The organism is Paenibacillus tepidiphilus (genome assembly GCF_008635795.1).
In the GTDB taxonomy this organism is placed as follows: domain Bacteria; phylum Bacillota; class Bacilli; order Paenibacillales; family Paenibacillaceae; genus Paenibacillus_AQ; species Paenibacillus_AQ tepidiphilus.
The window spans coordinates 1-57,671 of sequence record NZ_VWRQ01000010.1 but is presented as its reverse complement, the minus strand read 5'-3'; the positions used below and the strand labels follow the sequence as shown (position 1 = coordinate 57,671).

The following is a 57,671-nucleotide window of genomic DNA, read 5'->3' as shown; positions in this document are numbered from 1 at the left end:
CAATGTTCCCATAATATCATTAGACTGAACTTTTGTAATTCTTTGCAAATAACTAATCGTTCTATCATCGAATTTCCCGGAAATTTCACTGTATTCATTCGCATTATATGGAAGTATCTTCTTTTCTTTTAAACAATAAAATAAAGAGTTACTGATTAATTTAACAAACACCCCAGTAATATCTTGAGTTTCGGAAAAGATATACGCTTCTATATTTTTATAGATTGTACTAACAATATTATCCTTTTGTTGGTCCGAACCAATTATATTATGATAAGCTAGTCTACCTAATTCTTTTCTATAATTTACATTTAAATAGTCATAAGAGAGTAAAATGCTTATTTTTTTAACAAACTCGTCTATGTCTTCTGGTTCTAAATTCAATGAACGAGAAAACATCTTTCCAGCAACCCCATCAAGGCTTATCAATTTTTCATCGTCGTCTCTTATTTTCACACGAATTAATGACAGAGGATATTTGTCATAAAAATACTTAATCTCCTCCTGAGAGACCAGGTCCCTTACGTTTGTATTATGATTAATATCAATATCTACTTTGAATCGTCCCTCTATATGAAATTTCAGTTTAGCAGGTAAATTCTGGTCTTCCATAACAATCAATTTTCTAAGCGTATGGTCGCTTAAACTGATTGGTATAATAGTCGTATTTCTTAGTGTAGATACTGTTGTTAAGATTGTTGTAATAAATTTATTCTTATCAGTATCTGAATGTGTATACTGAGAAAAATTAGTTAACAATGCAACATTTAAATCCAAATACACTCGTATTTCTGTATGTAAATATTGAATATTATTGTTTTCTTTAAAGTAGGAGTTTTTTTCACTTGTAAATCTAATATCTATAACATTCTTTGTACTATAACACCAATATTCTATTTCCAGTCCTTGAATGTCAAAGTCGTGTTTACTTGTTATCAACGCTTCAATATTCATCTTTGCTGATTCCAAATCAAGCATTGAAAAAGGCACATGGAAAATCAAGGCATTAAAATCACATCGTGGAGATTCAATGGTACTAAACAGACTATTAATTTCCAATTCAAAAGTTTGTTGTTCCGGTGTAGATTCTTCTAACGATTCATATGCTCTGTAAAGAAAAGATGGGAACTCTTCGTCATCAGGATATCCCCTTCCATCTATAAACCCTTTATCTAATGCAAAATAGTATAGGTCATCCCACAAAGGCTGGCTCAATGCATTTAGCTTTTCCCAGACAGTAAACTCTCCGTTTCTTGTGAAAAAAAGTTTCTGTTCTTTTAAGCTCATTTTTCACTTATCTCCTCTTCCGTTACATCTTCATCCTCTTCATTATCTTCAGACTGAAGTACCTCAGTATTATGTACGCTATCTATTAGGTTTACGAAATCCATAGCTTTAGTAATAGCAGTATCGTTCGATTTATTCTGCAACTTTGAAATCAATTCTTCTAATTCGTTTATTGTCACAGTAAATGAATCAGTTCTTGCTAGTAATTTCGTTAGTGTATCATTAACTGATTTTACACCAACCGTTATTTTTCTTTGTTCTGTCAAACTATCTAGTAGTTCATACGCAAACATAACCGTAATAAATCGAAGTGCATTTTGTAAGGCTAACGCTCCTTTAGGACCTATTCTAATCTTACCGAAGCCTTCATGCTCTGCTATATTCTTAATTAATTCTTTCATCCTTGAATCATAAAGTAAATTACCCTGTTCATAGTTAATTCCATCCTCAGGTTGTTGTTCTGGCACTTCAATTTCTGCATTGATAGACATGTCAATAGTTCTCTCCCTTCCAACGCATAAATCCATAGGACAATTTTACCAAATCTTTCGATTTATGAATACAGCTGTGTGGTAATGTTTTTTTGATATTTCGCTTCACCCTAGGTTTTCTTAACTATCCTATGGGATTCTTTAGTATCTCACGTTCAATTTCAAAAAGATAATTGATGAATACTATAATGTTACGAACATAGTTCACTAATGTAGTCATGGATAATCTTCTTTAAGTCTTTTCGGTTTTGTGAATGATTATGGAAATTGCTTTCCACATTGTTAACTAGAGTATATTTCCTTCATTTCCTTGAGATAGAAAATATACTGCAGGATATTACCGGTTTATTTTTTTGACAGCGACAATTTAGAAGCCTCCTATTGGATTCAAGATACATTGCAAACAAAAATTTTAGCGCCTGATCATAGCTCGCTAATGTCTTTCTAGATAAATTTTTTATGGAATAATAAAACATAAACTTTTCAATTTCAAATTCTAAATCCGTCAATAAAAAAACCGCCCTTCATTGGATTTGGAAAACCCAATAAAAAAGCGGAGTAGTTGGTATAATTAACAGAGGTTTATCGGTATAGATTAGTCCGTTCCCCATATTTAAACACTAATAGTTATTAGTGTAAACTAAACAATCACTGAAACCCTTTACGTATCTTGATCCTTACCCCTTCAAGAGACCTTATGCTCAATCCGCAGCTTGTCGGCTACCATGGCAATAAATTCCGAGTTAGTGGGCTTTGATTTGGAGATATTAATCGTATAGCCGAATAAGTGGGAGATGCTGTCGATGTTGCCCCGCGTCCAGGCGACCTCAATGGCATGGCGAATCGCCCGCTCTACGCGTGAAGGCGTTGTCTTGAATTTCTCGGCAATGGCCGGGTACAGCGTCTTGGTGATGGCACCGAGAATTTCGATATTGTTATAAACCATCGTGATCGCTTCCCGCAGGTATTGGTAGCCCTTGATATGAGCGGGTACGCCGATCTCGTGAATAATCGAAGTGATATTGGCATCCAGGTTCTTGCCCTTTGACAGCGGGACCACATTGCTTGAAGCCTTAGGCGTGAAGACCGCTGCGCCGGAAGAAGTGCTGATATTGCCGGGGCTGCCGACAAGCTGACGCACACGGTTGGCCAGAACCTCCATATCAAACGGCTTCAAAATATAATAAGACGCGCCAAGCTGCACAGCTCTTTGAGTGATGTTCTCCTGACCGAAGGCGGTCAGCATGATGATCTTCGGCTGCGGATTCAGGTCCATATCGCGCAGGCGTTCAAGAACGCCAAGTCCATCCAGATGCGGCATGATGATATCCAGAATTAGAACATCGGGAATTTTACGGGCAGAGCTCAGCATTTGCAGCACTTCTTCACCGTTATAGGCAATGCCGGTTACGGTCATGTCATCCTGTTCCGTAATATACTCGGCCAACAAATTCGTAAACTCCCTGTTATCATCGGCCAACAACACTTCAATATTCTGCACTGGCTGCTTCCTCCTTATTTATGTCTGTCTGTTTAGAACCTCATGGTTTTTAGCTCCTTTACGTTTTCGACACCGGGGTCAAAACTCCTTCTGTCGAAAATTATTTTTCTTTATTTTTTTTGAACATTGATTTATAATTAAATATTTTGTTTCATCTTTCGAGCTTTCTCACTTTGCTTCGACTTCCCTTCGACAAAAAAATCTTAAGGCTATACGGCCTTAAGATTGTAGGGGAATTGCTGTAGTGGGCTGGACACTCCGGAGTCCTTGAGCATCCATTCGATGAAGCAGCCGTAGCCGGATTTCGGATCATTCACGAATACATGCGTGACTGCGCCGATCAGGCGGCCGTTCTGGACAATCGGGCTGCCGCTCATTCCCTGCACGATACCGCCGGTCTTATCAATCAGGCGCGGATCGGTGATGCGCAGCACCATGCCTTTGGTGGCCGGAGACTGCTGGCGGGCCACATGAATGATTTCGACATTGAAACGCTCCACCTGCTGGCCGTCCACGACTGTCAGTATTTGCGCCGGGCCTTCCTTGACCTCATGGCTCATGGCCACCGGTATCGGCTTAGTATACAGGCTGTGCTCCGGATTGCGTGTCATTTTGCCAAAAATCCCGAAATCGGTGTTGCTCTCCACGTTGCCGAGAACCTGGCTCTCCTTGAGAAAGATCGCCCGCTTCTCTCCGGGATCGCCGTCCTGGCTCTTGGAGATCGAAGTTACGCTCGATTGGACGATGTGCCCGCTGCCGACCACAATCTTCGTCCCGGTATTCATATCCGTAATTACATGCCCCAGGGCGCCGTATACGCCCTGCTCCGGCGCATAAAAGGTCAATGTGCCCACTCCTGCGGCTGAATCACGGATATACAGGCCCAGCCGCCACACCTTGTCATTGCGGTCATATGCCGGTTTTAGTTTGGCTGTGTGCTCTTTGCCGTCCCGTTTGTAGAGAATGGAGAGCGGCTTGTCCGCCTTGCCGGCGCGTTCCACCAGCTTGGCAACCTTGGATACCTCATCAAGCTTGACACCGTTAATGGACACCATCAGGTCACCGGGCACAAGCCCGCTGTTCTCACCGGGCGAAAGCTTCACCTCGGGTGAGACCTCAACCAGATGATGGCCCACGACAAGCACACCGGCGGATTTCACCTTAACGCCGATGGTTTGGCCGCCCGGAATAACCTTGAGCGGCTCATCAAAGCTCTGTGCAGGCTTTGCAGGTGCATACTCCAGCGGTGCGGCAGAGGTCTGCTGGGGTCCCGCAATGCCTGTTAAGCTGAGAAAGAAGGCAAGTAAAAGGCCAGGCATAAACTTCCTGAGGTTTCGGTTCAATGGCTGTCACGCTCCCTTTTGCTTCTTTCGCTTGACGAAAAAGGTGGTCGCCAATTGCGTACCTATAAGATAACCTTGCCCCCAGGCTTTTATTACTGTCAATCATTGTCCCGCTTAACCCGCCGCCGCTTTGCTGGCCTCGGCCAGACCGAGCATTTCCTGGGCGTGATGCAGCGTCTTCTCGGTGATTTCCACTCCGCCCAGCATCCGGGCCAGCTCCATGACGCGGCCGTCCGGCGACAGGGATTCCACCTCGGTCATCGTGCGTCCGTCCTCGACCTTTTTGCGGATCAAATATTGATGATCAGCCATACAGGCCACCTGCGGCAAATGGGTAATGGAGAACACCTGGCAGGTGCCGGACAGCTTGTACAGCTTATCGGCAATCGACTGGGCCGCCCTTCCGCTGACGCCCGTGTCCACTTCATCAAAGATCAGCACGGGAATCGCATCATGCCGGGCGAAGATGCTCTTCATCGCCAGCATAATCCGCGACAGTTCCCCGCCGGAGGCGATTTTGCCCAGCGGCCGCAGCGGTTCCCCCGGGTTCGGGGAGATCATAAACTCGGCGCTGTCGATGCCCTGCCGGGTCAGCCGGTAACGCCGTCCTTCATATGCAATGCCGCGCGGGTCTTCCAGCGTGTCCATCTTGACCTGAAGCGAAGTGCGCTCCATCTGCAGATCCTTCAGTTCGCCCTCCACCTGTGACGCGAGGTCGGCCGCACATTGCCGCCGTGCTTCGCTGAGCGCCTCCGCCGCCTGCATCAGGGTCTCCAGCAGGCCGTCGCGTTTCACTGTCAGCTTGCTGACATACTCATCCTTATTCTCCAGGAGATCCGTCTCCCGGTTAATTTGTTCATAGTACGCCAAAATCTGTTCTACACTGTCCCCATATTTGCGGCACAAGCCGGTAATGAGGTCCAGCCGGTTCTCGATCTCCTCCAGGCGCACCGGGTTAAATTCAATTTCCTCACGGTAATCGCGCAGCTGAAAGGCGGCATCCTCCAATTGATAAAAAGCCGACTGCAGCTGGTCAAGCACCGAGCGCAAGCCCTTCTCATCGTAACGGACCGCATCCTCCAGCTTCGAGATAACATTGCCGATGGAATCCAGACCCTGCCGTTCATACAGCAGCTCGTAAGCTCCGGAGACGGAATCCATCATTTTCTCACTGTGGGATAGTTTGACCCGTTCTTCGGCAAGTAATTCATCCTCACCCGGTTTTAGCCTAGCCGCAGAGATTTCCTCTAACTGGAAGCGGTATAAATCAAGCATCTGGTAAGCCTTCTGGCTCGATTCCTGCAGCTCCCGCAGCTCCTTCTCAACCTTGGCGAACGCGGTATATTTCTCCTGATAATCGGCCTTGAGGGGTCCGATGACAGCCTCGCCGTAAGTATCCAGCAATCCCAGATGACGCTCGGGCTTCAGCAGATTCTGATGCTCATGCTGTCCGTGGATATTGACCAGCTGTTCGCCGATCTCCCGCAGCATGGTTAAATTGACCATTTGCCCGTTCACACGGGAAATGCTCTTGCCCTGCGATGTAATCTCGCGGCGGATCACCAGATGCTCCTCCGGCTGCGCGGAGATGCCCAGCTTCTCCAGCGTCTCCCATACAGGGTGCAGGGGCGGCAGGCTGAACAGCGCTTCCATTTCCGCCTTGTCGCAGCCGTAGCGGATGGAGTCCGCCGAGCCGCGTCCGCCGGCGATCAGAGCCAGCGCATCAATAATAATGGATTTCCCCGCCCCGGTCTCACCGGTAAGCACATGAAAGCCGGGATAAAACGATACATCCACACTCTCCACGACAGCGAGATTGCGGATCGACAATGTTTCTAACACGAATACAGCACCTCCGTAAAGACAAATGCCCAGCAGGCTGGATATATACTCAGGAAATGTACCCCATAATTTGTGATATGACCAACTGACTGTCCTCCGGCTGACGGCAAATAATCAGGATGGTATCATCGCCGGAGATGGTGCCCATAATCTGCGGCCAGTCAATATTGTCGATGAGCGCCGCCACCGAGTTAGCCGTGCCCGGCAGACACTTCATGACCACCAGATTGCCGGAGAAATCTATATGAACGAAATTGTCGACGAGCACCCGCTTCAGCTTCTGCACCGGATTATAGCGCTGATCTGTGGGAAGCGAATACTTATATCTTCCGTCATCCATGGGAACCTTGATCAGCAGCAATTCCTTGATATCGCGCGACACTGTAGCCTGTGTAACCTGAAAGCCAGCCTCCCGCAGCGCATCCACCAGTTCATCCTGCGTTTCAATTTCCTGCTGGGTAATGATTTCCCGTATTTTGATATGCCTGTGTCCCTTCATATTGCCTCCTGAATAGGTATAGTTTAAAGCTTAATCGGACTCTCCGTCGTCCCGGCCCAGCCTGATCAGATGTACGGCCGCGGCAGAGACGTCAACGTACAGCACCCCGCTGCATTCCGGATAGATCAGCAGATAAGGCAGAAGCGCATCCCGCAGACCGCTGCCTGTAAACTCCAGCATCTTGCGCGGACGCGACAGGATTACCAGATATAGCGAGTCTTCGTCTCTGGTGGCTACATAGTCGATAAAGAGCCTGCTGTATAACGAAGAGCCGTCGAGGCTAAAGACCAGCGGGATCTTCAGTTTCCCGCCGATCACTTCGTAACCAGCCTGCTCCAGAAGATCCAGAGCCGGATGCGGCTCAATCTCTTCATTCAGCGGAATCCGGTCCTTGAAATAGGAACCCGGGGATTTCTGCAGCCATACATAGATCCGGTAGATTACAAAAACCGCCGCCGCCAGAAGAATTAGCGCCGTCACCGCTCTGTCCGCGCTCACATTGGATCACCTCAAAGAATAGTTCGCGCGGCAGGCGGCATTCTCCTGCTGAACCACCCGGCGTGTCAGGCGATAAAACGCTTATAGCAGAAGCAACAAAAGAAACTCATCGTTTCTTCGATGAGTTTCCATTCGTATTCGCCGTAAATGTGGCGGCAGCCTCCTTAATGACGGCATCAGCCAAGGACGCAAAGGAATCAGCCGGAATACCGGCAGGCTCCCCTGCTGCCAATTCTTGCTCAGTCCGCAGCTGCCAATGGGCCAGAAATTCAATATTGCCCTCACCGCCGGTAATCGGCGAGAAGGTGAGACCCTGCAGCGTATAGCCGAGCTCTGACGCCATTCCCAGCACATTCAGCAGCACTTCCTTATGCACCGCCGGCTCGCGCACGACGCCGGATTTACCTACCTTCTCCCGCCCGGCTTCAAACTGCGGCTTGATCAGGGCCAGGATGTCACCCGGCCGGCCGAGCAGCGCCATAAGCGGCGGCAAAATAATCTTCAGCGATATAAAGGAAACGTCGATGCTGGCGACATCAGGAGCCGGGCCCTGCAAATCGCCGGGTGTCATATACCGGAAATTGGTACGCTCCATGACCGACACGCGTTCATCGTTACGCAGGCTCCAATCCAGCTGATTGTAACCGACGTCTACGGCATACACATGGATTGCCCCATTCTGCAGGGCGCAGTCGGTAAAACCGCCGGTAGACGCTCCGATATCGAGCATGACACGTCCGTCCATCGGAACGCCGAAGACGCGCAGCGCCTTCTCCAGCTTCAGCCCGCCGCGGCTGACATAAGGATGCACGGCGCCCTTGACCTTGAGCACCGAGCTGCGCAGAACCTTCATCCCGGCCTTCTCTATCCGCTCTTCATCCGCAAGTACCAGGCCGGCCATGATGGCGGCCTTGGCTTTCTCGCGGCTCTCATAAAATCCCTGCTCCACCAGCAGCACGTCAATTCGTTCTTTAGGGTGTTCCATGTTCATCTCCTGATTGTTTCCAAATGCGAACTTGTTGAATGGGTCCGCAGTGTTTTAGGAAAAAGAAGTCGTCTTATAGCTGAACTTGCTTTGCGCCTTCATGGTTTTGATGCGGGCGCACAGGGCCTCCGCCGTCAGTCCGGTCTGCTGGCGCTGTTCCTTGATCGAGCCATGCTCAATGAATACATCCGGCACGCCCATCAGATGGACGCGGGCATCATACAGCTCATGCTCCGCATAGAACTCCAGTACAGCGCTTCCCATGCTGCCGGCCTGGCTTGCTTCCTCCAGTACGACCATGCTGGTGCCGGCGCGGGCAAGGTCCAGCAGCATCTGGTGATCCAGCGGCTTGAGGAATCTGGCATTGACGACGCTGAGCTGAATGCCTTCGCGCTTAAGCTGGTCAGCCGCTTCCTCGGCCACCTGCACCATCGGCCCGCTGGCCAGGACGGCATAGTCGTCTCCCGGGCGCAGACGCTCCCAGGTACCGATCGGCAGAGACTTCAGCTCGCTGTCCAGTGTCACGCCGGTACCGTTGATCCGCGGATAGCGGTAGGCAATCGGTCCTTCATTGTAATCCAGCGCCGTCTTCATCATATGACGCAGCTCATTCTCATCCTTGGGCATCATCAGGACGATATTCGGAATATGGCGCATGAAGGCGATGTCATACACACCCTGATGCGTCTCCCCGTCGGCCCCGACGAAGCCGGCGCGGTCAATGGCGAATATTACATTGGCATTATGGCGGCAAATATCATGTACGATCTGGTCATACGCCCGCTGCATGAACGTGGAGTAGACAGCGTACACCGGCTTCATTCCCTCCATCGCCAAAGCCGCGCACAGCGTCGCGGCATGCTGTTCAGCAATGCCGACGTCGATCATGCGGTCCGGGAATTCCTTGGCGAACGGGAACAGGCCCGAGCCGCCCGGCATGGCCGGAGTTACGGCTACCAGACGTTTATCCTGGCGGCCAAGCTCAATCAGTGTCTGGCCGAACACATCTGTGTACATCGGGTTGCCGACAGCCTGCAGCACCTGTCCTGACTCGATTTTGTACGGAGAGATGCCATGCCATTTATACGAATCGGCTTCCGCCGGTTTGTAGCCCTTGCCTTTGGTGGTCAATACATGAACCAGCACCGGTCCGGCCACGTTATCCGCCTGATGGAAGGCATCGATCACCTTCTCCAGATCATGGCCGTCCACCGGTCCGAGATACGTAAAGCCCAGTTCCTCGAACAATACACCGGGCACCATCATATATTTCAGGCTGTCCTTCAGACGTTCGGCTGTCTTGGCAAGCTTGCCTCCGATGGCCGGAATCTTCTTCAAAAGTCCCTCGACCTCATCCTTGGCCCGCAGGTAATGGCGGTCGGAGCGGATTTTGCTCAAATAATTGTGCATCGCTCCGACATTCGGCGCAATCGACATTTCGTTGTCATTCAGAATAACCATCAGCTTGCGCTTCTCATGGCCGATATGGTTCAGTGCTTCAAAGGCCATACCGCCCGTCAGGGCACCGTCGCCGATGATTGCGATAACCTTATTGTCCTCGCCCTTCATGTCACGGGCCATTGCCATCCCCATCGCCGCCGACAGTGAAGTGCTGCTGTGTCCGGCTTCCCAGACATCATGCTCGCTTTCATTGCGTTTGACGAAGCCGCACATCCCGCCATTCTTGCGCAGGGTGTCGAACCGGTCTTGGCGGCCGGTCAATATTTTGTGTACATAAGCCTGGTGGCCCACATCGAAGATCATCTTGTCCCGCGGACTATCGTAACAGTAATGCAGGGCCAGCGTGAGCTCCACTACTCCCAGATTCGAGGCGAGATGTCCTCCCGTAACAGACAGCTTCTCGACCAGAAACCTGCGGATTTCATCCGCAAGGGTAGCCAGCTCCTCGATGGACAAGGATTTTAGTTGTTCAGGATTATTGATTTGTGGAAGCAGCACGAGAATTTCCCCGCTTTCCTGGATGTTGTAAAATATAAACCCCATTATAACACAAACTAAACGGCTGTCGAAACACAGCCGTTCATGTAGACAAGGCTTCAGTGGTCCCTTGCCATTAAATATTCGGCAATCTCCAGCAGCCGCGAAGGATCGGTGAACCCCCCGGCGAGCACTGCGGAGCGAGCAGCTTCGGTAAGACGCTTGACCTCTTCGCGCGAAGCCTCCAGCCCGATAAAGTAAGGATACGTAACTTTATGCTGGCGGATATCGCTGCCGGTCTGCTTGCCCAGCTTGCCTTCGTCGCCGATCAGATCAAGAATATCGTCCTGAATCTGGAAGGCCAGTCCGATGCCGGTGCCGAATTCGCGCAGCGCCGCAAGCTGCGCTTCATCTGCCCCGGCGATTCTTCCGCCGGCCAGCAGCGAGAATATAATAAGATCGCCGGTCTTGTGCAGATGAATATACTGCAGCTGTGACAGATCGGTCAGACCCTGCTCGCCTTCCATGTCGGCGATCTGCCCGCCGACCATGCCGCGCGGTCCGGCCATTTCGGCCAGCTCCTCTACGATGGCCAGCACCTGCTCCGCCTGAACGCCATAGCGCCGCGAAGCTTGTACCACACTGTAGAAGGCATGGGTCAACAGCGCATCTCCGGCAAGGATCGCCGCCGCTTCACCGAACACCTTGTGATTCGTTGGCTTGCCGCGCCGGTAATCGTCATTGTCCATGGCCGGCAGATCGTCATGGATCAGCGAATAGGTATGCACCATTTCGATGGCGGCTGCGACCGGCAGCGCCGCCTCACGGCGGCCCCCCAGCGCTTCGCAGGCAGCGACGACAAGCAGCGGACGCAGCCGCTTGCCGCCGGCCTTCAGGGAATAGTTCATCGCTTCCTTCAGATTGCCGGGAACCTCCCAGGCGGCCGGCAGCGTATGCTCCAGCTCCTCCATGACGAGTGCGCCGATCTCTGTGATATACTGCTCCAGTGCAGGACGCGCAGCGGATGCTTCATGCTCAGAACGGCTCATCGGCATCTCCTTCCAGCTTGGTGCCGAACGGTTTCTTGCGCAATTCTCCGTCTTCCAGCGCAATCATCTCAATCTTGCGCTCCACCTGCTCCAGCTTGCTGCCGCACAGCTGGGACAGCTTCATGCCCTGCTGAAACAAATCGATTGCCTTCTCCAGCGGGACGTCGCCGTGCTCCAGCTCGCGCACTACCGCCTCCAGCTGCTCCATCGCCTGCTCAAAATCAAGCTCCGTTTCCTTCGCCATCTGTCTTGCCATCCTCCTTTATGCCCCATACCTGGCAGCTTAACTGTCCGTCGCTTAATTTAATATTGACCAAATCGCCGAGGTTCACTTCCTGCAGCGACTTGATGAGATGCTCTTCCTGCTCGTCATAGACCAGGCTATAGCCGCGCGACATTACCTTCAGAGGGCTGAGCGCATCCAGATGCCGCAGCTCAGCCACATAGCGTGACCGTTTGCCGGCCAGCACCGTCTGCATGGCCGCCGTCAGCTCGCGCTGCAGGCTCTCCGCCTGCCTGCGCGCCGCATTCACGCTGCTGCGCGGGTGGAACCGCTGCAGGCTGTGATGCTGCACCGCCAGGCGCTCGCGCGCGCTGCGGTGGCGCATCTGCGCCGCGCGCGACAGCCCCGCGCGCAGCATGTCCAGCCGCTGCGCGTGCTGCGCCAGCTGGCGGCTCGGGCCCGCCAGCGCAAGCGACCGGCGCAGCGCGGCCAGGCGCTCGCCGCCCCGCTGCGCGCGGCGCGTCAGCGCGTGGCGCAGCCGCTCCTCGGCGGTGCGCAGCTGCGCGGCGAGCTCGGCGGCCAGCGGCACAGCCAGTTCGGCCGCCGCCGTCGGGGTCGCCGCCCGCAGATCGGCGGCGAAATCGGCGATCGTGAAGTCGGTCTCATGACCGACGGCCGAGATCACCGGAATGCGCGAGGCCGCAATCGCCCGGGCCACGGGCTCTTCATTGAAGGCCCAGAGCTCCTCCAGGGAGCCGCCGCCGCGCCCGACAATCAGCACGTCGGCTTCGCCCATCGCATTCAGCGTCTCGATGGCCTTCACGATGGAAGGCGCCGCACCCTTCCCCTGTACCAGCACGGGATAGAGCACCACTGGCACCTGCGGATACCGCCGCTGCAGCGTGATGATAATATCCCGCACGGCTGCTCCGGTCGGGGAGGTAACCACCCCGACGCAGCGCGGAAAGCGCGGCAGCGGACGCTTGCGCTCTGCCGCGAACAGCCCTTCCTGCTCCAGCTTCTGCTTGAGCTGCTCATAGGCCATGTACAGGCTTCCAATGCCGTCCGGCTGCATATGGGTCGCGTAGAACTGGTACTGGCCGTCCCGCTCGTAGACGGTGACGTTGCCCCGGGCAATGACCTTCGTTCCTTCCTTCGGAACGAAAGGCAGCCGCTGGTTATGCGAGGCGAACATAATCGCCTTGATCCGGCTGCTCTCATCCTTCAGCGTGAAATACATATGTCCGCTGCCGTGATGGGTAAAGTTTGAAATTTCCCCGCGGATCCAGACATCGGAGAGTAAAGTGTCCGAATCAAGCTTCATGCGGATATACCGGTTAAGCTCCTTGATTGAATAAACCTGCCGCTCCGCCATAAGCCGGACCTACTCCAGGCCGTGGCGGCGTTTGGCCGCAGTCAGCGTATTTTGCATCAGCATGGTGATGGTCATCGGGCCGACGCCTCCGGGAACCGGGGTAATATGGCCTGCTACTTCCTTCGCACTCTCATAGTCCACGTCTCCGGCCAGCTTGCCGGTCTCCAGACGGTTCATCCCCACATCAATAACGATGGCACCCGGCTTTACAAAAGAGGCATCAATCATGTTGGCCCGGCCGATGGCAACGACAAGGATGTCGGCCTGACGGCACAGCTCGGCCATATTCTGCGTGCGGGAATGGCACATGGTCACGGTCGCGTTCTCGCGCTGCAGGAGCAGGGAGACCGGCTTGCCGACAATGTTGCTGCGTCCGATTACCACGGCATGCTTGCCGGAAATATCGGTGCCTGTCCGCTTGATCAGCTCAATGCAGCCGGCAGGCGTACAAGGCAGCAGGCTGTCGTCTCCAATGACCAGGTTGCCGACATTGACCGGATGGAACCCGTCTACATCCTTCTCGACAGCGATGGCGTCGATGACTGCCTTCTCTTCAATATGCTTTGGAAGCGGCAGCTGGACGAGAATCCCGTCGATATTGTCCCGGCGGTTCAGCTCGTCCACCAGCGCCAGCAGCTCCTCCTGGGAGGTGGCGGCATCCAGCCGGTGTACCTCGGAATGAAAGCCTAGCTCGATGCAGGATTTCTCCTTATTGCGGACATAGACCTGCGAAGCCGGGTCCTCGCCGACCAGAACGACAGCAAGACCGGGCTGTACGCCGCGGCCGGCAAGCTCTTGCACCTCACGGGCAATTTCCACGCGAATCTCTTCGGATACCTGTTTACCGCTGATAATAGCTGCTGTCATTGGTTGTCTCTCTCTCCTTTGGGGATCTGTAGTTAGTCGATGTTATTAAGTGAAAGGCGGCGCGAAACCGTCCTGCGGGTCCTTGCAATCAGCGGTTCTTCAGGGTGTCGAGCTCCTGAATCATTTTGCCGAGTACGCCGTTGACGAATTTGCCGGAATCATCGGTGCCGAAATGCTTGGCCAGCTCAATTGCTTCATTGACCGCTACCTTGGCCGGCACATCGCTAGCAAATACCATTTCGAAGGTCGCCAGGCGCAGGATTTGCCGGTCAACGCGCGACAGACGGCTCATCTGCCAGCCCTTGAGGTAATGCTCAAGCATATCGTCAATCGCCGCTTTGTGCTCCCACACGCCGCCTACATGCTCCAGCACATACGCCTTCAGCTGCACTTCATCCGTAATGACGCGTTCGGTTTCGTTCTCTTCGCCTGCTTCTTCAAGCAGCATTTCCACGGCCTCCGCACTGTCCACTTCATTCATTTCCATCTGGTACAGGCTTTGCACCACCAGTTCTCTTGCTAAACGTCTTTTCATGTAATCCTCCTAAATGGTCTAACTTGCTTATATGGACCTATCCTTGTTTCCTGAATCTGCTCGCTAAAAGCTAAATTTCATGAATTAACGGACACAGATGCTGTTATTCCCGCCGCAGCGGTTAATCTATGCGCTGCTGCGTCCAAATCAGCGCACCCCGGGTCCGTTACAGAACTAAAAATGCTTAATGGCGGAAGATAAACGCATCTGTGTCCGTTATGCTGAAGTGATGGCGAAGCTTTTGTTCAACAAACGCAGGCGTCTCAGCACGCTAGACTTGATCGCAGCAAATTGTTGCTATGCACCTGCTTTGCGAGTAAGGCTGGAGACGCCCGCACATACAGTCCTTAGATTTGGCTTGGTCAAGGTACCAGGCTCCTCTTTGCCCGTACGTAACCAGTTTAGTTGGATATTCGTCACCTAATTTCACCCAATTGAAGAATTTTGCGAATCTAATTGGATAACCGCCACTTAATACGGGCGCTAAGAAGCCATTACCTCCATATCGCCCACATTAGGTGGCGGAAATCCAACTAGATCGATAAACCCCCTCATAATGGCAGAATTAGTGTGCGAAAATCCAACTAGCACGTTGAACGCAGCAAATTGCAGCTATGCACCATCTAACTTGCGAGTAAGAGCCGGGGATGCTGGCTAACCTCCATAGATTTGGCGGGGTCAATGCACTAGTACCTTGACCGCATCGAATTGCATCTGTGCACCATCAAACTTGCGAGTAAGGCTGGAGACGCCCGCACATACAGTCCTTAGATTTGGCTTAGTCAAGGTACTAGTGCCGCAAACCACCACAACCTGCTGTAATTCTGCCTTTTCAATAAAAAAACCGCGCAGCCTTCCACCGTCAAGCAGGCACTCGGATATACGGGATATACGGGTTTCCAGGCTCCGGAAGAAAGCTTATCGCGGTTCATTTAAAAGGACGCCAGCGCCCGGATAACCGCCCGATCAGCTCCTGCCACGGTATAAGCGGCGGCTGAGCGGCATCCTTCCGTTTGCCGAACGTGTATCCAATGAACACTACCAGTGCAAAGAACAGCATATCCCAAAATCCGGCCAGCAAATAAATCACACCCAGAACGAAGCCGAAGGTAACTCCGGCGATCCGCCCCCCGTGACTTTCCCAAATTTCTTTCCAGGACATCAGGGAAACCCACCTCTATTCCACACGACTTTTGAAGCTTGGTGCTTGTGTTAGGTTTGCGATATAGACCGATACGTCAGCGACCGGAATTCCCGTCGTCTCCTGCACGAAATCATGCACCTGCCGCTGTACCTCCGAGGTCAGGACCGGCAGGGAATGCTCCCCGTCCACCACCGCGCGGATCATAATTTCCAGACCCGCCTGGGAGACGCGGATGCGCGAGCGCAGGTCGCGGATGCCCTTCACCTTGCCCGCGGCCTTAAGGCTCAGGTTCTCAATGGTCTCCATGGAGATTTGAATATCTCCATACTCCGTACGCTGGTCCACGGATGGGCGGGAAGCACGTTCACGGCGCAACGAGATATAGAAGAAACGGACGCTGAGCAGGAACAGAACCACCGCTACGGCAATCGAAGCAATATAGACCGGCGGTTCCGCCTCAATCTCCAGCACATCGGGAATCGCGCCGCTGATGAGGAGGATGGCAATAACAGATAGTATAGCGATACTTAAGCTGTACACGAACAGCAGAAGCCTGTCCAAAATTTTGGCCACGAATCACATACCTCCTAAAATTAGAGTAAACCCTCGACAGTGACGTCGGGGGTTTAGAGAAGAACGATGGCCCTTATTTCACGCGCAGAACGGTCTCATTGTCTTCGGATTTGTCGGAGCTGGCGCTGTTCTTGAACTGGACATCGTGGATCTGGACGTTCACTTCCACAACGGTAAGTCCGGTCATTGTCTCAATGGAACGCTTCACATTGCGCTGAATCTCCGCCGCCACTTCCGGAAGACGGTGGCCGTATTCGATGATGACTGACACATCAACCGCTGCCTCACGCTGTCCGACCTCGACCTTGACGCCCTTGGAAAGGTTCTTGCGTCCGAGCAGTTCCACGATGCCTCCGGCGAATCCGCCGCTCATGCCTGCCACGCCCTTCACCTCTACGGTTGCCAGACCTGCGATTACCTCGATCACTTCGGGAGCGATCTGGATTTCGCCGATCTCCGTACGCTCATATTCCGTCCCAATTGTACTCATTATGGACTACACACCTTTCAGCAAAAAGATAGTTCAACATTCTAAGGCGCAGGAGCACGTCTCTTATTAAACATACTATATCATTTGGCGAACTTTATGACAAACAAGGCTCTGCTCGCCTAAATTTCATGCTCTTCCAGAAACTTGATGTCAAAATTGCCGTCCAGAAATACGGGATGCTCAAGCAGCTTCTGGTGAAAAGGTATGGTCGTGTGAATGCCCTCCACAGCGAATTCAGCCAAGGCCCGCTTCATCTTGAGTACAGCCTCCTGGCGGGTCGGCGCCCAGACGATCAGCTTGGCAATCATCGAGTCGTAGAACGGTGAAATCATGTAGCCCGGATAGGCCGCACTGTCCACCCGCACACCCGGTCCGCCCGGCGGCAGGTAGAAGCCGATCTTGCCCGGCGACGGCATGAAATTGCGCTCAGGGTCCTCCGCATTGATGCGGCACTCAATCGACCAGCCGTTGATGACAATGTCCTCCTGGATGAAGGAGAGCGGATTGCCCTCGGCCACGGAGATCATTTCCTTGATCAGGTCGACGCCCGTCACCATCTCCGTTACGGGATGCTCCACCTGAATCCGTGTATTCATCTCCATAAAGTAGAATTGCCCGTCCGGACCGAGCAGGAACTCCAGCGTCCCGGCGCCGGAATAATCGACGGCCAGCGCCGCCCGAACGGCGGCTTCGCCCATGGCCTCGCGGATATCCGGCGTCAGCACGGAGCATGGCGCTTCTTCTACCAGCTTCTGGCGCCGGCGCTGCACGGAGCAGTCCCGCTCGCCGAGGTGGACGACGTTGCCGTGCTTGTCGGCAATAATCTGAATCTCCACATGCTTCATGCCGGTCAGGAATTTCTCGAGATAGACGCCGGCATTGCCGAAAGCCTTCTGGGCTTCCTGCTGAGCAGCCGTAATCTGCTTGACGAGCTCTTCCTCGTCCTCGGCGATGCGGATGCCCTTGCCCCCGCCGCCGGCCGTAGCCTTGATAATAATCGGATAGCCGATCTCGCGCCCGAGCACGACCGCTTCCTTCACGTCGCTGACCAGTCCGTCGGAGCCGGGAATGACCGGCACGCCGGCCTGCTTCATCGTATCTTTCGCCACCGACTTGTCCCCCATGCGGGTGATCGCTTCCGGCGACGGGCCGATGAAGGTGATGTTGCAGGATTCGCAAATCTCCGCGAAATCGGCATTCTCCGCCAGGAATCCGTAGCCGGGATGGACGGCGTCGCATTCGGTCAATGTCGCAACGCTCATAATATTGGTAAAGTTCAAATAGCTGTCCTTCGACGGCATCGGACCGATGCAGTAGGCTTCGTCAGCCAGCCGGACATGCAGCGAATCCCGGTCAGGCTCCGAATAGACCGCAACGGTGGAAATGCCCATTTCGCGACATGCCCGGATAATGCGCACCGCGATCTCTCCGCGGTTGGCAATCAGCACTTTCTGAATGTTCATGACGTTCCCCCCAAAGTATAACGAAGCATGTTAGGCCTCTGTATGTTCGCGGCAATTATTCCGGCTTCACCAGGAAGAGCGGCTGCCCGTATTCCACCAATTGGCCGTTCTCGGCAAGAACAGAGACGATCTCACCCTTGACTTCCGCTTCCAGCTCGTTCATCAGCTTCATGGCCTCGATGATGCAGACCGTTGACTTCTCGTGAACGCGGTCTCCAACGCTGACAAAGGAAGGCGAATCGGGTGAGGCCGCACTGTAGAAGGTGCCTACCATCGGTGATACAATTTTATGTAACGTTCCCTGGCTGCTCTCGTGGGATTCCGGCGCTGCCGCCGGGGCAGTCGCTGCGGCCGCAGGTACTGCAGCCGGCTGGATATTGTGCTGCGGCTGCGGAGCCGCTGCGAACGGATAAGCATAAGGCGCTGCCTGAACGGCTGCCTGCTCGCTCTCAGTGCGGTCCGGCTTGCGGATGGCCAGCTTCATGCCCTCGCTTTCAATCTCCAGTTCATGCACGGAAGAAGTCTGGTCCAGAAGTTTAATCAATTCCTTAATCTCGCTTAACTTGAACATTCCATTGTTCACTCCTTCAGCTTTCTCTCAAAGCCACACTTCTTGTGTTGCCGGACTGAATGAGCCGGTGATCCGGCTCTTCCTTCATGGAAGCATAAGCTTCCGGTACCCACGATATGCGAATCGCTTTCAGATGTCCGCTGCGGCAATAATTTCAGGAAGTTGCTTATGCATTTCTTGAAACGGATACTGTCCATTTACAGACGGCGCAGCCGTTTCATCTTGTCTAACCAATTAACTTTATGTATTATATCACAAACGATAGAAATGGAAAGGGCCCGGGAGAACCCGAGCCTTTTCGCGGTTTTATTCCATTTTTTGTCCGGCTTATTGCTCCGAGACATACTGTACTTTAATCTTGTTCTGCGACACGCTCAGTTCCTTCATGACCAGATCCACGATGCCCACGGCCTGCTTGACGTCAAGCTTGTCGCTCAGCACGACCACAGTATAGGAGTCACCGCTCTCTTCCTTCACAATTGCCTGGCCGTATTTCTGCTGGAGCTGCTCCTCGATGCCGTTGATCTTGGATTCTTTTTCCTCCAGCTTATTGAGCTGCTCCTGGGCGACTGCGTTCTCGGACGGCGTCTTGCCCATGTCGTTGATCTGGGCCATCAGGTCATTGTAATTCTTCAGGTTCTTCTGCTCGCGGTCCAGCAGGTAATCGTCGAACAGCGCGGCGGCCGATACGCTCTGCGAAGCGACTTCCTTGAGAATTTCTTTGTCGCTCTTGGAGGTTTCATCAGCTGTGGAAGCTGCGGCAGCCTCTTTATCGGCTGCTGCGCCCGCGTCCTGCCCTGCTTTATCTCCGCTGGCACCCGTATCGGCTGCAGCAGTGTCAGCTGCGGCGATGTCCTTGTCCGCCGCTGTGTCCTTGACTGCGGCTGCGTCCTTATCGGCAGCAGCCTCCTTGTCCCCCGCTTCGCTGCCGGCGGCCACCGTAGCGGCATCATCTCCGGTCACTCCAGCATCGTTCCCGGCACCGTCCGTGTCTGCTGCAATGGTGTCTTCAGCAGCCGCGTTGCCTGCGAGATCCGCAGCGGCATCGCCGGTTTCCACTTCATTGATGACCAGGCCGCTGTCGAGCGCGGTCTGCGTATCGGCATTTCCGTTGCCGCCGACCTGGACCGTGCCGGCCGTTTCCTGCGGCAGCGAGCCGCCGGAATCCTCGGTGAATAAATAGTAAGCAGACAGCACCACCATCAAGCTGAGCATGGATACCAACCAGATTGTTTGTCTTTTGCCCTTCATTGTTTATACCTCCTAAAATATGATCGCGTTAAGCGGTTTTCCTGCGTATTCGCACCTGCGTGTTTTCGCCCTGTCTGCTGCAGCTGTTCCCGGCATTAGATCATTCCTGCTTGCGCGGTACGACCGATATCTTGTAGCTTGGGACATTCAGCCCCTTCTCCACGGCTTCTTCGATTAAGCTCCGGACGACCTTGTTCTCCGCACCTTTGGCTACAACCAGCACGCCGCGCACCTGCGGCTTGATCCGCTTCGTAATGATCGGCGTTTCATCGCCAGACTGGCTGTAGGTGACGATTTCGCCGTCCCGCGTATATTGAGTGGTATGCCGCTTGCCTCCGCTGGCGTCCGTCTCCTCGCTCTGCTGCTGTGAATCATTCATATTCCGGGTGACCACGATTTCCTCCGTCGACTCTACCGTAACCATAATGTCTACAGTGCCGACACCGACGATCTTCTCCAGAATCTCCTTGGTACGGCTCTCCAGCGCCAGTTCAATACTCTCGAATGCATCAGAGGCCATCAGCTCCCCCTGCTGCATAACGCCTTGCGAGCTTTCGCTCACCGGCGGCTCCCTCCCTGTGTTCTCGCTGTCGATCTTCTTCACATTGACAAAGGAGTTGAACAGCATGATCGCGACACCGAGCAATCCCAGTATGATCAACCAGCGGAAGGTCTGGCTCCGCCTCGGACTGCCGGCTCCGCCCCCTGCCCACTGCTCCAGCTTCTTCAGCCATTTACCCACCTCTCTAACCCCCTCTTTCGTCAGCTCTTTTCAGCGCCGCCGGCGCCCTTGACTTCAATTCTGCTACGCTCCACATTCCAGTTCTGCACCAGCAGATCAACAATGGATTCCGCCTGCTGTCCGATTGCTGTGCTGGAAGTTTCGGCAGTTCCGGCTGATTCCTCGCCTGACGCGGCTGCTTCTGCGGTTTGCGCCGCATCTGCAGCGCCGATCCGGACCTGCACCGGCTCTACAGGAGTAATATGAATCCGCCCTCCCGGAGCCTCCTGATCCGCCGCCCCGCCACCTTCAGCCCCCCCTGCATGTTGCGGGGATGAGCCTTCGGGCAGGGTGACGGCCACCCGGGAGATCACCGGCAGCTCCCCGCCGCCGGTATCGCGGCCCATTTCCAGCGCGACGGTCACATTCACGCCCCGCACGCCGGTTGCGGCTGCAATCTGCTCCTGCATCTGACCTGCCACCTCACCGGCAGCAAGCTGCAGGCTCTGCTCACGGGAGCCGGCGGCCAGCAGCTGGCCCTGCCTCAGAATCTCCTGCAGTGAATCTCCTGTATCCCCGCCGCTGCCCCATCCGCTCTCCCGCTGCGCCTGTTCCATAGCCAGCGCAAGCTGGGAGGAAGCATCCCCTTTCAGCAGGGAGATCACCGGATTCAGCAAGGTCAGGAGGACGAGCAGGCTGAGCACCAGCCTGGCGTACCGCTCCATCGACTTGCCCGGCAGCAGCATTTCTACGAAGGCGGCCATCAGCACGACCAGTATCAGTTCACGCAGCCAATCGCTAAGCCATGTCATGGTTCTCCTCCCCGCCCCTAGAGTGTTCCTGGCCTCACCTCATCATGACGGTCAGATTGCCTGCGGTCAGCAGGATGGTCACCGCCAGGAAGAACATCAGCGATACCGCGGCCAGCGCCGCGAAGACGTACATCATGCTCTTGCCGATGGTCTGCAGGCAGGAGACGATAGGCGTGTCGCCCAAGGGCTGCATAACCGCTGCAGCCACGTTGTAGATTAGCGCCAGGCACAGGATTTTGATCGCCGGGAAAGCGCAAAGGAACAAAATGATAATGACACCCGAGAGCCCGATGGCGTTCTTCACCAGAAGCGAGGCAGAGATCACGGTATCGGTGGCATCCGCGAACATTTTGCCGATGACCGGGACGAAATTGCCTGTGATGTATTTGGCTGCGCGGAGCGTAACGCCGTCCGTCACGGAGCTGGTAATGCCTCTGACCGAGATTACGCCGAGGAACACCGTCAGCAGTACGCCCAGTAACCCGGCCCCCACGTTGCGCAGCAGATTGGCAAGCTGGGTCAGCTTGTATTTCACGGAGATGGCGCTCACCAGATGCAGCACCGCCGAGAAGAACAGCAGCGGGAATACCATAGTGTGGATCAGCGTGCTCACCGTATGGATCATAAAGACGATCAGCGGATGGGTGACCGAGACAGTCACGATGTTCCCCATTGAAGCCAGCAGTGCGAACAGCAGCGGAATCATCGCCATCATGAAATCGCCCATGCGGTCAATGGCGTCCTTGGCATATCCGATGGCGATATTGAAGCTGTTGACGGCAAGGACCAGGACAACCATGTAACAGAGCATATAGGCGATTTTACTGACATTTTTACGTTCAAAAGCGCTCTGCACCGTCTCCAGAATCATACTCAGCACGCTCACCATCACGATGGTGACGAGCAGCTTGCCGTTATAAAGCACCTCATGCCACAGGAAGTTCAGGAGTCCGGAAAGCACACTCTTCATGCTCAGCCCGTTGCCGCCCGGAAGCAGCATATCCATCAGCGCCGGCGTCTTCCCGTCCGGAAAAAAACCGCCGTACTCCTTCATCAGCTGATCCCAATAGGCCTCCACCTGATCCTTCGGCAGCTGCTGCACCTGCTGCTTCACCCATCCGTCTACCGGCGAGGCACGGTTGTCCGCCTCTTGCGGGACTGCCTCCGCTGCAAGGCTTCCGGCTCCTCCGAAGAAGCACCAGGAGAGAAAGAGGCCCAGCAGTATTCTGATGTATACCTCTCCCCGTCTGCCTCGCGACGTCATCCTGCACTCCTCCCCGCCGGCTCTGCTGGTCTTGCATGTACACCCTGTGGCTTATGCCGGCAGGAGCTTCATCACCGTTTCGATAATGATGCTGATGATCGGCACGGCCAGCACCATGATCAGCACCTTGCCGGCCAGCTCGATCTTGGAAGCAATGGAATCCGCTCCCGCATCGCGGACAATCTGGGCGCCGAACTCCGCAATATAGGCGATGCCGATAATTTTGAAGACAGTCTTGATGTAGATCATATCCATGCCCGACGATTCCGCCACCCGTTCGAGCGTTCCCATGATGGTGCCGATTTTGCCGAGCAGAAACAGAAAGATCAGGATGCCCGTCGCCGTTGTCAGGAGAAAGGCGAACACCGGCTTTTGTTCCTTCAGCACCAGAATCAGCACCGTCGACAGCAGTCCTATTCCTACTACCTGGATGATTTCCATAACGCTCGCCTAATTAAATAGAAAGATCGTTTTGATTTCCTGCAGCAACCCGTCCAGCATCCGGATCACCATGAACAGTACGATGATGAACCCGACGATGGTCACCCAATGGGCGATATCCTCCTTGCCCATCTGCTTCAATACGGTATGGATCATGGCGATGATGATGCCGATGCCGGCGATTTGGAAGATCGCGTTGACTTCAATATTCATTCCTGGCACCTCGCTAAAAGATCAGTATGACGATCAATGCTCCAAGCAGCAGACCCAGGCTTTTGCTCATCTTTTCATATTTGCCCTGATCTTCCCTGGCTACGGCTTCCTCCTGCTTCAGCTGCTGCAGCGCCAGCCCGATATGCTGTCCCTGGTCCATCCGGTCGCTCGTCCCGAGCGTGCAGCTGAGCTGGCGGAGAATTTCCCGCTCCGCCGCCTTGAGGGAGGCGGCCCTCCAGTGGTCGTCCATCGCTTTGGCGAAGGCAGCTTCGGGTGTCCGGTCCAGCGGCGGACTCATCTCGCGGGCCGCTTCCAGAAACAGCGCCTTCAGCGGCTCCTTGGACTGCTCGCCGATCCGCCGCAGCGCTTCCGGAAGCGGTGTATAGCCGTATTTAATCTCGGTTTCCAGCCGCTGCAGCGCCGCGATCAGCCCCCGGATATGCCGGGGCCGGTCGGCGTATTGCGCTGCCCGGCTGAACCCGGCGAGCGTTCCGGCGAGGATGACGATGACCGCTCCGAACAGCTTAAGCATGGAGATCTCCGCCGCTGCGCTCCCCCGGTGATACCAGCAGCAGCCCGCGCTTCTGTCCGTCGAGAACACGGAAGCCGGTGCCCGCTTCGGAGCGGTGAAGAATGACGTACCGCTCGAACATCCGCTGCTCCACCAGGCCGCCGAGGCCCGGCCGACGGGCCAGCTCGGCCACTTCCTTGCCGTGGGCCGAGGCCACCACCGAGATGCCGGCGTGCAGCGCTTCGGTGACGGCCGCCGCATCCTCCGGCCGGCCGATTTCATCGGCGATCAGCACATCGGGCGACAGCGAGCGGATCATCATCATCATCCCCTCGGCCTTCGGACAGCCGTCGAGGATGTCTGTGCGCGGCCCGACGTCGAAGGCGGGAACACCGCGGCGGCTGCCGGCGATCTCGGAGCGCTCGTCGACGATGCCGACCTTCAGTGCGGGACGGCTGCCCTCCCGCCCCGCACTGCCGCCGCCGGAGATCTGCCGGGCCAGGTCGCGCAGCATGGTAGTCTTGCCCTGCTGCGGCGGCGAGAGGATCAGCGTATGCATGATCCGCTGCCGGCTCCTGTCCACCAGATAAGGCAGAACACTGTCTGCGATGCCTGTCACCTCGCGGGCGATCCGGACATTGAAGCCGGTGATGTCGCGCAGATGCTCGACACTGCCGCCGCTGAGCACGGCGCGGCCGGATAGGCCGATGCGGTGCCCGCCGGGAATGGTGATGAAGCCCTTGCGCAGCTCCTCCTCCATCGTATAAAGCGAATGGTTGCTGATAAGGTCGAGCAGCCTGTGCGCATCCTCGCGGCCCGGCTTGTACGCTTCCGCGGGAGCCAGCGTCAGTCCCCCGCTTCCGGCAATGAAGCTGAACCTGCCGGCGTAGTTAATTTCCAGCGGGCGGCCTTCGCGGACACGAACCTCCTCCACCTTGTCCAGCAGCGCCGCCGGGAGGGCTTTCAGCAGCGCCCTTATCGTTTCGGGAAACAAGAGCAGCCAGTCATTGGCCATATGGATTACCCCCAAGTTGTCCTCTTTGTCATGTCTTGTTTACATATCTATGCTTGTACGCCCGCTTTATGACTATCATCTATCATTTTTTAAGAATTCCGATTAAGAGAAAGGCCACACCGCAGAAGATCCAGCCCAGCTTGCCCCAGGACAGCTGCGAAGCCATTCCCGTAAGGCCGACTGCCGTCGTCAGTATCAGGATGCTCGGTCCGACCAGGGCGAGGCCGGAATTAACCGCAAGCGCCTTGTCTACCTGGTTCAGCCGCAGCATCAGGATCGCCGCCGCTATCTCCACACTGCCGGAGAACAGCCGAAGCGCCGCCATCCAGCCCACATACTTGTCCAAGTCTGCTCAACTCCTTTTTTTGAGTCTAGTGTTATCAGCCCCCTTGCATAGACTTCCGCCGTCCATGAAGAGACACCTTGTAATCCATGGATATGCATAAGCCCCTCCGTTTAGACAAGCAAATCCGGCCGGGACGCGGCAAAATAGCGAAAACAGCACGGGTGTATCCGGGGAACACATCCACTGCTTGCAGCGCCTTTCGGAAATGGGCCGTCCGGACCGCAAAATTGTGAAAGAAATCATAGTGAAAGCCTATATAAAAAAATATCATCAGTATGATAAAATAATTTTTGCATCAGCAGCAAAACAGCTGTTAAAATAGTTGAGCCATTGGATGGTTAAACTAATTCAACCTTATTTTAGACAAAGCTTCTCCAGGGTGATCGGGAACAGGGTCACGGAGAAAAGACATCGGGGAAAAAGGGGATTATTGTCATGCAAGTTCGCAATGTCGTTGTTCCAGTCAGTACACGGGGAGTCGCCAAGCAGGCGCGGGATGTCGCCACGATCATTTTTTCGGCGTTTCTGGTCGCAGCCGGGCTAAGGCTGTTTCTGATTCCGCATCAGCTGCTCAGTGGCGGCGTGGCCGGTACGGCCTCCATACTCGGGTATTTGACGAGTCCGAAGTATATCTCGCTCTTTTATTTTGCGATCAATCTGCCGATTCTGATCTGGGGCTTTATCGCCGTAGGCAAAAAATATATCTGTCTCAGCATGCTCTCGGTGCTCTCCACCACCTGGTTCCTTAACGTAATCCCGCTCATGAAGCTGACCCAGGACCCGATCCTGGCCAGCATCTTCGGCGGGGTGATCATTGCCGGGGGCGTAGGCTTCTCGCTGCGCGCAGGCGGCTCCTCCGGGGGGTTCGACATTCTGGGATCTATTATTACGCGCAAAAGAGACATCCCGATGGGCACGGTGCTGTTCGTGATGGACGGCCTGGTCATTCTCAGCCTGGGCTTCTTCAAAAGCTGGGACTCTGCCCTTTACGCCATGTTGTGTATCTTCGTCAAGAGCCGGGTGATCAACCTGATTCACATCCGCCACGTCAAGCTCACCTGCTTCATTGTGACCAAGGAGCGCGACAAGATGCTTTGCCGGCTCAATCTGCTGCCCCACGGTGTCACGGTTGTCAATGCGGAAGGCGGCTACAGCCATGAGGGCAACACGATGCTGATGACCGTCACCACCCGCTACGAGCTGGCGGAGCTGCGCAAGACCATTCTTGAGACTGACCCGAAGGCCTTCGTCAACGTGCTGGAAACCGTCGAAATCCTCGGCCGTTTCAAGCGGCTGACTTAATAGAATTGGAAGATTAACAGTCCGGCGGGTCACATAAGTGGCTTGCCGGACTGTTGCCGTTTGTAGGCGAACGACGATGAGCGCTGGGTGCGGGAGCGTTGAAGCGGGAGCGTTGGAGCGGGAGCGTTGGAGCGGGAGCGTTGGAGCGGGAGCGTTGAAGCGGGAGCGTTGAAGCGGGAGCGTTGAAGCGGGAGCGTTGGAGCGGGTGCGTTGGAGCGGGAGCGTTGGAGCGGGAGCGTTGGAGCGGGAGCGTTGGAGCGGGAGCGTTGGAGCGGGAGCGTTGGAGCGGGAGCGTTGGAGCGGGAGCGTTGGAGCGGGAGCGTTGGAGCGGGAGCGTTGGAGCGGGAGCGTTGGAGCGGGAGCGTTGGGTGCGGGTGCGCTGGGTGCGGGTGCGCTGGGTGCCGGAGCGTTGGGGGATAAGGATGCGGGATGATTTCGAGCTGAAGGGAGAATCAAAGCATGGTAAGGCTAATCGGGTGTTAATTTGCTAATTATGTTTGTAACGAGAGGTCTGTAGGAAGAAACAGGGGTAATTTCCTGCTTAAGGTGTGTGAATAGGTTTGTGGGGTGGGTACGTGGGGTGGGTACGTGGGGCTGATACTGAGGGGTTGATAGGGGCTAATACTTGAGGCTGGTACGTGGGGTTGATCCGCGAGGTTGGTACGTGGGGTGGGTACGTGGAGCTGATACGTGATGGTGGTACTAAGGGAGTGGAACGGGCTGGTACGTAAGGTTGGTACAGAGAGTTGTATGTGGGGCTGGTTCGTGAGCTTGGCACGTGAGGCTGGTACGTGGGGTTGATACGTAGAGCTAGTACGTGAGGTTGGTACGTGAAGCTACTACAGTGAGATGGTACTAAGGGGGTGGTACGGGCTGGTACGTGAGGCTGCTATAGTGGGTTGTATCTGGGGCTGGTTTATGGAGTTGATACGTAGGGCTAGTACATAAGGTAAGCACTTAGGGTTGGTACGTCACGCTGGTAAGTAAGGACGGTACATGAGGTTGGCACGTGGGATTGGTATGTGCAAGCTAATACGCGGACTGCTACAGTAAGTTGGTACGTGGGGGCGCTCTACTTACTGAGGTAACGTGCAGGCTCTAACTCTGACATAATTGTATTTCATACACTTATTTTACGGAAAACCAGTCCTCTATAGAGAATAATTGCATTCTGTACAACTATAAACACAGCAAAACAGCAGAAAGCCACCAATCTCTCATTTTAATTGTATAAAGTGCAATTATTCCTCTAACAAAGGAATATAATCAGCATTTAAGTGTACAAAATGCAACTAAACCGAAATGCCATACCTAACATTATCCCACTGTACGGTTACTATACACAATAATCAGGGATGCTCCCGCAGCTAGTCGCTGCATGAGCATCCCTTATCTCATTGCTAAAGAATTTAGCGGCGATCCTGCGGGCCTCCGACAACTGCCTGCTCCTCGGTATCCAGATCATAGGCGGTATGCAGCGCCTGGATGATCTTCTGCAGATTTCCGGCCTCCACCACACAGGAAACCTTGATCTCGGAGGTGCTTACCATCTTGATGCTTACGCCTTCCTTGGAGATCACATCGAACATCTTGGCCGCAACGCCCGGATGGCTGACCATGCCCGCACCGACGATGGAGACCTTGACCAGGTTATCCTCCGAGGTCACTTCACGGTAAGGCAGCTCGCTGTGCAGACTCTCGATCACGGACTTCGCCCGGTCAAGCTCACCCAGTGCAACCGTAAAGGAGAAATCTGCGGTACCGTTCATAACGCCGCTCTGTACGATGATGTCAACGTCAACGCTTTCTCCGGCCAGCTTGCCGAACACCTGGGCGAGTACACCCGGTACATCCGGTACTCCCAAAATACTGATCCGCGCCACGTTCTTGTCATACGCGATTCCGCTGACTACTACTCCCTGCTCCATGCTTGCTTCCTCCTTCACCACTGTTCCTTCGTTATTATTAAAGCTGGAGCGCACGACCAGCTTCACTTGATATTGCTTGGCATATTCCACCGCCCGCGGATGCAGCACAGCTGCTCCGAGATTAGCCAGCTCCAGCATCTCGTCGTAGGAGATCTCCTTCAGCTTACGCGCATTCTTCACGATGCGCGGGTCCGTGGAGTAGACTCCGTCTACGTCGGTATAGATTTCGCAGACGTCGGCTTTGATTGCTGCAGCCAGGGCAACGGCTGTCGTATCGGAGCCGCCGCGGCCCAGCGTTGTAATCTCGCCGCTCAAGGTCATCCCCTGGAAACCGGCAACGATGACAATCTGTCCGCGTTCCAGCGACTCCAGCACACGCCGGGGCACGATTTCGGTAATCCGTGCACGTCCATGCGTCTCATCTGTACGGAAGCCGGCCTGCCAGCCGGTATAGGATACGGCTTCGCGGCCAATGCCGTGCAGCGCGATCGAGAGCAGCGCCACAGAAATCTGCTCGCCCGTCGTCATCAGCATATCCATCTCCCGGGCGGGCGGCTGCCCGTTCAGCAGCTTGGCCTGATCGATCAAATCATCCGTGGTGTCGCCCATGGCCGATACCACAACTACACAGCGGTGCCCCTCGTCCTGCTTGTCTGCAATACGCTTTGCCACACGCTGCATTCGTTCAGTGTCGCCGACGGAACTTCCGCCGAATTTCATAACATAAAGTGACAACTCCAGTTCACTCCCTATTTCGCTCTATGTAGTAGCTGTTATTTGGTTTCCCGCTTTAACACAGTATAATACGAAAATCACATGTTGCGTTAATAATTTTCAACAAAAAAACCGGCTTACGCCGCAAAATACAGTTAATCCGGAAGCGGCGGGTGCACTGCACGCCAGGCCACGACGCTCCCGGACGTCGTCAATGGCGAACTGCAGATTCAGGCTACGCTGCTTAGGCAGCCATCCTGCGGCAGGCCTCCGCACAGGCAAAGCAGGCTTCAGCGCAGCGACGGCAATGCTCCGCCTCATGCTGCTGGCACTCGTTGCCGCAGGCCTCGCAGGCCTCGGCGCACAGCGCACACAGCTGCTTTGCGTAGGCTGCCCCCTGTGACATGCTGGCCGCTGCGAATTCGCAGAGATCCGCACATTCCCGGTCCAGCCGGATGCATTCCCTCATCATCTCCAGATGAGGCTCCTTCAGACAGGCGGCATAGCAATGATTGCAGGCAGCCATACACTCCTGGCATGCCTTGATACAGGCTTCAAATTGTTCATGTGACATTTTGCATCAGTCTCCTCTCAGGTGTAGTGTAGCACCTTCTTTACATACCCCTCCCCTGTATAATTCAAACAAAAAGCAGGCTTAGGATATAATCTATGCCTGCAGGCATACATACAGCATACACCGGTTCACGCAAAAAAAGCCCCCGCCATAATGGGGGGGGGCTTGTCCGGCTGCTGACTACGCGCGGGAGATATATTTGCCTTCGCGGGTGTCGATCAGAAGCACGTCGCCTTCGTTGATGAAGAGCGGAACTTGAACCGTGTGGCCAGTTTCCAGAGTAGCGGATTTGGTTGCGCCTTGGGCAGTGTTGCCTTTGACGCCCGGCTCAGTTTCAGTTACCTTCAAATCAACGCTGGTCGGCAGGTTGATTCCGAGAATCTCGCCCTGGTAGCTGACGATGTTCACGGTCATATTCTCTTTCAGGAAGTTCAGTTCCCATTCCAGCTGCTTCTCGGACAGCTCGAACTGGTCATAGGTTTCGTTGTCCATGAACACATGCTCGGTGCCGCTGGCATACAGATACTGCACGCCGCGGTTCTCGATCAGGGCACGGCCGATGGTTTCACCGGCGCGGAAGGTGCGCTCAACGGTGTTGCCGTTACGCAGGTTCTTCAGCTTGGAGCGGACGAAGGCCGCGCCTTTACCCGGCTTTACATGCTGGAATTCGAGGACGGTAAAGATATCGCCGTCCACCTCTACGGTCAAGCCTGTTTTAAAATCGTTAACTGAAATCACTACAAATCCCTCCAGGTTTCATGATTTTGCAAGTCATGCAAGGTTTACAAAATGAGATATTCCTTTGACGAATGGGTCAACAGCTGAATGCCGGTTTCGGTGATGACGATATCGTCCTCAATCCGCACGCCGCCCAGTCCGGCCAGATAGATGCCCGGCTCCACGGTGACAACCATGCCCGGCTTCATCACGTCGTCGCTGAGCTTGGACAGGCGAGGCCACTCATGAACCTCCATACCAAGGCCATGCCCCGTGCTGTGGCCGAAGTACTCGCCGTAGCCGTAACGAGTAATGATGTCGCGTGTCAGCGCGTCGCATTCGCGTCCGGTCATCCCCGGCTTGATATTGGCCAGCGCATGCAGCTGGGCTTCCAGCACAATATCATAAATTTCCTTCAGCTTCGGATCGGGGGTACCGACAGCAATCGTGCGGGTGAGATCCGAGCAGTACCCGTCCAGCAGTGCGCCGAAGTCGAAGGTAATCAGCTCGTTTCCCTGGATTACCCGGCTGCTCGCTACGCCATGGGGCATGGCCGAGCGTTCACCGGAAGCGACGATCGTATCGAAGGAGGACGCAGTTGCTCCATGCGAACGCATGAAGAACTCCATTTCCAGATCCACATCGCGTTCGGTCATCCCCGGCTTGACCACATTCAGAATATGTCTGAAGGTCTTGTCTGCCAGATCGGCTGCACGCTGCATTACCGCGAGCTCTTCTTCATCCTTGAACATACGGAGATTCTCGACTGCCTTGGATACCGGCACCAGCACGGCCGGCTGGAGCGCTTCCGCATAAGCCGTATACGCGCTGAACGTAACATCATCCTGCTCGAAGCCGATGCGGAGATCCCCGCTCACCGGCAGCAGTTCACGGACGGTGTCAATGAATTTGGCGCCATGCTCCACCACCTTGAGGCCCTTGGCCTGCTCGGGTGCCTGGGTCATATATCGGAAGTCGGTCAGCAGATAGCTTTCGTCCCCGGTAACCAGCACATAACCGGATGATCCGGTGAAGCCGCTCAGGTAGCGGCGGTTGATGCCGCTGGTAATCAGCATCGCATCCAAGCCCTGCTCCTGCAAAACCGTGCGCAGCTTGGAGATTCGCTTGTTGCCCATGTTCATTTCTCCTCTCGAAATAGCCACATTGTATTTTAACATAGGGTCATGCCCTTGAGAAGTTTTTTCGGGTGTTTAAGCCAGCTTTGTCTTCTGCTCCCGGTTGCGTTCATCCGTAAATTCAATAGCTGCCGTATAGCCGATAAACATACCCCAGAGCAGAAAGATGCAGAATTCGCTGGTCACTGTATTCCAGGGAAGCCGGAACGGAGGCATCATCAGGAACATGCGGGCTCCGGCCAGGAACAGCAGCGACCACCAAAGAATCCCGTAGAGGATGCCCGGCCATGGACCCCGCAGCTTGCGGAAGATCAGCACATAGATCAGCGCAGCAATCATGGAGAAGGCGATGAAGATTAAGTAACCCGCCAGATGTCCGGGTGCTGTCACCAGAAAGTCATGCCTGAAAAAAGGCTCTCCCAGGAAACCGGGGACGACCTTGGTGAACCGCAGCCAGTACAGCAGCCAGCGGATCGCTCCCCAGATCAGTCCGGCAAAAAAGCCCAGCTCCAGCGCGAATGTCCACGGATTGGTCTGATGTTTCTTTTGCTTATTACGTCTACTCATATTCTTCGCTCTTCCTTTCCCTCGCCTGAATTCGCGGACTCTCCCGCTCTATGCGGGTAGTATGCGCAGGAAAAGCCGATCCAACTAGCAATGTAGGCATAAATTCGTTACAATGGTTTATATCATTATTATTAATTACACGGGAAGGTGAATTGGTTGTCCCAGGAAACTCCCAGTTACGGCGGGCAAGCCGTTATTGAAGGCGTTATGTTCGGCGGCAAACATGTCAATGTAACAGCCGTGCGAAGAAAGAACCAGGAAATCACGTTTTTGGAGGTGCCGAGAAGCGACAAGAGCTGGGTGCTTAAGCTGCGCAGAATTCCGCTGCTTCGCGGCATTGTGAGTCTTATAGATTCCAGCGCCAAGGGCTCGAAGCATCTTAACTATTCAGCTGAATCGTATGCGGAAGATGAGACCGAGCCGGAGGAATTCGCGAAGCAGCAGGAGAAGGCCAAGCAGAAGGAAGAAGGCTGGAGCCTGGGCATGATTTTTGGTGTAGCCGTGATGGGGATTCTTTCCTTCCTGTTCGGTAAAGTGATCTTCACACTCGTACCTGTCTTTGTGGAAGATTTCTTGTTCGGTGATGCCTTTGACGGTTATGTTCTTCATAATCTTGTAGAAGGCGGCATCAAGCTTATATTGCTGCTCATCTACCTGTGGGCCATCTCCCAGACACCTGTGATTAAACGGCTGTTCCAGTACCACGGCGCCGAGCATAAGGTGATCAGCGCCTTCGAGGCCGGTGAGGAACTGACGGTTGCGAATGTGCAGAAGTACAGCCGGCTTCACTACCGCTGCGGCAGCAGCTTTATGATGCTGACAATTATTCTCGGCGTGATTATCTACTCCCTCGTCCCTTGGGACAACATGGTGGAGCGCGTAGTCCAGCGGCTGGTGCTGCTGCCCGTTGTCATTGCTGTATCGTTTGAAGTGCTCAAGGGAACCAATGCAGTGCGCGATGTTTCCGGCTTGAAGTATCTCGGCTATCCGGGACTCTGGCTGCAGCTGCTGACTACCAAGGAACCGAAAGACGAAATGGTTGAAGTATCAATTGCTTCCTTTAACCGGATGCGGGAGCTTGACGCCGCAATCGAAGCGAGAGGATATGCGGATGCCGGTCCTGCCGGCGGCATATTGGATCCTGCGAAAGGATGAGTGTGCAATGAAAAGGCAGGCTTTGTTTTTTTGGACGGTCATCGTTCTTGCGGTCATAGGTGTGGTGATAGGGATTATTACCTTGGATTCAGATTTATTCTGGTCGCTGCTTCCCGTCCTGCTGATTGTGGGGATCGCATTTTTTGCCTACCGGATCACCTCAAGAAGCCGCGTGCGCGGCCCTGGCGGCAAGAAGATCAAAGTAAAGCCCTCACAGAAAACGATGGCAAAGGTAGCCTCTGCCCGCAAGGGCCCGGCAGCAACACCGCCCAAGCGCAAGAGCTATCCGTTCCAGGTCATTGAAGGCAGCAAGGGCAAGAACGACGACGATCATCTCCCGAAATACCATTGACAGCAAGGCACCGCCGGGCATAATAGCCGCAGGTGGTGCCTTTTTACTTGCTGCAAAGGGTTCGGAATCAGCCTCGTCAGCTTCCGCTTCACTTTACGGAGCTTGTATTCGGCGGGCGCCAGGTGCGGAAGAATTCCGCCCCTGCCTCGAAGCCCGCAGCGTACAGTTCATCGCTTTTATCAGCGGAAAGATGAAACTGTGTCGTTGAAATCCCCAGTGTGGGAATTTTGACGGTGCGCACGAATTTCTCCGTCTCAATGTAGCGCTCATCATGCGCCGACAGCATCGTGCCTACCATCGCCTGCAGCATACTGATCGGTCCGGTAATCCGGTGCGGCTCTGGGTCAATCTTGCCGATCAGCTGGTAGCCGACTGTCGGTGTGCGGTGAGCCGGATTGGGAAACCCATGCTCCTTCTCGTCGAACAGCCATAACGGAAAGTTGCTCAGCATGCCGCCGTCCACCAGATACACGAACTGCTCCGTAAAGCTCCTCCCTGCAGCAGCCGGGCCGCTGAGCCGCAGCATCACCGGATCAAAAAAGAACGGAATGCTGCAGCTCATCCGCACCGCCCGGGCCACCTCGAAGCTTCCCGGGGCAATCCCGTAATCCTCCAGATCGTTCGGGAGTACGACAATCCGCCCGTTCGTAATATCCGAGGCGATGATGGACAGCTTGCCCTTCGGCAGATCGCCAAAGGTGACGATTCCCTTTTGCCGCAAAATACAGCGGACCCAGTTCTCCAGGGCCTCCCCGGAATACAGGCCCTTCTTGATCAGTACCCGCAGCGCCGGTCCGACCAAGGCTGTCCGGTATAAGCCTCCGCGTTTCAGGAAGGAAGTGAAGGAGGTCTGCTGGATCACCCTGCTCATGGCTTCCCCATCATAGCCAGCCGCCAGAAAAGAAGCGATAATCGAGCCGGAGGAGGTTCCGGCCACCCGGTTAAACGTCACACCTGCCTGCTCCGATGCCTCCACCGCCCCCGCAAGTGCTACACCCTTAACACCCCCGCCTTCAAAAACCGCATTGATTTCCATAGACAAAACTCCCCCGTTCATAGACCTATTGCTTATCTATGAGCACGGGGGAGCTTTCATGACTTATAGCCGGAAGGTTAAGTGCTGCGTTTCAGGAATTGAAATAAAAGGACAGCAGGCTGGAAAGACCGAACGGATTGCGCACCACAATATCGTTCGCCCGGAACATAATGCTGCCGGCCACCTCTGCATAACGGTCGTTGTATTTCAGCTGATTGATGATCTGCTCGCCGCTCTGCCACTCGGCCTTCTCCTTGCTGTCGCCGACCTTATAGGAAGCAAGGCCGATGTACAGTGCCACATCCGTATTCTTGACTTCATTGACCCACCAGTCCACCAGCTTGTCGTAACGGACATCGGTGAATGAAAGGCTCCAGTACACCTGCGGGGCGATGTAGTCGATCCAGCCGTTCTGAATCCAGGTACGGGCGTCGGCATACATATTGTCATACGCGGTGACTCCGGCCTTCGTGTCGGACCCGGTGCTGTCCGCTTTGACGTTGCGCCATACCCCGAACGGGCTGACCCCGAACGATACGGCCGGCTTCAGTGTATGAATCTCCTGATCCAGCGTCCGGATAAATTCGTTAATATTATCGCGCCGCCAGTCGCCTTTATTCCCGATTGCCTTTGAATTATAAGCCTTGTATGCGGCATCGTCGGCAAACGAAACGCCGGAAGGATAGAAATAATCGTCGAGATGCACGCCGTCGATATCATAGCCTCTCACGACTTCCAGTACAGTGTCGATAATATGCTGTCTGGCCTCCGGGACGCCTGGATTGATATATTTTTTGCCGCCTGCCGTAACGATCCATTCCGGATGCAGCTTCACTACAGAATTGCCTGCTAGCGAAGCAAGGCCCGAGCTAGTGGTCTCCGTCGTGGCCCGGAACGGATTGAACCAGGCATGGATCTGCATGCCCCGCGCGTGCGCGGCGCTGACCATATACGCCAGCGGGTCATAGCCCGGCTCCTTGCCCTGGGTGCCGGTCAGCACCTTGGACCAGGGCACCAGCTGCGACGAATACAGTGCATCGCCTGCCGGCCGCACCTGGACGAATACGCTATTGAAGCCCGTGGCCTTCAGCTTGTCCAGCAGGCTGTCGAACTCGGCCTTCTGCTTGGCCGCATTGCCCGCCGAGGCCGTAGACGGCCAGTCGAGATTATAGACGGTGGAGATCCAGGCGCCCTTCATCGCTTTGCCGGTGCTGATTCCCGGGACACCGGGCACCGCCGGTATGGTTGGCGCCACCGGCTCTGTCACATCGGGCACTGAAGGGATCACCGGCGAACCGGGTGGAGCGATCTCGGCCTGTGTATAGAGCGCTATATGCTTGGCTGCCTGATTCCACACCACCTGCAGTCCAAGCTGCTCGCTGACGAAGCGGAGCGGCACCATGACCCGGCCCTGCTTGATCTGTACCGATGTGTCCAGAGTCACTGCGGCGGAATTCACGTCAGCGGTCTTCTTGCCGCTGGTCAGCTTGATGACCGTGCCGTCCTTGCTGATCGTTGCCGTCTTGCTGGCTTGCGCCCAGGTTACCTGAGCGCCAAGGCCCTGGCTCACTACCGATACGGGCACCATGGTTACACCCGAAGCCGTAATGAACGGCGGAACATCGCTGCTGAGCGCGCTGCCGTCCAGTTCGATGGTAATAGCCGCAGCAGCGGCGCTGGTACCGGAAGTCCACAGCGGCAAGCATAGCAGCAGACCGAGAAGCAAGATCAGACCTTTTTTACAATAATTCATGATTCCTCCCCAAGCAATTCATAGAATGTGTTACCGACCGTCTCCCGCCCAACAAGAAACGGCCCTCTGCTCCTTATGGTTAAGGAGAGACGGCCGGTTGTCTTCTCAAACGGATCTTACCATAAATGGATATAACCGTTTGACGTTAAAAAACTGGAAAGGTTGCGGTAACACGCACAAAAAAACAGCCTCTAGGATTCATTGGCCAGTTCTTGGTGAATATCGTATAAGGTCTGAACCCGCGCTTCATCCCGCCGGAAATACTCCACAAGCGTTTCGATCCGCGTAATGGAATCCCAGCTCAGGTGATGCTCGATTCCCTCAACATCCTTATAAATATGCTCCTGCTGCACTCCGATCAGGCTCAAAAACTCCTCCAGCAGCTGATGACGGTCAACGAGGCGTTTTCCCACTTTCTTACCTTTGCTAGTCAGGACAAGCCCACGATATTTCTCATAGATGAGATATTCGTCCTTATCCAGTTTTTGGATCATTTTGGTCACAGAGGAGGGGTGGACTTCCAGACCCTCGGCGATATCCGAGACCCGCGCATAGCCTTTCTCGTCGATCAGTTTGTATATGCGCTCCAAATAATCCTCCATGCTGGGTGTTGGCATTCCTTTTTACCTCTTTTCTATAATGAGCATGGCACGGGGGCCAACCTTGCTCTAACAATGATACATGTTTCCGGAGCCCCTTGGCAAGTCCACATTCCCCGGGGCCGGGCATTAACGATGTTTACCACGGTTTCCGAAGGCGGGTTTCCGGCACAATAACGGTATTCCACAGCAAGGAGTGTGAGTCCATGACAATCGCGGCACCCGAGCGGCCCAGGGTTAAAAAGCAGCCCAAGCCCACCGCCCTTTTCATTCCTGAACTGGTCTATTTTGAACCGGATGCCCTGAATTATCCCAAGGGCCAGCGAATTATGGAATGGGTCAAGCAGGAGAATATCCCTTACCGCATGACCACCTCGCACAACCGGATTACCGGCCTTCCCGGAGAGACGGAGCTGGAGCAGTACAAAATCGCCAAGCGCACGCTGGTCGTCGGCCTCCGCAAGACGCTTACCTTCGATCAATCCAAGCCTTCGGCTGATTATGCCATTCCGATTGCCACCGGCTGCATGGGCCACTGCCATTATTGTTACTTACAGACTACACTGGGCGCGAAGCCTTATATCCGCGTATATGTGAACACCGGCGATGTGATGGCCGCAGCCAAAAAATACATCGAAGAGCGCTCCCCGGAGATCACCACCTTCGAAGCGGCCTGTACCTCTGATCCCTTAGGGTTGGAGCATATTACCGGCTCCCTGGCCGAGCTGATTACGTTCATGGCGGACGAGCCGCTGGGGCGGCTGCGGTTCGTAACCAAGTACCAGCATGTCGAGCCTCTGCTTGAGCTGAAGCATAACGGGCACACACGAATCCGCTTCAGTATCAATGCCGACTATGTCATCAAAAATTTCGAACCGGCTACCTCCCGCTTCGAGGAACGCATCGAGGCCGCCGGCAAGGTTGCACGGGCCGGCTACCCGCTCGGCTTCATCATCGCGCCGATCATCTGGCACGATGGCTGGGAGGAGGGCTATGCCGAGCTGCTGGAGAGGCTCAAAGCAGCGCTGCCGCCGACCACCGGCGCCGGACTGACCTTCGAGATGATCCAGCACCGCTTCACCAAGACGGCCAAGGCTGTGATCGAGAAGCGGTACCCCAAGACCAAGCTTGAGATGGATATCGAGAAGCGCAAGAAGAAATGGGGCCGCTGGGGCCAGAACAAATACGTCTACCCCGATGAACAGCAAACCGCCCTGCGCGAATTCATCACAGAGCGGATCTTTGAGCATTTTCCGGAAGCGGGAATTGATTACTTCACTTAGCAGCCCCACAAAGCAGCTCCACAAAGCAGCCCCACAAAGTGAAGTGATGCTGACGAAGCTTATTCCGGGTACTTTGCGGGGACCCCGATTAACCCCACAAAGTGTAGCAATGCTGATGAAGCTTATTCCGACTACTTTGCGGGGACCCCGGGTAAAGCAAAACCGTGCCCCGCTTAGATGGTCAGCCAGTCTGGCGTTATGCTCTGCAGCCAGATGGTGATGCGGAACATTTGATTCGTGAACAGCAGGATGCCCATGCCGATCATTAGCAGGCCGCCCAGCTTCATCAGTGCGCCGGAATATTTGAGGATGCGGCGGCTCCCGCCGATGAAGAAGGCCAGCCCGAAGAACGGCAGCGCAAACCCGGCGCTGTAGGCTGTAATCATCGTGAACCACGCCTCGTGGTCACTGACGGACAGCGCAATGATCGCGGTCAATATCGGTCCGATGCACGGGGACCAGCCCGCCGAGAAGCCGATTCCGAGCAGGAATGAGCCGACATAACCAGCCGGACGCTGTCCCAATTGGAGCTTGCGTTCACGCATCAGAAACTGCGGCCGGAATATTCCGAGCAGCACCAGTCCCATAGCGATGATGAGTACGGCCGATATCTGGCGGATCAGTTCCCGTTGACTGTGGAACAGCTCTCCCAGCAGCCCCGCTCCCAGGCCCAGCGTATAGAATACCGCCGAGAACCCCAAAATAAAAGCCAGCGTATGCGAAAAGGTCCGCAAGCGGACCTCTTTGCTGTCGCTGCCCCCGCGCAGCTGCTGCACGGACAAGCCTGTAATATAGGAGAGATAGGAAGGGTACAGCGGCAAGCAGCAGGGCGAAATAAATGACGCCACTCCGGCTGCAAAGGCAATACCTGCATTCAATCCGGCCATATGCGGCAGCACTCCTTTTGGGGACAAGTTCATTCGCTAAGTATAGAAAGGCCAACCCGTCTGCTCTACTGGAGCTTACCTCGAAAGAGTAACCATTTCCAGCGGTGCCGTTCAAGAGGATTAGGTCGACACTTCTAGTCGAGTGTTCGGTCGAACGGACTGCTTATCCAATCCTCAGTAAGATATATGCTACTTTCCACGAATTATTCTGTGTTGCGGGTGACACCAGCCTTGCAGCTAATTCTGCAGATAGCTCCGAAGCTCGGATCAGGTAGGCAGACCTTTTTTGCCGATTAACGTCAGCACCAGGAGTGCAATCAGCAGCAGCACAATCGTTGCGCCCGGTGCCAGGTTCCAGACTCCCGCTATAACGAGGCCAGCCACTACAGCAATTTCCGCAATGATGACCGACAAAACCACCGAAGTCTTAAAGCTGCGCGACAGCAGCAGGCTGATGGCGACCGGAATGGTCAGGAGCGCGGATACCAGCAGTGAACCGACGATTTTGATCGCTGTGCTGATGACAAGCGCCGTAAGCACCGTAATCAGCATGTTCAGCAGCTTCACCGGCAAGCCGCTTACACTCGCCGCATCCTCTTCAAAGCTGAGCAGGAAGAACTCTTTGAAGAAGAGCGTAATAATCGCTACCACTGCAACCGTTACAACCCCTACCACGATCAAATCCGTATTGTTAAGCGTATAGATACTTCCGAACAGATAGCTCATGACATCGGCATTGTACCCTTTTCCCAAGGTAAAAAACAGCGAGGCCAGCGCCACGCCGCCCGACATAATGATGGCGATGGAGAGCTCGGCATAGCTTTTGTAGGCTTTGCGCAGCTTCTCAATGGCGAAGGAGGCCAGCACCGCAAAGATCAGCCCCGCCCCCAGCGGGTAAAAGCCGGTCAAAAAGCCGAGCGCCACCCCGGCAATCGTCACATGAGCCAGCGTATCGCCGATCATGGACAGGCGCCGCAGCACCAGAAAGATGCCGATCAGCGGGGCCGTGATGCCGATCATCAGCCCACCTGCCAGCGCCCGCTGAAAAAAATCGCTGAATATAATTTCCAAGATGATATCTCCTTTACTTGTTCAATCCCTCCCAAACCCTCCCTTTCCAAGGGAGGGCCCCAAGGGCTGCCGCCCTCTGGACTCCCGCTAAGGGCAATTGGCGTGGGAGCTGCGGGACCCGGGGTTTAGCGACTATGTAGAAGGACCGCTTCCGTCCCTTGAGGGACACGCTTGACTGTAGAGTTACTTAGTTATGAATTAAAGAGCGTATTTAAGAGCTTACTTATGAGCTTACTTATGAGCGTATTAAAGAGCTTACTCAAGAGCGTATTTGGGAACGTATTGATGAATTGGCATTACCCAATACATCTGACCACTTGATGGCTCATGTTGCTTAACTGCATTTTGTACAACTAAAAAGCTCCAAATACGGCCAGAACGTAGCTTAGTTGCATTTCGTACAACTATATTTGACGATTTGTCCCAAAAGCGGCGGATTGTTCATTAATAAGTGTACAGAATACATTTATTCTTCATTTCTAGGCAATCCACCTTAATTTAATTGTACAGAATACAATTATCGACCAACCATACGATAGTATAAACGGGTGAGCCAGCAAACGCTATACTTGTACAAAACTACACGCCGCATGCTCCGGCAGAATATCACCGGGGCAATGCGACGCGATAATTAGACCAGCGTATGCTGCAGATTCACTTCCACACAATCCTGTGCTTCATGCGAATGGCGGGAGTAGAAGTTGATTTTGCCGCTATTCTGCACCGGTTCATGGCCGAGGTAGCTCTTGATCATATCGATGTCATGCGACACCATCAGGAAGGTCATGTGATGATGGGCGTGCATATGGAAGATCAGTTCGAAGAAGCTGGCCTGCGTCTCGGCGTCGATACCGACCGTGGGTTCGTCCAGAATCAGCAGATCGGGATGGTTGATCAGCGCCCGCGCCAGGAAGACGCGCTGCTGCTGGCCGCCGGAGAGCTGGCCGACTCTCTTGCCTGCGATGTCCTGAATCCGCATGACTTCCAGCGCATCCTCGCACTGGCGCTGCTGCGCCTTCGAGACGCGGCGGATCAGGTTCTTGTTGTTGTACAGCCCGGACAATACGACCTCCCGCACGGTAGCGGGGAAGAGCGGATTAAAAGCGTTCTTCTGCGGCACATATCCGATCCGTTCCCAATCCTTGAATTTCCTGACCGACTCGCCGAACAGCTTAATGTCGCCGCCGGTCGGCTGCAAGAGGCCGACGATCATCTTCAGCAGCGTCGTTTTGCCGGCACCGTTGGAACCGATGATGCCGAGAAAATCGCGCTCTTTTACCGTATAATTCAGCCCGGAGATAACCTTCTGCTCCCCGTAGGCGAAGGACAGGTCCTGTATTTCGATCATATGCTGATGGCAGTCCAGGGATACCGGTTGCATAGTAAGTACCGCCTTTCACTTAAACTTTCCTCTTTACTGTCCTCTTTATTGTAAAGCCAGAATCAGATTTTGCAAATTTTTCTCCATCAGAGTGAAATAGTTGTCGCCGTTCTTCTCCTGTGCTTCGGTCAAGCCCTCCACCGGGTTCAGCACCATCGTAGAGACTCCCGCTTCATCAGCCAAGGTCTTGGCCAGCTTGTCGGATACCAGCTCCTCGAAGAAAATGTAGCGGATGCCTTCCTCCTTCACCAGCTCTGCCAGCTCCAGCAAATCCTGCCCGCGCGGCTCAGCGTCGGGAGACAAGCCCATGATCGCATGCTGTGCCAGGCCATAATCGCGGGCCAGATAACCAAAGGCCTGATGGGAAACAACGATTTCTTTGTTCGGCAGCTTGCCCAGTTCGGCGGTAAACTTCGCGTCGAGCGCTTTGAGGCGCTCGGCCAGCGCGTTGTAACGCTCCTCGTAGCCGTCTTTATGGTCCGGATCGGCCGCCTGCAGGCTGTTCTTGATATTCTCCGCCATAACCAGCGCCGACTTTGGACTCACCCAGGTGTGAGGGTCGGTATGCAGGCTGTCGGCTTCCTCTGTATGCTCATCTGCCGCATGCTCATCTGTCGCATGTTCGTCCGCGCTCTGTTCATCCGTGGCATGCTCATCTGCCGCATGTTCGTCCGCGCTCTGTTCATCCGCGGCATGCTCATCCTCATGATCATGTTCATCCGCCGCATGTTCGCCCTCGTGTGCATGTTCGTCCGCCGCGTGCTCATCTTCATGTGCATGTTCGTCCGCCGCATGCTCATCTTCACTGTGTTCCCCGGTAGCGCCGTGGTTATGCCCGTCATCCTCGGTGGTCAGAATCAAATCGATCCCGGTGCTGACTTCCACAGCCTCTACCTGGCTGTCCGAATCCAGACTCTTGAGGAAGTTCGGCACCCAGCCCTCCAGGCCTGCGCCATTATACAGGAACAGCTGCGCTTTGGAGGTGTTGACGATGTCCTGGCTGCGCGGCGTCCAGTCATGCGGCTCTACGCCGACCGGCAGCAGGTTGATGACATTGGCATCATCCCCGCCGATCTCGGCTGCAAACTCATAGATTGGATAAAATGTAGTCACAACATTCACTTTGCCTTCAACGATGCTTCCGCTGCTCTTGGGCCCGCAGGCCGCCAGCGCTAATAAAGTAAGTATAGAAACGCCCAGCATTATGGATTTTCGAATTTGGAATAACATTGTTGCACCGACCCCTTAAATCGTAATTTTTACAATGAGTAGTATAATAGTAATCGTTACGATAAGTCAACAATAGAGAGGTAACTTTTTTTCACCGGTCCGCTGAAATGCCACTGCGTAAACTTTCTTATCATTCAAAAAAAGAACGCCCGCACCGTAATCCGGCGGCGGGCATTCCATTTATAATCATCTGTCGCCGGGCCGCAGCCACAGCAGACTTTCAGAGAGCGTACCTATTTCACAATCGCACCGTTCGGCATGCTGTCCGGTACGGTGGCAATACTGAGCTGATCGCCCTTGGAGGCGGCCAGGATCATACCCTGCGACAGCTCACCGCGCAGCTTGACCGGCTTCAGGTTGACGATGCAGATCACCTTGCGCCCTACCAGCTCTTCAGGCGTGTAGAACTTGGCGATGCCGGAGACGACCTGGCGCTGCTCATATCCGAGATCGAGCTGCAGCTTCAGCAGTTTATCCGCTTTCTTCACCGGCTCGGCGGCGATAACCTGGGCCACGCGCAGCTCGGCCTTGGCGAAATCGTCGATGCCGATTTCTTCTTTATGCTCCTCCGCCTCTTCGGCTGCCGGAGCAGAAGCCCCCGCCGCCTCCGGCGCAGGCGCGGCTGCGGCCTTGCCGCCGCCCATTGCTTCGGCGATGTAGGCCACTTCCACCGGCACGTCGAGCCGCGGGAAGATCGGATCGCCCTTCACGAGCTGCGTGCCGGCCGGGATCAGGCCGAATGAGCGGCCGCTGTCCCAGGCCGTCAGCTCGCCGGAGACCAGGCCGAGCTGCGCCCAGATCTTCGCCGGCGCTTCCGTGAGGAACGGCTGCAGCAGGATCGAAGCGGTGCGCAGGCACTCTACCAGGTGGCGCATAACCGAGGCCAGCTCGCCGGTCTTGGCTTCGTCCTTGGCCAGCACCCAAGGCTGGGTCTCGTCGATATATTTGTTGGTACGGCTGATGAACGCGCCGATGGCGGTCAGCGCTACGGAGAATTCCATTTTCTCCATCGCTTCTTCCACCTTGGCGTAAGTAGTCTGCACTGCCGCCTCCAGCTCGCCGTCGAATGCAGTCACTTTACCTTCGTAGGCCGGCAGCACGCCGCCGAAGTATTTATCCACCATGGCTACCGTACGGTTCAGCAGGTTGCCGAGGTCGTTGGCCAGGTCGTAGTTGATGCGGTCTACGAAGCTTTCCGGCGTGAACGTGCCGTCCGAACCGAAAGGCACTTCGCGCAGCAAGTAGTAGCGCAGCGCGTCAAGACCGTAGCGGTCGATCAGCGTTACAGGGTCCACGACATTGCCTTTGGATTTGGACATTTTGCCGTCCTTCATCAGGAGCCAGCCGTGGGCGAACACCTTCTTCGGCAGCGGCAAATCCAGGGCCATCAGGATGATCGGCCAATAGATCGTATGGAACCGCACGATTTCCTTACCGACGATATGCACATCGGCCGGCCAGAATTTATCGTACAGGCTGCTGTCTTCCGAGCCGTAGCCGAGAGCGGTGATATAGTTCGTCAGCGCATCGATCCAGACGTAGACGACATGCTTCTCATCGCCCTTGACCTTCACGCCCCAGTCAAAGGTGGTGCGGGATACGGCCAGATCTTCGAGACCCGGCTTGATGAAGTTGTTAATCATCTCGTTCTTGCGTGATTCCGGCAGGATAAACTCCGGATTCTCCTCATAGAACTTCAGCAGCCGGTCGGCATAATTGCTCATGCGGAAGAAGTAGCTTGCTTCCTTGACCAGCTCGACAGGGTGGCCGCTGTCCGGGCTCTTGCCGCCGGTCACAGCGCCGCTGGCGTCGCGTTCCACATCCACCAGCTGCGTTTCGGTATAAAAGGTCTCATCCGGGATGCTGTACCAGCCTTCGTATTCACCCTTGTAAATGTCGCCCTGCTGCAGCAGACGGTCAAAGATATCCTGAACGACCTTCTTGTGGCGCTCTTCTGTCGTGCGGATGAAATCGTCGTTCGAGATGTCGAGCTTGCGCCACAGCTCCTTGATGCCGACAACGATATCGTCAACGAACTGCTGCGGCGTCTTGCCGGCATCTGCCGCCTTGCGTTCGATCTTCTGGCCGTGCTCGTCCGTGCCGGTCAGGTAGCGGACCTCATAGCCGCGCAGCCGCTTATAGCGGGCCATCGCGTCGCCTGCCACTGTCGAATAGGCATGCCCGATGTGCAGCTTGTCGCTGGGATAATAAATCGGGGTTGTCAGGTAAAATGTTTTGTTGTCGCTCATGATTAGAACTCTTCCTTTCAAATTGGTCTTCTTCAGCGAATGAAACGCAAAAAACCTCCCGCCCCATATGGGGCGAGAGGTTAACTCACGCGATACCACCCAAAGTTCCCCGGCTCCTCACAGAGCGCAGGCTTCGCCAGTTCCGCAAGGGAACTGTCCATTAACGCTGGAACACGCCGCAGACTTACGTAGGAGACTTAAGACGCCCTCCGCTCGAACACGGTTCCTCCCGGACCATCTTCAATCCCGCAATCCATACCGGCTCTCAGCGAAGGCCCGGCTCTCTGTTATGGTCGTCAGGATTTACTTATCCGTTCTTTGGAATTCTAACTATGGCCAAGCTAATACCCAAAATATAACCAATCGCCGGCCGCCATGTCAAGTCCGGCGGGCCGTCCTCCCGCGCCAGTCCTCCTTCGGGGGCACAGGATCAAGGCCTCCTGGATGAAAAGGATGGCATCTCGCAATCCTTCTTGCGGCCAGCAGCGAGCCCTTGAGCGGCCCGTGGACCTCAATCGCCTCCAGCGCATAGGCCGAGCAGGTCGGGTAGAAACGGCAGGTCGCCGGCTTCAGCGGCGAAATAAACTTGCGGTATATACGGATCGGAGCTTGCACCGTTCTGCGCAGGTCTGCCATGATCAGCGGCCTTCCTTGCCCGGCGCCGCCAGGGCGCCCTCTTCCTCACGGCTCTGTTCGCATTCCTTACAATAACCGAACACCTCAAATTTATGCTTCACGACCCGGAATTCGTCCGGCGTATCCGTCAGATTCATCGGACAGAAATGGATCGGATAAGTCTTCATGCATTGCAGGCAGATCATATGATGATGGTGATGATCCTCGCTGCAGCTGGCCTTGAATTTAACGCCGTCCTCGAACACCACCTGCTCCAGCACGCCCAGCTCTTCCATGACCCGCAGATTGCGGTACACGGTATCGAAGCTGAGACCGCTGTATTTGCGGCCCATGTGATCATAGACATCCTTCGCCGACAAATAGCCCGAATTCTCGCCGAATAGCTTGGCAAGCGTCTTGCGCTGATCGGTGATGCGCAGTCCCTGCCCCGACATCGCGTCCAGTATTTGTTCTGTCGACAGCATACGCTCATCTCCCATGGATTAATTACACTCTCTTTATAATGCCGCAAATCGGCAGCTCCGTCAATTATACCATTGCCCCAGGTACGAACCCGTTCCTTCAGGTGTCACAATATTCACTAATTTAACCCCCGGGTGAATTACGCCGTTATTTCGGCACAAAAATACCGGCTGCACCTCCATTCGGAAGGCACAGCCGGCATCTACAAGATTATTAATGCTTCTTGGCCGGCATTGGTGTAAACACGAGATTCACCGGCAGATTGCTGCCCGAGGCTACGGAGAAGGTAAATTCCACCGGACCTTCATAATCGCCGGAGCGGTAGACCACCGCATTCATATCGGAATTCGAGAGGCTGCCTTTATTCGGCAGATTAACGATAGTGTTGCCGTTAACCATAATCGAGCCCAGATAATTGCCGCCGCGCGGATTGAACGTAATCAGGGTGTTCGGTGCCACGCGCTCCAGTTTGATTTTGTATAATACGCCGAAATTACCGGAGTTGGAAGCTTCTGTACCGTTCATCGGGTCCACGCCGATCAGGTTCTTGTCTTTGTCATTATCGCCGAGCACCAGCTTCGACTGGGTTGCGCCAACGGTATCGCTGACAGTAATAATCCGGGTGGAATCCGGATAGGTTCCGCGGTTATGCACGCCGTCGCGGTCGAGAATCGGGAGCGTAGCCATTGCAGCTATCGGATCTTTATTCTCTTCCACCATTACGACATTGTACTGAACTGTTAAATCACTGAACAGATCGGCACTAAGCGAGAGGACCTCCTTGGGCTTCATCGCGATCTTGCTGATATCGGTCAGGATCGGTACGCTTTGGCCCGGCTGCAGCACGATCGAGCTGTATTTCTCATTGGTAATCATCGAGTTGAAATACTTCTGGATCGAGATCTTGCCGGTATATTCCGGCGAAGTGACAGGTCCGGCAATACCCGCATACTGCGTAGTGATGGTCGTCGGATACAGATTGTTGTTCGTAGCGATGACGTACAACTTCTGTCTAGTATTCATATTGTTCATATGATGCACAAGGAAGCGGGTCAGGCCCACCGAGGATTCACGATACAGAATGCCTTCGGTATTCACCGTCTCCGGACTGTTGCTTCGGATCAGAGTGTAAGGCTCCGAAGTAACGGTATTGTTGACGTTCGTAAGTCCCGGAATCATTCCGCCGTCATAGTAGACGACATCGCCCGGTGCAGTGAACAGCTTCGCCACTTCATCCTGTGTGTAGAGCTGCTGGCTTGTAATGTTAATCGTCTTGCTAAAAGTATTGCTCAGGCCGTGCTTGTCGGTCACGGTAAGCGAGACCTGGACGGGTCCCGGATTGAAGAACGCAATCGCCCGGTTGCTCCACTCGGCCGTCAGCTCCTCATACTCGGGATCGGAGCTCAGATCGGTGAACGTAATCGGTTCACCCATCATGTACTCTTCCTTGTCAGTGGTAAAGTTCGCCACTGGCGGCAGGTTCGGCTGCAGCACGTTAATCGTTACCCAGTAAGGATCACTCTGCAGGCCGGATGCATCTATGACGGAATAAGATACGGCATAAGTACCGGGCTGATCGTATATATCCCGCTTGTCGCCGCCCCAGACTTCCTTAACAATAGCCGTGCCATTCGGGGAGGAATACGTCGGGGTGAATGTGACATAATCTCCGGCAAAAATCTCACCGGTCTGAACCTTGAATGAAGCGGTAGGCTTAGTGTTCAGCGTCAGGATGACGCGCTTGCCAATGTTGTCTACCGTATACGGAATGTTAAGTGCTGCTGTAATGGAAGTTAACGGAACCATAAACGTTCCTTTAAACTGGTATGCAGGTCCTTTCATCGTGGACGGGACACCGTTAACCGTATAAATTTTGCTGTCGGTCTTGAAACGCATGACTTTGTTATCTTTGGTCAGGACGACTTCCTTCGTCTTGGCATCGTAGATGTAGGACAAGCGGAGCATCTCCATGATGGCACGGATAGACACATAGGAAACGCCGTTCTTCACGGCCATAGGCTGATTGGCAAAATAAGGCTCACCATTTCTGAACATCTTGTTACTGTTCATATGCAGGATCAGCTGATTGGCACCGGCAGCGCTGGTTGTCAGGGTTGTAACGCCTGGAACCGCTTGTGTGGATGTCGGTTGTGCCGTCGCGCTTGGAGAAACCGCGTTCGGGTCTATGGTTGCATTCGGATCAGTTGTTGCATTCGGAACCATCGTTGCATTCGGGTCAGGGGTAGCCGCCGGGAGCACCGATCCATCCGGTGCCAGGCTCGGCAGCGGGTCAGTGGCCAAAGGCTCGGAAACCGATGTAGGTGAAGGTGTTGCTGATGTTTGAGCAGCCTGCACTCCGGCTGAAGCTGTAGCTGTGCTTACGGGTTCGGCAAAAGCCGGAATGGCCGCCCCCGCTTGTGATACGGCCAGAATAGCGGCCAATGTTACTTTTTTGAAATCCATGGTATACTCCTCTGCTCCCAATTGTAGTGTAACGGTACTTCTGTCTCTGTAGGCACGCGCTTTCTTGCAAAACATAGTATTAGACGCAGCCCGCCCTGAAAAGTTTCATTCTTTATGGAGAAAAGATTCGCCCGGAGCCGGTGTACTGAAAATAATGATATTTCGCCTAAAAATCCGAGGTTGCAATCTTATGTTATATTCTTCCTGATTTTCCTCTGATACAATTGACGCAGCATTCTCAAAGACGCACGCAGGCGGGTGATGCCATTGTCCAAAAAAGTATCGCTGCTCCTCCAGCTCATCTCCGGGTTCTCGCTGATTATCGTACTCATTGTGGCTTTTACGCTCATAGGCTCCTACCGCTCCTCATCGGGTGCTGTGCAAAGCCGTTCCAACCAGTATTTGCTGGAATCGGTCAAACAGCTGCAGGGCAAGCTGGACGCCATTCTGGAGGAACATGACCGGCTCTCCTCCATCATCGTGCTGAATCCGCTGATCCAGCGGAATCTGGAGGCGGCGGCAAAGGGCACCCGGCCCTCGAACAGCGCCCTGGAAGTGACGGGCCTTATCGACGAGCACACACGCTCCATCGATTATGATATCCAGCTCAAGCTCTTCAGTCTCCTGGACCGGGAGGTCTACTCCAATACCAGTTCCTTCAAGGTGCTGTGGGAACGGGAGGCGGAGATCAAGGAGGCCTACTGGTATCCTTCCATCAGCAAGAACAAGGGCAAGATGGTCTGGTTCGGCGCCGATGTCTGGCAGAACGGCAACATTCATGTCCTGATGGGAGCCCGGCAGATCAATGCCTTCGACACCCTGCAGCCGCTGGGAACCCTGTTTCTGGTTCTTCCCGTTGCTGTAGTCGATAATGCAGCCGGGGCATTCCGGCTCGGTCCCGGAGAGAAGCTCCAGATCGCCGACAGCTTCGGAACGATTGTATACTCTACGGAACCCCGGGAGATCGGGATGTACATGGACCCGGGGATTGCCGGTAAATTCGGCGGCAAAGAGGCGCGGGTCATCCGCACCGGGACAGCCTCACGCGACATGTTTATCTCCTATTCTCCCTCCGCTTACAGCGGATGGAGCGTATACGCCTATATCGACGCCAAGGAGGCCGTCAAGGATTTAAACGCCATGCGCCGGAATATTGTCCTGACCGGTTCACTCGGGCTGGTAGCCGCATTGCTTTTTACCTTTTTCTTCTCCTGGACGCTATCCCGGCCGATCCGCAACCTCGCCTACAAGCTGAATAAGGTGGAGCGGGGAACGACCCTGCCCATCACCGGGCGGGCTTCCAATAAAGAAATGAATATGCTGTACACCAGCTATAACTCGATGCTGCACAATCTGGACCGCACCATCGCCGACCTTTCCAGCAAGCAGATCAGTGAGAAGCAGGCGCAGATCGTTGCCTTGAAGGCCCAGTTCAGGCCGCATTTTCTGTACAATACACTGAACACCATTTACTGGTCGCTCGCCGGGACCCGGCCGGAGGAAGCGCGTATGGTGCTGGCCCTCAGCGATTTGCTGCGCTACAGCATTGACCGCGGCTCGGAATTTGTAACCGTCGGACAGGATTTGCAGCAGCTCGAGCGCTTCATCTATCTGCAGAAGCTGCGGTATGAGGAGAAGCTGCAGATTGACCTGCAGGCCGAACCGGCCGTGCTGCAGGGGCTAATTATGAAGCTGACTCTGCAGCCGCTGATCGAGAATGCGATCACCCACGGCCTGGAGCCGGCAGTACGTGAGGTCTGGCTTATTCGCATCCGCCTGTATAGTGAAGCCGGTTCGCTCGTGATCACGGTCGAAGATAACGGCCAGGGAATGAGCAGGGCGCAAATGTTGGAAGCGCTTGCTCCTGGAGAGCCCCCTTCTTCCGAACTGCTCCACACCGGAATAGGGCTCTCCAATCTGCAGCAGCGTATCCGGCTGATCTACGGGCAACATTATGGCCTGGAGCTGTCCGCAAGCGAACTCGGCGGCCTGCAGGTCCGGGTCACCGTACCGCTGCAATGGACACAAGAATCTTGAATGAGGAGGCAACTTACACATGCATGTGCTGATTGTCGACGATGAAAGCTTTGTCCGCCGTTCGCTGGCGGAGCTCCTGGAACGCGAACCGGCGGCCTGCCACTGCGTCAGCGCCGCAGAGAACGGTCTGGCTGCGCTGCAGATTCTGGAGAAGCAAGAGGTGGACCTGGTCATCTCGGATATCCGGATGCCCGGAATGGATGGACTGGAGCTCGCCAGATATATCAGCGAGCATGAACCCGATACTGAAACGGTGCTGCTCACCGGGCACCAGGATTTCACCTATGCCCGCCAGGCTTTGAGGTACGGGGTGCGGGAGTACCTCGTCAAGCCGATATCCGTAGAGAGCATCCTTGGGGTGGTCGCCGCAGCCGATGCACGGCTGCAGAGCCGTAAGCAGGAGCAGCAGGTGCTCCGGCTGCGCGAGAAGAATCTGCGCCGCAAGCTGCTTACGGATGTGCTGTACGGCATGCCGCTGCCTTTCTTTGAGCGGCATCTTATCCCCCCCTTCAGCAGCTTTGCTGTCCTGTCTGTCTCGCTGCGCGGAGAAGCGCTGCCGGGCAACTGGTCCGAACAGACCATTTATGCTGCTGTCATCAACATTTTGGAGGAATACTTCACTCCGCATGCCTTTACGGTCGGCATTCAGGAGGAACAGGAAGCGGTTATCCTGCTCTTTGACACCGATTTAACTGGCATTACCTCTGATACCGGCCGTTATCTTGAATGGACCGCCGAGGGGCTGGAGAAGCTCTCTGCCCTGCTGAAATCGCTATTCGGCGCCGGTCTCTCCGGCTTCCACAGCGAGCTCGAGGAGCTGCCCGAAGCCTACCGCGAAAGTCTGGAAGCGCTCCGACTGGCGAAGCAGCCGGGGGCTGCGCCGGTTATCCGCCACAGCGGAGACTTGCCTGCCGGCGCGGCTGCAATCGCAGAGGAGGAGCTTCATTGCAAAGCCAAGCGCCGGATTATATCGGTCGTTATCGACCGGATGGAAGCCCGGCTGCAGGAGAACCTGTCACTGAAGCTGATGGCGGATGAGCTCTACATGAACCCGACTTATCTGGGCCGCATCTTCAAGGAAGATATGGGAGAAGGCTTCTCCAGCATTCTCACCCGTCTGCGCATCAAGCGGGCCAAGGAGCTGCTGGAGGATGTCACCGTCAAGGTGTATGAAGTCAGCGACAGGGTCGGCTTCCGGGACCCGGCTTATTTCAGCCTGCTGTTCAAGAAGGCCGTGGGGGTGACTCCGCAGGAATATCAGAAGCACAATAACCGGAACCCGAGGTGAGTCTGCTTGCGCACTGAGCGTCAATCCACCCCATACAGCCGCTCCGCCTCCCGGCTGACGCTTGCCCTGCTCCTGTTGCTCGGCGGCGGCTGCACCCCCGCCGCTTCCCATCATGATTATACCGAGCCGGAGGGCCCGGCCGCCCTGACGGTATGGCTGATCCCGGGCTCCGGCCTGGAGCCCCTGATCGAGGAATACCAGCTCCGGCATCCGGAGCTGGATATTCAGGTCCAGATCTCGACCTATACCCAGCTTCCGGTGAAGCTGCAAACCGCCCTGGCAACCGGCTCCTCCTCACCGGATATTGCCTCGATCGATATCGGCTATCTGGACCGATTCAAGCAGTTTCCGGAGCACTTCTATAATCTGTACGATTACGGTGCAGCCGGACTCAGGGACCGCTACCTGGGCTGGAAATGGCAGGAGGCGCAGAGCGGCGGCGTCCTGTTCGGCCTGCCGACGGATATCGGCCCTTACGCACTGGTGTACCGGCCCGATATCTTTGCCGGTGCAGGTCTGCCAGGCACCGCAGCCGAGGTCGCGAAGCAGCTTGGGACCTGGGATTCGTTCCTGGAGACCGGCCGGATCATCCGGGAGCATACCGGCAAAGCCTTTATCAACAACCTGGAGGACCTTTACATCGCCATCCTGCGCCAGTCTCCCCTGCAGTATTACAGCCCTGACGGTGAACTGCTCGTAGAGCGCAGCCCGCAGGTCAAAGCCGCCTGGGATATCGCCATCCGGGCGAACGAGCTGCAGCTCTCCGCCCATACGGCGATCGATACGCAGAAATGGGGCACGGAGCTGCTGACCGGCGACTTCGCGGTCATGCTCTGCCCGGCGTGGATGATCGGCCACATCAAGAGCAATGCGCCTACGGCCAGCGGCATGTGGCGGATGACGCAGATCCCCGGCAGCAGCGCGAACCGCGGCGGCTCGGTCCTGACCCTGCCGCGCAGCGGCAGCCACCCGGAGGCCTCCTATGCGCTCGTCTCCTGGCTGACTGCCCCAGAGCAGCAGCTGGCCGTGTTTGAGGCGCAGGGCAACTTCCCTTCCACCCCCGAAATTTACGGGAGCCCGGAAATCCGGGAGCAGCGCGACCCTTATTTCGGGAATGCCCCGGCCGGACAGGTCTACGCCGAATCGGCACAGCGCATCAAGCCCACCTATTATGGCCCGCAGCATCTGATCATTGAAGAGAATATGCTGCAGCATCTGACCCGTGCCGAGCTCGGAGAATTGAACCCCGCCGAGGCCTGGTCACTGGCCGTCCAGAAGGCCAAGGAGCTGGATGCCTCCTACCGGTAATCCGCTGAGCGAAGCACCTGAAGCAAGGCGCCTCCCCGCTGCAAAGAGGCTTTCTCCGCCGGATTATGACCCGCAGCGGAGAAAGCCTTCAGTATTACTGCAATCTAAGTGAACAATGGGTGAGTTACTTCTGCGCCGCCAGGAATTCGTCGAGCTGCTTCTGCTTCTCGGCGATGATTTTCTCCACACCGGCCTTCTTCAGCTTCTCGGCATATTTGGTCAGCACGGTGTCCGGATCGACGGTCCCCGTATCCAGGCTGGTGTCGAATTCATCCATCACAGCCTTGCAGGCGGCCATTTCCGTCTCCATCTTGGAGCCGTCGAAGTTGTAGCCGAGCGCCACGGTCGCCTTCCCCTGAGCGTTGAAAGCCTTGAACTGCTCCCACTTATCCGGAGCCTCACTCTCCCAGACAGGATTCAGGAACTGGCTGCCCAGCATCCAAGCTGCACCGGTATTGTAATCCGGCGTCTTATCGGTCGCCTTGATCGTATCGCCGCTGACCACTTCGTAATGCACACCCTTAATGCCGAATACGAGCAGGTTGTTGATCTCCTTGTCTGTATGCAGCAGATTCAGCACCATCATCGCCCGGGCCGGATCGGCGGAAGACGCCGACACCGCCAGCATTGAACCTGCCGCATCGCTTGTCGAGACCGTCGGGTCGTTAAAAGCGATTTGCTTCAGCTTCCCGACCAGGCCGGTGGCGTTGGCCAGCTCGCTGTCTTTGCCCGGCTTCAGCGACTGCACGGTCATAAATACATTGCCGGCCTTCATCGCATCCTGGGTAGAGGTGGTGGCAATGGCGGCGTCGGCGTTGATGTATCCTTTTTTCATATATTCGCGGGTCAGTTTGACAATTTCCTTATAACGGTCCATCTCGATCATCGACTTGATGGTGGTGTCCTGAGAATCCTTCAGCAGCACTCCGGGAATGGAGGCATCCCCTAGCGTGTCGTACTGGGCCATATACTGTGAATTGAAGGTTTCGCCTTGCTTGAAATAGAGCGGAGTGACATCCGCACGCTTCTCCTTAACCACCTTGAGCACCGCATCCAGATCCTGGATGGACTTCACGCCCGACATATCGATGCCCAGGTCTTGGGCGATATCCGAGCGGTAGACGACCCCGCCCTGTGCAGCCAGCTCTTTATTGGTGGGAACACCGTAGTTCACCCCATTGATAGCCGAGCCTTTCAGGAACAGCGGGTCCAGACTCTCCAGAATTCCTTGCCCGTATTCCTTAAGCAGATTTCCGGCCGGCCCTCCGTCATCATTCAGCGCCAGATAAGCGCCCTTGGCCGCATTGGTCACATAATGTCTCCATTGTGCGGTAAAGATCAGGTCGAAGGGCTCCCGGCTGGCGATTTTCAGATTCGTCTCACTATCCCAGTCTCCCCAGTCTATCGGGGCAATGTCGAGCTTGGCGTTGATCTTCGGCTCCAGCAGCTTGTTGATCTCGTCCTCAACCTGCTTCTCATCCTTCTGCGGTGCACCAACGTAAATGAGCTTCACGGTGTACGGCTTTAGTTCTGAAGCCGGGTCTGCTGTAGCCTCCGGTCCGGAGCTTGACTTGGTAGCGTTTGCAGTTTCTTTCGCCGGTGGATCACTGGCCTTGCCCTCCTGATTATTGCCGTTTCCCCCGCAGCCTGACAGCCCCAGTGTGAGCACCATCATCAGCATCAGTGAGACGATAGACCCTTTGTGCGTCCTCTTCATCTGAATATAACCTCCCCAAAAATGAATATATATGCTGTCCGGCCGCCCATCGCGGATGGAGAATGAATAAGCGGCCGGGTGAAGCCTGCGCCGGATTTGTCCTGTCAGCCCTTGACGGCCCCCACAGTCAGTCCCTGGATAAAATATTTCTGAAAGAACGAATAAACAAATACAATCGGACCGATGCCCACAACCGCCATCGCCATCCGCACCGTCTCCGTCGGCAGCCGGATCTCCACGCCCTGCGCCGCAAGCGCTGCCATTGCCTGCGGACTGGCCGTCAGGAACTGGACGTTGAGCATCGTCTTGTACATCAGATACTGGAGATTGACATGCCCGTCGGCCGAGATGAAGATCAGGCTGAGATACCAGTCATTCCAGTACGCCAAAGTTTGAAACAAGCCCACAGTGGCCAGAACCGGCAGGGACAGCGGCAGAATGATGCGCACGAAGATCCGCGGCTCGGAGGCACCGTCAATATTGGCCGATTCAATCAGCGCCGCCGGTATCGTGTTCGCGAAGAACGTGCGCAGCAGCATGACATAGAACGCCGAGACGAGCAGCGGCATCATCAGAATCCATAGCGTATCCTTGAGATGCAGCGCCTGCGTGTACACCAGATACCAGGGCACCAGCCCGCCGTTGAACAGCATCGTAAAGAACATGAAGAACGCAAAGATGTTGCGGTGCGGGAAATCCTTGCGCGAGATCGGGTAGGCATAGAGCGCCATCACGAGCAGGCTGAGTATCGTACCTGCAATGGTCACGAACAAGGAGACCCCTGCGGCATCAAGAATCTGTTTATAGTCCTTGAACAGGAATTCATAGGAAGAGGTATCCCACTGTTTCGGAAAAAAGCTGTACCCCTCGCGCAATACCGTATCCTCGTCAGAGAAGGACACGATGATCACCAGCAGCAGCGGAATGACACACAGCGCCGAGTAGATCCAGAAAAAAATATTGATCAGCATATTGGCAATATTCGATATTTCGTTGGGCTTGCGGCGGCTTGGCTTTAGCTCGCCGTGATTACCCGCGCGCCCCTTCAGCTCCCCGAGTTTAGCTCCCATCTTCAGCACCTCAATAAATTTAATATATTTCGTTGTTACAGGAAGTTTAAAACAGTGCATCATCCTTGCTGACCCGCCGGACCGCCAGATTGGCCAGGAAGATCAGACTGAAGCCGACGACCGATTGCACCAGGCCTGCGGCGGAGGACATGCCGATATTGCCGATGGCCAGGAAGGTCTGATATACATAAGTGTCCACGACCTGGGTAGTGGAATACAGCGCTCCGGCATTGCGCGTCACCGTGAAGAAGAGGCCGAAATCCGCATTGAATATCCTTCCGATCTGCAGCAGCGTCATGACAATGATCACCGGACTGATCAGCGGCAGAGTGATTTTGCGGATCTGCTGCCATTTGGAAGCTCCGTCGATCAGCGCCGCCTCATAATATTCCTGGTCAATCCCGATGATCGCCGCCATATAAATCACCGTGGTGTATCCCAGCTCCTTCCATAATTTCACCGCCACCAGAATGTAGGGCCAATAGTCCGGACGGGCATACCATTCCACCGGCTCGATACCCAGCAGCGGCAGTACCGTGCCGTTGATGAAGCCGTGCTCATTGCTCAGGAAGCCGTACACCAGATAACTGACGACCACCCAGGACAGGAAGTAAGGCAGGAACATTGCACTCTGGTGGAATTTGGACAGCAGCCGGCTGCGCATTTCATTGAACATAATGGCAAATGCGACAGACAGGATCAGGGTCAGCACAATAAAGGCCGAGTTGTACAGCAGTGTATTCCGCGTAATCACCCAAGCTGTATCCGTTGCGAACAGGTAGCGGAAATTATCAAAGCCGACCCAATCGCTGCCCCAGATCCCCTTCTGATAGTTGATATCCTTGAAGGCGATTACCGTTCCGAACATCGGCATATAATTGTTGATGACGACAATAACGATGGCCGGAAGCATCATGATATAGAACACCCAGTATTTCTTGAGCACCTTCCATAATGAAGGCTTGCCTCTCTTGCGTTTCGTCCTGCCCGGAGCTAACCCGGCCGCAGGATTCACTGTACTCATATCCCTTCCCCCATTTCGTTTGCATCCGCTCCCACACCCTAATTAAATCACAGGACCGGCGGGGGCTTGAATAAGGGGGATAGTAGATTTCTATGATAAAAACGACTACTCTTCCAGTATCAAACCTCGCCCACAACTTGTGTTTACAATGCGGGCTTTCCTGCGGAAAACTCTAACCGGACACTATCGCTCTACAGTCCCAGAATTCCACTTCACACTCCTGCTTTTGGTATGATTCTTGTGTTCAACTTATATTGCAGTTGGAAAATCGCCACCTAATTTCACCTGTTTGGAGCTTTTCGCGAATCTAGTTGGATTACCGCCACTTAATATGAACGAAAATCAATAAATACACCTCTATCGTCCAAATTAAGATACGATAGTCCAATTATATAAGTTGAACAAAAGATTAAAACCGCACGCATAATCGATCAATGACCTCATGGGAAGAGCGGTTTAGTCGCCGGATAAATTTACGGACGTG

55 protein-coding genes (1 of these 55 running past the window's edge) are annotated in these 57,671 nt (G+C 54.7%); 8 read left to right on the top strand and 47 right to left on the bottom strand.

Translation table 11 applies throughout. The annotated features are described in order from the left end of the window. From F1379_RS14295 to F1379_RS14160, 28 genes are all read right to left on the bottom strand, one after another. Positions 1-1,287: the 5' portion of a hypothetical protein gene (locus F1379_RS14295; RefSeq protein ID WP_150270792.1), read on the bottom strand. Its footprint begins 117 nt before the window's first position; 1,287 of the gene's 1,404 nt are visible here — the first part of the coding sequence; it begins with the start codon at positions 1,285-1,287; the stop codon falls past the left edge of the window. Continuing rightward, a complete protein-coding gene (locus F1379_RS14290; protein ID WP_150270790.1) occupies positions 1,284-1,778 on the bottom strand; it encodes a hypothetical protein in 495 nt (164 codons plus the stop codon). The genes F1379_RS14295 and F1379_RS14290 overlap by 4 nt, the downstream gene beginning before the upstream one ends. Before the next feature lie 685 nt (positions 1,779-2,463). Further along, a complete protein-coding gene (gene spo0A, locus F1379_RS14285; protein ID WP_150270787.1) occupies positions 2,464-3,279 on the bottom strand; it encodes a sporulation transcription factor Spo0A in 816 nt (271 codons plus the stop codon). Positions 3,280-3,488: 209 nt separating this feature from the next. Beyond that, a complete protein-coding gene (gene spoIVB, locus F1379_RS14280; protein ID WP_239004671.1) occupies positions 3,489-4,622 on the bottom strand; it encodes a SpoIVB peptidase in 1,134 nt (377 codons plus the stop codon). Between the two features lie 114 nt (positions 4,623-4,736). Further along, positions 4,737-6,464: a DNA repair protein RecN gene (recN, locus tag F1379_RS14275; RefSeq protein WP_150270784.1), complete on the bottom strand. Its 1,728-nt coding sequence runs from the start codon at positions 6,462-6,464 to the stop codon at positions 4,737-4,739. A gap of 49 nt (positions 6,465-6,513) precedes the next feature. Next, on the bottom strand, positions 6,514-6,963 hold the full coding sequence (gene ahrC, locus F1379_RS14270) for a transcriptional regulator AhrC/ArgR (RefSeq protein ID WP_150270782.1): 450 nt from the start codon (positions 6,961-6,963) through the stop codon (positions 6,514-6,516). A 30-nt stretch (positions 6,964-6,993) separates the two neighbouring features. Beyond that, a complete protein-coding gene (locus F1379_RS14265) occupies positions 6,994-7,461 on the bottom strand; it encodes a hypothetical protein (RefSeq protein WP_150270780.1) in 468 nt (155 codons plus the stop codon). A 106-nt stretch (positions 7,462-7,567) separates the two neighbouring features. Beyond that, positions 7,568-8,446: a TlyA family RNA methyltransferase gene (locus tag F1379_RS14260; RefSeq protein WP_150270778.1), complete on the bottom strand. Its 879-nt coding sequence runs from the start codon at positions 8,444-8,446 to the stop codon at positions 7,568-7,570. 54 nt (positions 8,447-8,500) lie between these two features. Then, the gene (dxs, locus tag F1379_RS14255; RefSeq protein ID WP_150270776.1) at positions 8,501-10,405 is read right to left on the bottom strand and encodes a 1-deoxy-D-xylulose-5-phosphate synthase; all 1,905 of its coding nucleotides are present in this window, start codon (positions 10,403-10,405) and stop codon (positions 8,501-8,503) included. Between the two features lie 98 nt (positions 10,406-10,503). Then, positions 10,504-11,433: a polyprenyl synthetase family protein gene (locus F1379_RS14250; RefSeq protein WP_150270774.1), complete on the bottom strand. Its 930-nt coding sequence runs from the start codon at positions 11,431-11,433 to the stop codon at positions 10,504-10,506. Continuing rightward, a complete protein-coding gene (xseB, locus tag F1379_RS14245) occupies positions 11,420-11,677 on the bottom strand; it encodes an exodeoxyribonuclease VII small subunit (protein ID WP_150270772.1) in 258 nt (85 codons plus the stop codon). The genes F1379_RS14250 and xseB overlap by 14 nt, the downstream gene beginning before the upstream one ends. Beyond that, entirely contained in the window at positions 11,655-13,031 is a 1,377-nt protein-coding gene (gene xseA, locus F1379_RS14240; RefSeq protein WP_150270771.1) for an exodeoxyribonuclease VII large subunit, read from the bottom strand. The genes xseB and xseA overlap by 23 nt, the downstream gene beginning before the upstream one ends. 9 nt (positions 13,032-13,040) lie before the next feature. Continuing rightward, entirely contained in the window at positions 13,041-13,898 is an 858-nt protein-coding gene (gene folD / locus F1379_RS14235) for a bifunctional methylenetetrahydrofolate dehydrogenase/methenyltetrahydrofolate cyclohydrolase FolD (RefSeq protein ID WP_150270769.1), read from the bottom strand. 88 nt (positions 13,899-13,986) lie between these two features. Beyond that, positions 13,987-14,433 (bottom strand): transcription antitermination factor NusB, encoded by a 447-nt coding sequence (gene nusB, locus F1379_RS14230; RefSeq protein ID WP_150270767.1) that lies wholly within the window; start codon positions 14,431-14,433, stop codon positions 13,987-13,989. Positions 14,434-15,361: 928 nt separating this feature from the next. After that, positions 15,362-15,595 carry a DUF2273 domain-containing protein gene (locus F1379_RS14225; RefSeq protein WP_150270764.1) on the bottom strand — a complete coding sequence of 78 codons (234 nt, stop codon included), beginning with the start codon at positions 15,593-15,595 and terminating at the stop codon, positions 15,362-15,364. Between the two features lie 15 nt (positions 15,596-15,610). Next, positions 15,611-16,150, bottom strand: a complete 540-nt coding sequence (gene amaP, locus F1379_RS14220) for an alkaline shock response membrane anchor protein AmaP (protein ID WP_150270762.1) — start codon at positions 16,148-16,150, stop codon at positions 15,611-15,613. Between the two features lie 73 nt (positions 16,151-16,223). Further along, positions 16,224-16,640 carry an Asp23/Gls24 family envelope stress response protein gene (locus tag F1379_RS14215; RefSeq protein ID WP_150270760.1) on the bottom strand — a complete coding sequence of 139 codons (417 nt, stop codon included), beginning with the start codon at positions 16,638-16,640 and terminating at the stop codon, positions 16,224-16,226. A 119-nt stretch (positions 16,641-16,759) separates the two neighbouring features. Next, positions 16,760-18,103 carry an acetyl-CoA carboxylase biotin carboxylase subunit gene (gene accC / locus F1379_RS14210; RefSeq protein WP_150270758.1) on the bottom strand — a complete coding sequence of 448 codons (1,344 nt, stop codon included), beginning with the start codon at positions 18,101-18,103 and terminating at the stop codon, positions 16,760-16,762. 55 nt (positions 18,104-18,158) lie between these two features. Then, a complete protein-coding gene (gene accB, locus F1379_RS14205; protein ID WP_150270756.1) occupies positions 18,159-18,674 on the bottom strand; it encodes an acetyl-CoA carboxylase biotin carboxyl carrier protein in 516 nt (171 codons plus the stop codon). Between the two features lie 327 nt (positions 18,675-19,001). Next, positions 19,002-19,925 (bottom strand): SpoIIIAH-like family protein, encoded by a 924-nt coding sequence (locus tag F1379_RS14200; RefSeq protein WP_150270754.1) that lies wholly within the window; start codon positions 19,923-19,925, stop codon positions 19,002-19,004. A gap of 100 nt (positions 19,926-20,025) precedes the next feature. Then, entirely contained in the window at positions 20,026-20,667 is a 642-nt protein-coding gene (spoIIIAG, locus tag F1379_RS14195) for a stage III sporulation protein AG (protein WP_150270752.1), read from the bottom strand. Between the two features lie 20 nt (positions 20,668-20,687). Continuing rightward, positions 20,688-21,458: a stage III sporulation protein AF gene (gene spoIIIAF, locus F1379_RS14190; protein WP_150270749.1), complete on the bottom strand. Its 771-nt coding sequence runs from the start codon at positions 21,456-21,458 to the stop codon at positions 20,688-20,690. Between the two features lie 34 nt (positions 21,459-21,492). Further along, entirely contained in the window at positions 21,493-22,722 is a 1,230-nt protein-coding gene (gene spoIIIAE / locus F1379_RS14185; protein ID WP_150270747.1) for a stage III sporulation protein AE, read from the bottom strand. Positions 22,723-22,773: 51 nt separating this feature from the next. Next, a complete protein-coding gene (gene spoIIIAD / locus F1379_RS14180) occupies positions 22,774-23,163 on the bottom strand; it encodes a stage III sporulation protein AD (protein ID WP_150270745.1) in 390 nt (129 codons plus the stop codon). Positions 23,164-23,172: 9 nt separating this feature from the next. Continuing rightward, positions 23,173-23,376 carry a stage III sporulation protein AC gene (spoIIIAC, locus tag F1379_RS14175; protein WP_150270743.1) on the bottom strand — a complete coding sequence of 68 codons (204 nt, stop codon included), beginning with the start codon at positions 23,374-23,376 and terminating at the stop codon, positions 23,173-23,175. 13 nt (positions 23,377-23,389) lie between these two features. Next, entirely contained in the window at positions 23,390-23,908 is a 519-nt protein-coding gene (gene spoIIIAB, locus F1379_RS14170; protein WP_150270740.1) for a stage III sporulation protein SpoIIIAB, read from the bottom strand. Continuing rightward, a complete protein-coding gene (gene spoIIIAA / locus F1379_RS14165) occupies positions 23,901-24,902 on the bottom strand; it encodes a stage III sporulation protein AA (RefSeq protein WP_150271108.1) in 1,002 nt (333 codons plus the stop codon). The genes spoIIIAB and spoIIIAA overlap by 8 nt, the downstream gene beginning before the upstream one ends. A gap of 82 nt (positions 24,903-24,984) precedes the next feature. Continuing rightward, the gene (locus F1379_RS14160; RefSeq protein WP_420850501.1) at positions 24,985-25,248 is read right to left on the bottom strand and encodes a YqhV family protein; all 264 of its coding nucleotides are present in this window, start codon (positions 25,246-25,248) and stop codon (positions 24,985-24,987) included. A gap of 435 nt (positions 25,249-25,683) precedes the next feature. Between F1379_RS14160 and F1379_RS14155 the strand changes: the two genes are divergently transcribed. After that, complete coding sequence (locus tag F1379_RS14155) at positions 25,684-26,550, top strand: YitT family protein (RefSeq protein ID WP_150270738.1); 867 nt, start codon at positions 25,684-25,686, stop codon at positions 26,548-26,550. A 238-nt stretch (positions 26,551-26,788) separates the two neighbouring features. Next, positions 26,789-26,983: a hypothetical protein gene (locus F1379_RS14150; protein ID WP_162551163.1), complete on the top strand. Its 195-nt coding sequence runs from the start codon at positions 26,789-26,791 to the stop codon at positions 26,981-26,983. Between the two features lie 976 nt (positions 26,984-27,959). On the opposite strand, the gene F1379_RS14145 is transcribed toward F1379_RS14150, so the two are convergent. The 5 genes from F1379_RS14145 to F1379_RS14125 all read right to left on the bottom strand — a co-directional run bounded on the left by F1379_RS14145 (position 27,960) and on the right by F1379_RS14125 (position 32,186). Further along, positions 27,960-29,213, bottom strand: a complete 1,254-nt coding sequence (locus tag F1379_RS14145) for an aspartate kinase (protein ID WP_150270734.1) — start codon at positions 29,211-29,213, stop codon at positions 27,960-27,962. A gap of 223 nt (positions 29,214-29,436) precedes the next feature. Next, complete coding sequence (locus F1379_RS14140) at positions 29,437-29,766, bottom strand: four-helix bundle copper-binding protein (RefSeq protein WP_150270732.1); 330 nt, start codon at positions 29,764-29,766, stop codon at positions 29,437-29,439. Between the two features lie 180 nt (positions 29,767-29,946). Continuing rightward, positions 29,947-30,504, bottom strand: coding sequence for an elongation factor P (efp, locus tag F1379_RS14135; protein ID WP_150270730.1), 558 nt, complete (start codon positions 30,502-30,504; stop codon positions 29,947-29,949). A gap of 44 nt (positions 30,505-30,548) precedes the next feature. Beyond that, complete coding sequence (locus F1379_RS14130; protein WP_150270728.1) at positions 30,549-31,619, bottom strand: M24 family metallopeptidase; 1,071 nt, start codon at positions 31,617-31,619, stop codon at positions 30,549-30,551. Between the two features lie 75 nt (positions 31,620-31,694). Continuing rightward, a complete protein-coding gene (locus tag F1379_RS14125; protein WP_150270725.1) occupies positions 31,695-32,186 on the bottom strand; it encodes a YqhR family membrane protein in 492 nt (163 codons plus the stop codon). Between the two features lie 207 nt (positions 32,187-32,393). On the opposite strand from F1379_RS14125, the gene F1379_RS14120 reads away from it, so the two are divergent. Together F1379_RS14120 and F1379_RS14115 are read left to right on the top strand one after the other, a co-directional pair. After that, positions 32,394-33,341, top strand: a complete 948-nt coding sequence (locus F1379_RS14120; RefSeq protein ID WP_150271104.1) for a DUF1385 domain-containing protein — start codon at positions 32,394-32,396, stop codon at positions 33,339-33,341. Positions 33,342-33,348: 7 nt separating this feature from the next. Beyond that, positions 33,349-33,693: a hypothetical protein gene (locus F1379_RS14115; RefSeq protein ID WP_150270722.1), complete on the top strand. Its 345-nt coding sequence runs from the start codon at positions 33,349-33,351 to the stop codon at positions 33,691-33,693. An 88-nt stretch (positions 33,694-33,781) separates the two neighbouring features. Here the strand turns inward: F1379_RS14115 and F1379_RS14110 are convergent, their stop codons facing one another. From F1379_RS14110 to mntR, 3 genes are all read right to left on the bottom strand, one after another. Next, positions 33,782-34,729 carry a patatin-like phospholipase family protein gene (locus tag F1379_RS14110; RefSeq protein WP_150270720.1) on the bottom strand — a complete coding sequence of 316 codons (948 nt, stop codon included), beginning with the start codon at positions 34,727-34,729 and terminating at the stop codon, positions 33,782-33,784. Positions 34,730-34,820: 91 nt separating this feature from the next. Then, entirely contained in the window at positions 34,821-36,482 is a 1,662-nt protein-coding gene (locus tag F1379_RS14105) for a family 10 glycosylhydrolase (RefSeq protein ID WP_150270718.1), read from the bottom strand. A 191-nt stretch (positions 36,483-36,673) separates the two neighbouring features. Then, positions 36,674-37,099: a transcriptional regulator MntR gene (gene mntR / locus F1379_RS14100; protein WP_150270716.1), complete on the bottom strand. Its 426-nt coding sequence runs from the start codon at positions 37,097-37,099 to the stop codon at positions 36,674-36,676. A 188-nt stretch (positions 37,100-37,287) separates the two neighbouring features. On the opposite strand from mntR, the gene splB reads away from it, so the two are divergent. Then, on the top strand, positions 37,288-38,364 hold the full coding sequence (splB, locus tag F1379_RS14095; protein ID WP_150270714.1) for a spore photoproduct lyase: 1,077 nt from the start codon (positions 37,288-37,290) through the stop codon (positions 38,362-38,364). 173 nt (positions 38,365-38,537) lie between these two features. Here the strand turns inward: splB and F1379_RS14090 are convergent, their stop codons facing one another. The 8 genes from F1379_RS14090 to F1379_RS14055 all read right to left on the bottom strand — a co-directional run bounded on the left by F1379_RS14090 (position 38,538) and on the right by F1379_RS14055 (position 48,743). Further along, positions 38,538-39,251 carry a cytochrome c biogenesis CcdA family protein gene (locus tag F1379_RS14090; protein WP_150270712.1) on the bottom strand — a complete coding sequence of 238 codons (714 nt, stop codon included), beginning with the start codon at positions 39,249-39,251 and terminating at the stop codon, positions 38,538-38,540. A gap of 267 nt (positions 39,252-39,518) precedes the next feature. After that, complete coding sequence (locus F1379_RS14085) at positions 39,519-40,322, bottom strand: metal ABC transporter permease (protein ID WP_150270710.1); 804 nt, start codon at positions 40,320-40,322, stop codon at positions 39,519-39,521. 631 nt (positions 40,323-40,953) lie between these two features. After that, positions 40,954-41,670, bottom strand: a complete 717-nt coding sequence (locus F1379_RS14080; protein ID WP_420850505.1) for a metal ABC transporter ATP-binding protein — start codon at positions 41,668-41,670, stop codon at positions 40,954-40,956. Positions 41,671-41,748: 78 nt separating this feature from the next. Beyond that, entirely contained in the window at positions 41,749-42,933 is a 1,185-nt protein-coding gene (locus F1379_RS14075) for a metal ABC transporter solute-binding protein, Zn/Mn family (RefSeq protein ID WP_150270707.1), read from the bottom strand. A gap of 233 nt (positions 42,934-43,166) precedes the next feature. Further along, entirely contained in the window at positions 43,167-45,182 is a 2,016-nt protein-coding gene (metG, locus tag F1379_RS14070) for a methionine--tRNA ligase (RefSeq protein WP_150270705.1), read from the bottom strand. Between the two features lie 378 nt (positions 45,183-45,560). Beyond that, positions 45,561-45,818, bottom strand: coding sequence for a membrane protein insertion efficiency factor YidD (gene yidD, locus F1379_RS14065; RefSeq protein ID WP_150270702.1), 258 nt, complete (start codon positions 45,816-45,818; stop codon positions 45,561-45,563). Between the two features lie 2 nt (positions 45,819-45,820). After that, positions 45,821-46,282: a Fur family transcriptional regulator gene (locus F1379_RS14060; protein ID WP_150270700.1), complete on the bottom strand. Its 462-nt coding sequence runs from the start codon at positions 46,280-46,282 to the stop codon at positions 45,821-45,823. Between the two features lie 211 nt (positions 46,283-46,493). Then, complete coding sequence (locus F1379_RS14055; protein WP_150270698.1) at positions 46,494-48,743, bottom strand: copper amine oxidase N-terminal domain-containing protein; 2,250 nt, start codon at positions 48,741-48,743, stop codon at positions 46,494-46,496. A 267-nt stretch (positions 48,744-49,010) separates the two neighbouring features. On the opposite strand from F1379_RS14055, the gene F1379_RS14050 reads away from it, so the two are divergent. From F1379_RS14050 to F1379_RS14040, 3 genes are read left to right on the top strand one after another with little or no spacing between them, the layout of a single operon-like run. Further along, entirely contained in the window at positions 49,011-50,780 is a 1,770-nt protein-coding gene (locus tag F1379_RS14050) for a cache domain-containing sensor histidine kinase (RefSeq protein ID WP_162551164.1), read from the top strand. A gap of 19 nt (positions 50,781-50,799) precedes the next feature. Next, positions 50,800-52,068 carry a response regulator gene (locus F1379_RS14045; protein ID WP_150270694.1) on the top strand — a complete coding sequence of 423 codons (1,269 nt, stop codon included), beginning with the start codon at positions 50,800-50,802 and terminating at the stop codon, positions 52,066-52,068. 6 nt (positions 52,069-52,074) lie between these two features. Then, entirely contained in the window at positions 52,075-53,376 is a 1,302-nt protein-coding gene (locus F1379_RS14040) for an ABC transporter substrate-binding protein (RefSeq protein ID WP_150270691.1), read from the top strand. Positions 53,377-53,500: 124 nt separating this feature from the next. Here the strand turns inward: F1379_RS14040 and F1379_RS14035 are convergent, their stop codons facing one another. The 3 genes from F1379_RS14035 to F1379_RS14025 form a co-directional block, all read right to left on the bottom strand. Continuing rightward, positions 53,501-55,093 (bottom strand): ABC transporter substrate-binding protein, encoded by a 1,593-nt coding sequence (locus F1379_RS14035; protein WP_150270689.1) that lies wholly within the window; start codon positions 55,091-55,093, stop codon positions 53,501-53,503. Positions 55,094-55,197: 104 nt separating this feature from the next. After that, positions 55,198-56,064, bottom strand: a complete 867-nt coding sequence (locus F1379_RS14030) for a carbohydrate ABC transporter permease (RefSeq protein WP_239004680.1) — start codon at positions 56,062-56,064, stop codon at positions 55,198-55,200. A gap of 145 nt (positions 56,065-56,209) precedes the next feature. Then, the gene (locus F1379_RS14025) at positions 56,210-57,187 is read right to left on the bottom strand and encodes an ABC transporter permease (RefSeq protein ID WP_150270685.1); all 978 of its coding nucleotides are present in this window, start codon (positions 57,185-57,187) and stop codon (positions 56,210-56,212) included. Positions 57,188-57,671 lie beyond the last annotated feature (484 nt).

Excerpts from the sequence above, each read along its gene's own strand:
- F1379_RS14290 (WP_150270790.1), bottom strand. The coding sequence starts at position 1,778 with ATGTCTATCAATGCAGAAATTGAAGTGCCAGAACAACAACCTGAGGAT.
- ahrC (WP_150270782.1), bottom strand. The coding sequence starts at position 6,963 with ATGAAGGGACACAGGCATATCAAAATACGGGAAATCATTACCCAGCAG.
- F1379_RS14260 (WP_150270778.1), bottom strand. The coding sequence starts at position 8,446 with ATGGAACACCCTAAAGAACGAATTGACGTGCTGCTGGTGGAGCAGGGA.
- F1379_RS14250 (WP_150270774.1), bottom strand. The coding sequence starts at position 11,433 with ATGAGCCGTTCTGAGCATGAAGCATCCGCTGCGCGTCCTGCACTGGAG.
- xseB (WP_150270772.1), bottom strand. The coding sequence starts at position 11,677 with ATGGCGAAGGAAACGGAGCTTGATTTTGAGCAGGCGATGGAGCAGCTG.
- xseA (WP_150270771.1), bottom strand. The coding sequence starts at position 13,031 with ATGGCGGAGCGGCAGGTTTATTCAATCAAGGAGCTTAACCGGTATATC.
- folD (WP_150270769.1), bottom strand. The coding sequence starts at position 13,898 with ATGACAGCAGCTATTATCAGCGGTAAACAGGTATCCGAAGAGATTCGC.
- nusB (WP_150270767.1), bottom strand. The coding sequence starts at position 14,433 with ATGAAAAGACGTTTAGCAAGAGAACTGGTGGTGCAAAGCCTGTACCAG.
- F1379_RS14225 (WP_150270764.1), bottom strand. The coding sequence starts at position 15,595 with ATGTCCTGGAAAGAAATTTGGGAAAGTCACGGGGGGCGGATCGCCGGA.
- F1379_RS14215 (WP_150270760.1), bottom strand. The coding sequence starts at position 16,640 with ATGAGTACAATTGGGACGGAATATGAGCGTACGGAGATCGGCGAAATC.
- accC (WP_150270758.1), bottom strand. The coding sequence starts at position 18,103 with ATGAACATTCAGAAAGTGCTGATTGCCAACCGCGGAGAGATCGCGGTG.
- accB (WP_150270756.1), bottom strand. The coding sequence starts at position 18,674 with ATGTTCAAGTTAAGCGAGATTAAGGAATTGATTAAACTTCTGGACCAG.
- F1379_RS14200 (WP_150270754.1), bottom strand. The coding sequence starts at position 19,925 with ATGAAGGGCAAAAGACAAACAATCTGGTTGGTATCCATGCTCAGCTTG.
- spoIIIAF (WP_150270749.1), bottom strand. The coding sequence starts at position 21,458 with ATGACATGGCTTAGCGATTGGCTGCGTGAACTGATACTGGTCGTGCTG.
- spoIIIAE (WP_150270747.1), bottom strand. The coding sequence starts at position 22,722 with ATGACGTCGCGAGGCAGACGGGGAGAGGTATACATCAGAATACTGCTG.
- spoIIIAD (WP_150270745.1), bottom strand. The coding sequence starts at position 23,163 with ATGGAAATCATCCAGGTAGTAGGAATAGGACTGCTGTCGACGGTGCTG.
- spoIIIAC (WP_150270743.1), bottom strand. The coding sequence starts at position 23,376 with ATGAATATTGAAGTCAACGCGATCTTCCAAATCGCCGGCATCGGCATC.
- spoIIIAB (WP_150270740.1), bottom strand. The coding sequence starts at position 23,908 with ATGCTTAAGCTGTTCGGAGCGGTCATCGTCATCCTCGCCGGAACGCTC.
- spoIIIAA (WP_150271108.1), bottom strand. The coding sequence starts at position 24,902 with ATGGCCAATGACTGGCTGCTCTTGTTTCCCGAAACGATAAGGGCGCTG.
- F1379_RS14155 (WP_150270738.1), top strand. The coding sequence starts at position 25,684 with ATGCAAGTTCGCAATGTCGTTGTTCCAGTCAGTACACGGGGAGTCGCC.
- F1379_RS14140 (WP_150270732.1), bottom strand. The coding sequence starts at position 29,766 with ATGTCACATGAACAATTTGAAGCCTGTATCAAGGCATGCCAGGAGTGT.
- F1379_RS14130 (WP_150270728.1), bottom strand. The coding sequence starts at position 31,619 with ATGGGCAACAAGCGAATCTCCAAGCTGCGCACGGTTTTGCAGGAGCAG.
- F1379_RS14125 (WP_150270725.1), bottom strand. The coding sequence starts at position 32,186 with ATGAGTAGACGTAATAAGCAAAAGAAACATCAGACCAATCCGTGGACA.
- F1379_RS14120 (WP_150271104.1), top strand. The coding sequence starts at position 32,394 with ATGTTCGGCGGCAAACATGTCAATGTAACAGCCGTGCGAAGAAAGAAC.
- F1379_RS14115 (WP_150270722.1), top strand. The coding sequence starts at position 33,349 with ATGAAAAGGCAGGCTTTGTTTTTTTGGACGGTCATCGTTCTTGCGGTC.
- F1379_RS14110 (WP_150270720.1), bottom strand. The coding sequence starts at position 34,729 with ATGGAAATCAATGCGGTTTTTGAAGGCGGGGGTGTTAAGGGTGTAGCA.
- F1379_RS14105 (WP_150270718.1), bottom strand. The coding sequence starts at position 36,482 with ATGAATTATTGTAAAAAAGGTCTGATCTTGCTTCTCGGTCTGCTGCTA.
- mntR (WP_150270716.1), bottom strand. The coding sequence starts at position 37,099 with ATGCCAACACCCAGCATGGAGGATTATTTGGAGCGCATATACAAACTG.
- splB (WP_150270714.1), top strand. The coding sequence starts at position 37,288 with ATGACAATCGCGGCACCCGAGCGGCCCAGGGTTAAAAAGCAGCCCAAG.
- F1379_RS14090 (WP_150270712.1), bottom strand. The coding sequence starts at position 39,251 with ATGGCCGGATTGAATGCAGGTATTGCCTTTGCAGCCGGAGTGGCGTCA.
- F1379_RS14080 (WP_420850505.1), bottom strand. The coding sequence starts at position 41,670 with ATGATCGAAATACAGGACCTGTCCTTCGCCTACGGGGAGCAGAAGGTT.
- F1379_RS14075 (WP_150270707.1), bottom strand. The coding sequence starts at position 42,933 with ATGTTATTCCAAATTCGAAAATCCATAATGCTGGGCGTTTCTATACTT.
- metG (WP_150270705.1), bottom strand. The coding sequence starts at position 45,182 with ATGAGCGACAACAAAACATTTTACCTGACAACCCCGATTTATTATCCC.
- yidD (WP_150270702.1), bottom strand. The coding sequence starts at position 45,818 with ATGGCAGACCTGCGCAGAACGGTGCAAGCTCCGATCCGTATATACCGC.
- F1379_RS14060 (WP_150270700.1), bottom strand. The coding sequence starts at position 46,282 with ATGCTGTCGACAGAACAAATACTGGACGCGATGTCGGGGCAGGGACTG.
- F1379_RS14055 (WP_150270698.1), bottom strand. The coding sequence starts at position 48,743 with ATGGATTTCAAAAAAGTAACATTGGCCGCTATTCTGGCCGTATCACAA.
- F1379_RS14045 (WP_150270694.1), top strand. The coding sequence starts at position 50,800 with ATGCATGTGCTGATTGTCGACGATGAAAGCTTTGTCCGCCGTTCGCTG.
- F1379_RS14035 (WP_150270689.1), bottom strand. The coding sequence starts at position 55,093 with ATGAAGAGGACGCACAAAGGGTCTATCGTCTCACTGATGCTGATGATG.
- F1379_RS14030 (WP_239004680.1), bottom strand. The coding sequence starts at position 56,064 with ATGCTGATCAATATTTTTTTCTGGATCTACTCGGCGCTGTGTGTCATT.
- F1379_RS14025 (WP_150270685.1), bottom strand. The coding sequence starts at position 57,187 with ATGAGTACAGTGAATCCTGCGGCCGGGTTAGCTCCGGGCAGGACGAAA.